Below are 57,671 nucleotides of genomic sequence, written 5' to 3'. Positions count from 1 at the left end.
GCGTTTTGTGCATGCGCTGGTTATCCAATGCCCTATAATGCCTTGCAGATGGTAAGTCGTTTTAGTCTATATCCACCCTTTATGATAAAGTTTAGGCGACGTTTAGCTTGGTGTGTTCTTTTGTATAATTGCGGTATATATATTGGGGCTAGCTGTAAAACTGGTTGTAAACGTTGCAATAGGTGGGTGATGAAAGGTTAGAGGAAAGGCGAAAAGTAGAAGAAATGAAGGAACGAATAGGCTAACTGCTCTTAATTCCCATTCTGTAACATTGGCAGTAGGCGATGCGATGTTTGTTTTGGGTAATAATAGTTTGCAAATCGCTTTTCTTTTGGCGAGAAAATAGGTTGGATAAGACAATGTTATACAACATCTTTCCTTTCCGTATTCTCACCCTTTTTGTGCTTTTCGCCCGTTCTTTCCTTCACTTTTCTTCTTTCATATTAGCAATTTTCTATCACTTCGGCCAATTTCACGGCATCGTTGCTTCATTGTTTCGAGTGCTTGTGGGTCGGTGCGATTGGCATACGACACGCCACAGGTGTAGACAAAGGGTTGCAATTGCATTCCGCAGAGATTGGCTGTGGGTTTCAATTGTGCGCCAAAAATCTCTTCCAAAGTGTATCCCACAAAGCTTTCTTTGCTGTAAGATTCGGCAGGAGCGCCCGTGGTGAATGATGCAATGAGTTTCTTTCCTTGCAAAGCGGTGCCCTCTGAGCCATAGGCAAAGCCATGCACCACCACGTCTTCAATCCATTTGCGCAGTAGCGAAGGCATGCTATACCAGAAAACGGGGAACTGCAACACGATAACATCGGCCCATTTTAGTTTCTCTTGTTCGGCTGCAACGTCAAAAACGTAGTTGGGATACGCTTCGCTTAGCACGTTAAATTGATACTCGGGATGGGCTTTACGCAGTTCTTCAATGATGGTTTTGTTGGCCACCGAGTCGTTAGTCAGGTTGGTATGACCTGATATGATCAATACATTTTTCATATCTTGTTTGTTTTTAATTTGCAAATTGCGCTTTAATATCTGTCCTTGCCACCCTCTATGGTGTTGGGTCATCGCGCTTTTCTACTGCAAATTTACTTTTTTCTAAAAAAACTGTATTGATAGCGTAAAATTCTCTTTCTGTTCCTTAGTCTTTCATTTGGAACACATAACTTCGCTGAAACTTCCTTCCTTTTATGTTGGAGAAGTCAACAACCGACCTTTTAATAGCTGAATAAGCCACCAAATCGCCTTTGTGACCAAAGATTAAAGTGCAATATTGGTCGGCAAGTGATAGGTTTTCTAGGCTCTTAAGGTCGGAATGGCTAATCCGCAGACCTAGTTGGTGTGGGTCTTGATAAGGAAGAAGGATGTACACACTGTCCCATTCCTCGTCTTCGTACACGTGTTCTAAACAGGGCTTATCGCTGTGAATGGCACTTGCCACCTCACGTTCTACGTCTATTTTGTTGTTGCAGCAACAGCTGAAGGAAAGTGTCACCATCAAAAGGAGGCACACCGCAGCAACCATAGTCATTAGGTCTTTTCTTCTCATCGTCATACTTTTGTTGGTTATTTGTTGGTAAAATGAAGTGATTTGGCCGTAGGTATGGTGCAAATATACGTAAAAAGAGTAGACTTTTAAAAAAATAATCTGTTTTTGTGTTAGCAACTTACCTTTCTCCACTTAAGTAACGGAATATAATATAGTGGGCGAGACTAGTGGATGTGATGAAAAACGACAAGTTGTTATGTATATTTTCTCCCTAAAATGCAAAACAAACACATTAGCTGGCACTTTGCATTTCAGGCCGAAAACTTTTTAGTAACTTTGCGGTTGATAAGCGTGCGAGAACATCGTTTTAACAAAAAAACGATACTTCTCTCCCCCTTTAGGGGGAAAGACGTGATTTGGGGGAGGTAAGTTACTTGTGGCCGGCTCGTTGATTTGCCTTTTGCTTACTCGTTAACTTGTAGGCTAGTAAACTATAAAACAAGAAAATTAAATACAAACAAGATGGAATATAACTTTAGGGAAATAGAAAAGAAATGGCAAAAGCGATGGGAGGAACAGCAAACCTATCGCGTTGTAGAAGACACAAACAAGAAAAAGTTCTACGTACTCAATATGTTCCCCTACCCCTCGGGCGCAGGTTTGCATGTAGGGCATCCCTTGGGTTATATCGCCTCTGATATCTTTGCTCGGCATAAACGTTTGGAAGGCTACAATGTGCTCAATCCTATGGGCTATGATGCTTATGGTTTGCCTGCCGAACAATACGCTATACAAACGGGTCAACATCCTGCCGTGACCACCGAAACCAACATCGCGCGTTATCGTGAGCAGCTCGATCGCATTGGTTTCTCGTTCGACTGGAGCCGCGAGGTGCGCACTTGCGACCCTACATATTATAAATGGACGCAGTGGGCATTCCAAAAAATGTTCAACTCGTACTACGATAACGACCAACAACGTGCTTTGCCCATCGCCGAACTGCAACAGCAGTTGGCCGAAGAGGGAACAGCTGGACTAAATGCTGCTTGTAGCGAAGAGTTGCACATCACGGCCGAGCAGTGGAACGCAATGAACGAACACGAACAACAGGCCACGCTGATGAACTATCGTATTGCTTATCTGGGCGAAACAATGGTGAACTGGTGTGCCGAACTGGGCACCGTGCTGGCCAACGATGAGGTGGTTGACGGTGTAAGCGAACGTGGTGGATACCCTGTTGTACAGAAAAAAATGCGCCAATGGTGTCTTCGCGTTAGCGCGTATGCACAGCGTTTGCTCGAAGGACTGGACAAAGTGGACTGGACCGACTCGCTCAAAGAGACACAACGCAACTGGATTGGTCGTTCTGAAGGGGCCGAAGTGGAGTTTGCCGTGAAAGATAGCGATGAACATTTCACCATCTTCACCACTCGCGCCGACACCATTTTTGGTGTTACCTTTATGGTGCTAGCTCCCGAAAGCGAATTGGTAGACCGCCTTACCACGCCCGAACAACGTGCCGAAGTGCTGGCCTACGTTGAGGCTACGAAGAAAAGAACCGAACGCGAACGCATCGCCGACCGCAAGGTTAGTGGTGTTTTCACGGGCACTTACGCTGTTAACCCCCTCACTGGCGACGCACTTCCCATATGGGTTAGCGATTATGTGCTGGCTGGTTATGGCACTGGAGCCATTATGGCTGTACCTGCACACGACAGTCGCGACTATGCTTTTGCTCGTCATTTCTCGCTACCCATCGTGCCACTTATCGAAGGGGCCGATGTTTCGGAGCAGAGTTTCGACGCCAAAGAGGGCATCGTGATCAACTCGCCCGTGGCTAACAGCGCCGCAAACGAGGGACTTGTGCTCAACGGACTAACCGTAACGGAGGCCATCGCCAAGACCAAAGAATATGTTTCGCGCCACAATTTGGGTCGCATTAAGGTGAACTATCGCCTTCGCGATGCCACATTCTCGCGCCAACGCTATTGGGGCGAACCCTTCCCCGTATATTATAAGGGCGATATGCCCTACATGATACCGCAAGAATGCTTACCACTTGAATTGCCCGAGGTAGACAATTATCAACCCACGGCCATGGGCGAACCACCTCTGGGCAACGCCAAAGTATGGGCGTGGGACGAGAAAGCTTGTAAAGTGGTGGATAAGAATTTGATAGACGGACAACAGGTGTTCCCCTTGGAGCTTAACACCATGCCAGGTTTTGCTGGTTCGTCGGCTTATTTCTTGCGCTATATGGACCCACACAACAACCAAGCACTGGTGAGCAACGAGGCTGTTAGCTACTGGCAGAACGTAGACCTCTATGTGGGTGGAACAGAACACGCCACCGGTCACCTTATTTATAGCCGCTTCTGGAACAAATTCCTCTTCGACCTGGGCGTGGCTGTGAACGACGAACCTTTCCAAAAATTGGTTAACCAGGGTATGATTCAAGGTCGAAGCAACTTTGTTTATCGTGTGCAAAGAACCGAAGGCGATGCTCAAAAGGCGCCTCTCTTCGTGTCGCTGGGAGTGAAAGACCAATACGAGGTTACGCCCATACACGTGGATGTGAACATTGTTCATGGCGATGTGCTCGATATTGACGCCTTCCGCGCATGGCGACCCGAATATAAGGATGCCGAGTTTGTGCTCGAAAACGGTAAGTATGTGTGCGGTTGGGCCGTAGAGAAGATGTCGAAGAGTATGTACAATGTGGTAAATCCCGACCTCATTGTTGAAAACTACGGGGCCGACACGCTGCGCCTATACGAAATGTTCCTCGGTCCGGTGGAACAAAGTAAACCATGGGACACCAACGGAATTGATGGTTGTCATCGCTTCTTGAAGAAGTTCTGGGGCTTGTTCTACAACATGCGCACGGATGAGTTTATCCCCAACGATGCCGAAGCAACGCCCGAACAGCTTAAATCGGTGCATAAACTGCTCAAAAAGGTATCGGCCGACATTCCTGCCTTCTCGTATAACACGGCTGTGGCTGCCTTTATGATATGTGTTAACGAACTGTCGCAAGCCCATTGCACCAATAAAGCACTGCTCTCTAACCTCGTTGTGGCCCTTGCACCTTTTGCTCCGCACATCGCCGAAGAACTTTGGGCGGCGCTTGGCAACAGTCAAACAGTGTGCGATGCCCAATGGCCTGCCTACGAAGAGAAGTATTTGGAGGAAACTGAAGTGCAACTAGCCATTGCCTTTAACGGTAAAGCGCGCTTCCAAATGTCTTTCCCTGCCACAGCAACCAACGCCGAAATAGAGCAAGCAGCCATGGCAGACGAGCGCGCGGCTAAATTCCTTGAAGGCAAACAGGTGCTGAAAGTGATTGTTGTGCCGAAGAAAATCGTTAACATCGTGGTGAAAGGATGATGTTTAAGTTGGTGAGTTTTTGAGTTTTTGAGTTTTTGAGTTTATGAGTTTTTGAGTTAATTAGTTGATTAGTTTTTGAGACTATAAACTCAAAGCCTCATAAACTCAGAGTCTCATAAACTCAAAAACTCATAACCTCCCCAACTCAAAACCTCATAAACTCAAAACCTCATAAACTCAAAACCTCATAAACTCAAAACCTCATAAACTCAAAACCTCAAAAACTAAAACCCTCATAAACTAAATACGATATGACAATCGACCATAAAATGCTCCTTAGCGAGATTAAAGACTATGTGTTTATCACACTCGGATTATGCCTGTATTCGTTTGGTCTGGTGGTGTTTATCATGCCCTACGAGATTGTAACAGGCGGAGTTACGGGTGCATCGCTCGTTGTTTTCTATGCCACGGGCTTTAAAATACAGTACACTTACGCCATTATCAACATCTCGCTCTTGGTTTTGGCACTGAAAGTGCTGGGCTGGCGCTTCCTGTTAAAGACCATCTATGCCACGGCAGCCTTGTATTTCTTGCTGGAATATGCGCAAGAGCTGATGCCGAAGATTGAAGGAACCGACCAGTTTGTGCAGATACTTGGTCCTGGAAACAACTTCATGTCGCTGCTTATCGGCTGTACGTTGACGGGTTCGTCGTTGGCCATCGTGTTCCTTAACAATGGTAGTACAGGTGGAACCGACATCATTGCCGCCGTAGTAAACAAGTTTTTCAACCTGTCATTGGGTCAGGTGTTGTTCCTTGTAGACATCTTTATCATTGGCAGTTGTTTCTTCTTTCCACAGTTTGGCACGTATTACGAGCGGGCTAGAATGATGGTTTTTGGTCTGTGTACGATGATTGTGGAGAACTTTATGCTTGATTATGTGATGAACACCCGACGCGAATCGGTGCAGTTTCTCATCTTCTCGCGTAAGTATCAAGAGATAGCCAGTGCCATTGCTTTGCACACCGACCGCGGTGTTACCATTCTCGATGGGCATGGATGGTACACAGGTAAGGAAATGAAAGTGCTGTGTGTGCTAGCAAAGAAGAACGAAAGTCAAATGATTTTCCGCCTTATTAAAGTGCTCGACCCTAACGCCTTTGTTAGTCAGAGTTCGGTTATTGGCGTGTATGGCGAGGGCTTCGACCCCATTAAGGTAAAAGCAAAGGCCATGCCCGAACCACCCAAACGACCCAAAGAAGAGGCCAAAGAGTAGGCTTTTGCCTTGCAGTGGCTTCGCTTTTGGCATGCTTTGTGCCATGTTGCTTTGCCCTGTAAGTGGTTGTAGCTTTTGTTGCAAACTTTGGTTATTGGCCAGTAAGTGCATTTTGCTGGTCAATAACCATTTATATATAGGCTAGTAAGTGTATTTCTTCGTTGAGAATGTAATACGCATTATTTAACGAACAAAAACAAAAAAGATTAAGTTTTTTAAGTGATTTATATACCTTTGGCGAACGATTGTTAAGGCAAAAGGGAGGGAAAAAGGAGGATAAAAAGACGAAAAAAGCCACAAAAAACAAGGAAAAACCAGGCAGATGCATAGAGAAGGGCAGGCAAAAGCAGGGTGAAGAAAGGGTAAGAGAGGATTTAACAAATAATTATAAGACACGAAAAGCACATTATTCGATGATTTAACTATTTTTCACTACACCCCAATAGGTAGCGCTTGCCCAAGCGGTTGATAATATATAAATTTGCACTTTGTAAGCTTACACATTATTTATATATATAATACAACACTTCGTATGAAAAAACTAGTGATTATTCGCCATGGCGAAAGCGAGTGGAACCAAAAGAACCTGTTCACAGGTTGGGTAGACGTGGAACTCTCTGACAAGGGAAAGGCAGAAGCAAAGCGTGCAGGTGAGTTGCTAAAAGAAGCCGGCTTGGACTTTGATGTATGCTATACCTCTTATTTGAAGCGTGCCATCAACACGCAACAAATAGTACTGAAGGAGATGGAACGCGAGTGGTTGCCCGTTATTAAGTCGTGGAGACTAAACGAACGCCACTATGGAGCCCTCTCAGGTCTTAACAAAAAAGAGACCGCAGAGAAGTATGGCGAGGAGCAAGTACATATCTGGCGCAGAAGTTTCGACGTGCGTCCACCTATGATGGAAGAAGATAACGTGTACTCAGCACGCAAAAATCCCGCTTATCGCGATGTGCCTGTAGAAGATGTTCCTATGTGCGAAAGCCTTAAAGATACCATTGCACGTACTGTTCCTTACTTTGAAAACGAGATTAAACCCCTTGTAATGGAAGGCAAGCGCGTGTTTATTGCAGCTCACGGCAACTCGTTGCGTTCGCTCATTAAGTATTTCGAGAACATCTCTGACGAAGAAATTATCAACGTGGAAATACCCACGGGTACACCTTTGGTTTACGAATTTGACGACGATTTCAAGGTAACCAACAAATATTACCTGAAATAATAACGAAAGTTAGTTGATAAAATACATATTTCATGGGGGATTGGCAGTTGAGAAAACTTGCCGATCCCCCTCTCTTTTATACCTATTATATAGGCGTTTATAGCATGATTGTATGGGCTATTGCACTGAGCAGCGCGCAAAAGTAGTGGCAAAGGCCACACAAAAGCCCTTGGTAACACCTAGCATGAGACTAAAAAGAGATGTCAAGCCCTGCCTCAACCGTGTTATAATCTTTGCGAATGGGTACGATAGGCGCCGTATCATAGATAAGACGATATGTGCCACGCACACCAACAGTTGGCGTAATGCGGTAAGCTAAGTCGACAGCACCGCCCAATCGAGCACTTTTAAGGTAGCTATCGGGCTTGGCTTGGTGGATAAGAGTGGTGGTTAATTGCCAGTGTTCGCCAATAGAATGCCTAAAGCTTACCGATAAATGGCTCTTAATACTGCGGCTATAAGCATGACTACTAACGCCAGCAGGAGGGTCGGGATATTCCCATTTCTCGAATTCGTAGAACAAACCAAGGTTGGCAAACATCAAAAAATGCTTCGTATTTGCCAATCGGTAGCGCGACTGCAATCCAGTAGAAATCTTATAATTCATGCCTCTACTGCCAGCCCATTGCGACTCAACGTAGGGGTAAACCTCAAAAGCGTGCTGCAACAGATAACGAAATTCGGCATGAACATATCCACCGCTCACCATAACTTCTTTGCCATAAGCCGAAAACTCCAGTTTGTTGATAAGGTTCACCACGCGATTTTTGTTAATCAGCAGGTTAAGATTGGCGGTGTTTTTCAGGGTTATCACATTCTCTTTCTCAGTTTTAAAGTCGAGCACGGGCAGCAATGTGCCTTGCAAAGTCTTAGTACTATCAATGTCCATCGTCATTGTTTCCGAGAAAAGCATTTGCGCTTGCGCAGAGATAGAGAGGGACATGGCAAGCAGCAAATAAGCAAATCTGCTAACGTGGCGTTTGCGCTGGCGGGAGGGTTGTGCCCCCAATGACAATAGAGATAACAGCATTTGAACCATCTTTTCATAGCGTGCGCGCTGCACCATTTTATTTTCCTGAATCATATATCTAATTAAATTGTTATTCGTCTTTATCAAACATGGTGCAAAGATAGGATAATAAGTAGGATATCTCTACATAATGATGATGTTTAACACAGGCGAAAGTGTGCAATTGTGTTGAGCATAGGCGTTATTAGGCTTTAAAGCGCGCGTAATTATCAAACCAAACCATTCCGTATGTGCAGCATCAGGCAGATGTGTTAGCCACAAAATCCCGACTAAACGCAATATTTAATGCCCATTTTGGGGATAAATCAATCAATTTTGTAGTCTTTTCGTTATAATGTGTAAATTATTTTCTACACCATTATGTATCAAAATATATTGCCATTACTATCCCAAACGTCCTCATTTTATGCATTTTAAACACCAAAACAGTTGATAAACGTTAAATTTGCGCGTAATATAAGAAATAATATCTGTATAATTTGCAATTCACGATAATATTTAATACCTTTGCATTGTGTTTTTCATGGTATTAGATTTAAGGTTAACAAAAGGTTGGGATTCAGCGGAATCCCTTTTTTTATATTCATAAGTTGACAGATAAGTAAGGCACAATACAAGTGAAGAATTACGAAATGTTTGGTCGTTAACATTTATGCACGCTGTGATTTGTGTGTTGGCGGGTTGCAGTGGATATTCATACGTAAAACAATCGGCAAATAATACACGCGATAATAAACTTTAAATCGTCTTTTTTCTTGTTGTAGTAAGGTTTATGCAGCGTAGAATAAACAAATAGGCTAATGCTTGTTACACAATGTAAACAAGAGCAAATGTTGTGCTATCAACATGTAAAAACAGTGTGTTTTTTATGGTGTCCTTTTTATTTGCACGTATCACATAAATATTATACCTTTGCAATCGCAATTTACTAAAAACAAAATAGATAAACTATCTACATCATTACAATAATAAATAAGAAGATGCTTAAACACTGTAACGCATTGCAGCCCATTGCAAATAGGGCTGCTCTGTTGGCTTGTTTGGTGCTCTCGCCCACAACATGGGCCATGGCTACCACAAGCAACACGCATCCTAATGCAACATCTTTGCAACAAACAACGCGCAAAACCGTATCAGGAACGGTGACAGATGCCAATGGCGAACCGCTGATTGGCGTTAGCGTGAGGAGCAGAGATGGCAAAGGAGGTACCATTACCAACATCGACGGACATTTCTCGATGCAAGCAAACGATGGAGAAACCATCGAAGTGTCGTATGTGGGCTATGCCACACAAACGCTAAAGGTGAACACCACGTCGCCCATGACCATCGTTATGGAAGAAGACAAGAAGCTACTGAACGAGGTGGTGGTGACGGCTTTGGGTATTAAACGCGAAGCAAAGGCCCTTACTTACAATGTGCAAGACCTCAAGGGAAGTGAGGTTACGCGCGTGAGAGACGCCAACTTTGTGAACGCTTTGGCTGGAAAAATAGCCGGTGTAACCATCAATCAAAACGCTTCGGGCGTGGGCGGCTCGTCAAGAGTGGTGATGCGCGGTACCAAATCGCTATTCGGCGAGAACAATGCCTTATATGTTCTTGATGGTATTCCCATGCAAGGACTACGCACAAAGCAAAGCGACAACTTCTACGAGTCGGTTGAAGTGGCCGACGGCGATGGTATTTCAAACATCAACCCCGATGATATCGAAAGCATGTCGGTGCTAACGGGTGCTTCGGCTGCTGCTCTTTATGGTAATCGTGGTGCCAATGGTGTTATCCTTATCACCACAAAGAAAGGCACAGTGGGGCGTCCTAAGGTATCGTTCTCTAACAGTACCACCTTCTCTAGCCCATTCGTAACGCCCAAATTCCAAAACACCTACGGACGAAAGGAAGGCGAATTTGCTAGCTGGGGCGAGAAATTGGATAACCCTTCTAATTACAATCCCCTCGATTTCTTTAAAACGGGCTTCAATGTTTCTAACTCTGTGGCGCTGTCTACGGGTAGCGAAACCAGTCAAACACATATTTCAGCAGGTGCGGTTAATGCAGGTGGCATTGTGCCCAACAACCGTTACAATCGCTATAACTTCACATTCCGCAACTCGTGGGATGTGGTTAAGGATGTGTTGCAATTGGATTTCACCTTGCTTTACGTAAAGCAGAACACGAAGAATGGTATTGGCCAGGGTATGTTCTACAACCCCTTGGTGCCCACTTACCTCTTCCCACCCAGCGACGACATCAATCGTTATGCCGTTTACGAAATGTTTAACGCCGTTAGAAGCTTTAAAACACAGAACTGGCCTTATGGAAACATGGGTCTTGGCATACAAAACCCCTTCTGGATTGTTAATCGCAACCAGTTTGATACCAAGCGCGAGCGTTTCATTGCTAGCTTCTCGGCTCGCTGGAACATCACCTCGTGGCTTAATATCCTAGGTCGTGCACGCATGGACAATGCTTATACCGACTTCGAACGCAAACTTTATGCCTCTACCGACGGACTATTCTCTAAGCCAGCAGGTAACTGGATGACGCAAGATGATAAGAATTCGTCTACCTATCTCGATTTCCTCGTTAACGTAGACAAACGTTTTGGCGACGATTGGCACCTATTGGCCAACCTCGGAGGTAGCTATTTCGACGAGCGTTATAAGAGTAAGACCTTCGAAGGCAACCTTGTGCGAGTGCCAAACTTCTTCCATCCCTCTAATATGTCGCCTGCAGAGAGCACAACAGCGCACGCCAACCTGCACACACAAACGCAATCGTTCTACGGAAAGGTTGAAGTGGGCTACCGCAACTTCCTCTTTGCCGATGCCACAGGTCGTGTAGACTACTTCTCTACGTTGCTTGGCACTGGCAGCAACCACGTGTTCTATCCCTCTGTTGGTGCTTCGGTGCTGCTCACCGAGGTGCTTCCCTTGCCCAAAGAGATATTCTCACTATGGAAGATACGTGGTAGTTACGCCCAAGTGGGTAACCCCCCGTCGCCCTATCTCACAAGCGATGCGGTGGCTCTTTCTAATGGAACTCCCACCAGCAACGCCCATACGCCCGCTTATCACCTCAAACCTGAGATGACAAAGGCCTTTGAATTGGGTATGGACTTGCGCCTCTTTGGTAATAAACTCAACATTGCCGCCACCTATTATAATAGTAACACCTACAACCAACTGTTCCGTTACAAGCTTCCTCCTAGCTCTGGATACGAGTTTGCCTACGAAAACGCTGGTAAGGTGAACAACTGGGGTATTGAACTTAGCACCACTTACAACCAGAAATTAGGTCCTGTAGACTGGACTGCAAACCTGGTTTACTCGCTCAACCGTAACGAAATCAAGGAACTTTTGCCCGAATACGTCACCGATCACACCACAAACACCACGGTGAAAGCACCAACAGAGTTTGAAGTTTCATCGGCCGAATCGTACAAAATGATTCTTCGTCAGGGCGGAACAATGTCGGATATCTACGCTTCTCACCTCAAACAAGACTATCAAGGCAACATCCTTGCAACTGGCGGTGTACAAAAAGACGATAACGACTTTGTGAAAGTGGGCTCGGCTGCACCACGTTATAACATCTCATTGCGCAACACCTTTGCTTGGAAAGGCATCGAATTGGGCTTCATGCTCGATGCACGCGTGGGTGGAGTAGTGGTTTCGGCCACACAAGCACTTATGGACCAGTTTGGTGTTTCTCAACAAACGGCCGACGCTCGCGACGCTGGAGGTGTGAAAGTAAACAATGGTTTAATCAATGCAGAGCAATATTACGGTGTGGTTGCTGGCGGACGAACTGGCCTTTTGGCTCATTACGCATACAGTGCCACGAATGTTAGACTGCGCGAGATGTCTATTTCTTACGACCTTCCTGCTTCTTGGTTTGCCAATAAGCTAAAAGTGAACGTGTCGCTAACAGGACATAACCTGCTGATGCTCTACAATCGAGCACCCTTCGACCCAGAATTAACCGCCAATACTGGCACCTATTATCAAGGGTTCGACTATTTTATGCCTCCCAGCCAGCGTAGTTTGGGCTTCGGCGTGAAGGTTAATTTCTAACCAAACATCTTAAAACAAGCAACAATGAATAAACATTTCATAAAGCTATGTGCACTTGTAGCGTTGTGCACGCCTATATATGGCTGTCTCGACTCTAGTCTTAACGACGACCCCGACAAGGTACACGTTAGTCGTTTGGCGCAAGATAACTTGTACGGAACTTATCTTACCACGCTGCAACGCAACGTGGTGGCCGAAGACCAAAACGATTTTCAGCTCACAGAAGACCTCTTTGGCAATATGTATGCTGGCTATTATGCTGGCACGCAAAGCTGGGAGGGTGGATATAATGCCACTACTTATGTGTTCCCCGATGGCTGGAAAGACCGCCCTTTCTCGGTGGCTTACACCAAGGTGATGAGCAATTGGCAACAACTGCGACTCAAAACCGACTCCTCGAGCGTGCTCTTTGCCGTGGGCGAAGTGGTGAAGGTTGAGGCTATGCATAAAACAACCGACATCTATGGGCCTATCCCCTACACTCGTTTTGGACTGCAAACGCCTGTGCCCTACGATTCGCAGAAGGATGTTTACATGCGTTTCTTCAGCGAACTAGACCATGCCATTGGCGTGCTAACGGCTTTCGACAGACTTAACCCCAGTGCTAAGCCTCTCAGCAATTTCGACCTTATCTACGGAAGCGACCTTAAAAAGTGGATTCGTTTTGCCAATTCGCTCAAACTTCGCTTGGCCATTCGCTGCCATAAGGCTTACGATGGTGCTCAAGCACTGGCCGAAGCTGCTGTAAACAACGATTATGGCGTGATTGAAGAAAATGAAGACAACGCCGTAATGCAAACCGTGGGCGCGCTTTCGTTCACGTATAACAACCCCTTCTATAATATTTATAGCACCGAGGGCTACAACGAAGACCGCATGAGCGCATCAATGGATGCTTACCTTAACGGTTTTAGCGACCCCCGTTTGTCTAAGTTCTTTGCTCCCGCTATTGATGGACAGTATCGAGGCATGCGTAATGGTATGCGCAATGGCAAAAATTTCCAAGGCAACAATAAGCTTTCTGCACCCACTATCACACGTTCCACACCTTATGTTTGGATGAATGCGGCCGAGATGTGGTTGCTTAGAGCCGAAGGTGCATTGCTCGGATGGAACATGGGTGGCACGGCTAAAGACCTTTACGAAGAGGGTGTGCGCACCTCGTTGGCACAACATGGATTGTCTGACAGTGCTGATAACTACCTAGCTAGCACCAACACACCCAGCGCTTACGCTGGAATGAGAGGACTACCAGCTGCCGATGCACCATCGGACATCACGCCTGCATGGGACGATAACGCCACCGATGCTAAGAAACTAGAACGCATCATTACCCAAAAATGGATTGCTATCTATCCTCTTGGCCAAGAAGCATGGAGCGAATTCCGCAGAACGGGCTATCCTAAGCTCTTCCCCGTTGTTGATAACTTTAGTAATGGCAAGGTTAACACCAACATTCAGGTGCGCCGTGTTCCCTTCCCCGCTAGCGAATATATTGGCAATAAGGCCGAAGTGGAGAAGGCTGTGCAACTGCTTGGAGGCGAAGATACGGGTGGAACTAGCCTTTGGTGGGACAAACAATAAATTCCTTGAGGCTATCACTCATTTACATTCATACATCAAACTTAGCTTAAAATGTACACAAAATATATATTAAAGGGACTTGCTACTGGGGTTCTTGCACTGGCAACACTCGCTTCGTGCAACACCAACATCGAGGCTTTAGAAATCATTAAGCCCGAAGTAAAGAGCGAACAGTATTATGCCGACCTTCGTGCTTATAAGCAACGAACCGACCATGAGGTGTTTTTTGGTTGGTTTGGCGGATGGAACACCAAGTCGCCTAACATGAGAGGGTCGCTCAAAAGCGTGCCCGATAGCGTCGACATTATTTCTATTTGGAGCGGAACATACGACCGCGAGGATATGGAATATGTGCAAAACGTAAAGGGAACACGTGTTACCTTTACCATCTTTGCTCACAAAATTCCACAAAATTTCCTCGAAGGCGAAAACCACGACCAAGTAACGCGCGAGGCTATTGAGCGTTATGCCATGGCATTGATTGATACAATGAATACTTATGGCTATCAAGGCATCGACCTCGATTATGAACCGGGCTACCAAGACCCTGCTGGTGGACCCTTCACTGGTCCGCTTGTGGGACCCACTAACGTGTATCCCAACTACCGCGACAACATGGAAATCTTCGTAAAGAAGCTGGGAGAGTTTATTGGTCCTAAGAGTGGAACCGACAAATTGCTCATCATCGACGGTGTGCCTTACGATGTTAAACCCGAATTGGCCGAGTATTTCAACTACGGTGTGGTGCAAGCCTACAATAGCCGAAGCTATTACGACCTGCAAAATCGCTTCAATAGGGCGGCCGCACGTGGATGGAAACCCGAACAATACATCTTTGCTGAAACTTTCGAAGGCGGAATGGCTGCCAATGGCGGTGTTGGTCACTTGCTCGAAGATGGCAAAACGCGCGTTCCTTCTATTCTTGGCATGGCTAGTTTCTTACCCGAATACAATGGTAAGAAAGCCACACGAAAGGGCGGATGCGGAACTTATCACATGGAGAACGATTACGACAACTCGCCCAACTATAAGTTTACCCGCGAGGCTATACAAATTATGCAAAAACATAACGACAACGCCGACACCACTAAACCCTAAAAAAGGAACGCAACAATGAAAAAAATAATCACAAAACTGCCCGCGTTGCTTGCCATTCTCGTGGCTTCTGCATGCAGCAACGGCATTAAAACCTACGACGGACTTTACATCGTGGGTACGCAAGGCAAAGAGGTTACCACCACTCTCACCGTCGACGATGTGCCTTCGGCTATCGCTGTGAACGTGGCTGCTAGCGAAACGGTGGAACAGAACACCACCGTTACGCTCAAAGCTGCACCCGAACTGGTGGAAGCTTTCAATAAAGAGCATCACAAAAACTACGAATTGCTGCCTCAAGAGGCTTATAAGCTGGAAAATGCTGCCCAAACCATTGCTCAAGGTAAGCACATTTCGGAGATGGGCACTAAGCTCACCATCATCAATCGCGATGCAATGAAGTTTGGTACCACCTATGTTCTGCCCATTAGTATTGACGGTGTGAAGGGCACTAGCATGCCTGTTATCGAGGCTTCGCGCACCATCTACGTGGTGGTTAATCAGGTTATTGTTACCAAAGCGGCCGACTTGGATGCACCTTGGCGTTTCTATTATGCCGACTTTAGTAATAACACGGGACGTTTCGACACGCATGCCATGAAGAGTGTTACCTTTGAGGCGCGCGTAAGGTTCAAAAAAATGAACTCCTCGAGCGTAAAATGGTGCTACTCCGTTATGGGATTGGAAGAAAATCTCTGCTTAAGAACGGCTGGAAGTGCTGCCGATGGATGGAAATTACAGCTGGGCGACCCCAACCACATGGACTCGCGCGATGTGCTTCCTAATGATAAATGGGTGCACTTGGCTTGTGTTTACAATGGCGAAACAGGCAAAAAGTACATCTATATCAATGGCGAACTGCAAGCCGAAACAACAGATAGTCGCCGAACAATTAATCTGGCCAATGCCTATGGACAAAACGACTTCTTCTATATCGGACAATCGGCCAGCGACGACAGATGTATGGAAGGATGGGTTAGCGAGGCGCGCGTTTGGGCAACTGCCAGAACGGCTGCCGAACTCAAGAACAATGTATGCTGGGTAGACCCCACTTCGAAAGACCTGGTGGCCTACTGGCGTTTTAACGAGGCACAAGCACAGGGCAATAAATGGGTTGTTACCGACCTAACGGGTAATGGCTTCAATGCTTATTACTTCTCTTGGCCCGATGGACAAACGCCTCAATTTGTTGATGCTGTTCGCTGTCCCGAATAGTTTCTGGCTCTTGGCCCGCACATTTGTTTGCGATGGTGCCCCGGCAGCGCTAACGTCTGCTGGTGGTAGTGCCATCTTGTAGGGCTAACCGTTTACAACCACGGGGAGAAGTGCACGTAATTGCGCTTCTCCCCTTTTTGTTTTTGGTGGCTTTTGCTCTTCTTAGGCATCGTCTTGCACAATACTTCTGCCTCCAAAAACATGCTTTACAGCCAAGGCTCTGGCCTTACAGTTGTTTTTACTCCCCCCTTTTCTTTGTGGTTTTGCCTACATGTGCTAAATTTGCATCTGCTTAACACCTGGCCATATGGGCACTTAGGGCAGCCAATCGTTGCCCAGCCCGCACCTGGCCATCACTTCAAGCCATTATGGAATCATTAAAAGAGAAAACAGCTAAGGGCTTATTTTGGGGCGCAATAAACAATTTGCTGATGCAACTCATCGGCATGGCCGTGGGTATTGCGCTGGGCCGATTGCTCGACACCACCGATTATGGCATGATTGCCATGATTAGTGTGTTTTCGCTTGTGGCCAACGAACTGCAAAACAGTGGCTTCAAAGCAGCCCTTAACAACCTCAAACAACCCGAACACAGCGATTACAACTCGGTTTTCTGGTTTAATATCGGCATGGGCCTTGCGCTTTATGCCCTGCTTTTCTTGTCTGCTCCGCTCATTGCCCATTATTACCACACGCCCCAGCTAGTGCCTTTGTGCCGTTATGCTTTTCTTTCGCTCATCTTTTCTAGCTTCGGCACAGCCCAGTCGGCCTATTTGGCCAAGCACATCATGGCCAAGCAGGTGGCCAAAGCCAATCTCACCAGCACCATCGTATCGAGTCTCACGGGCGTGTTCATGGCTTGGAAGGGCTACGCTTATTGGTCGTTGGCCACCCAAACCAACCTTTACGTGCTGCTCAACACGCTGCTTTATTGGCATTACTCGCACTGGCGACCCACGTTCCAGATAGATTTCGGCCCTGTTAGGCGCATGTTTAAGTTTAGCAGCAAACTGCTATTCTCGGCCATTCTTGCCGACATCAACAACAATGTGATGAACCTTTTGTTGGGTCGTTATTATTCGGCTGCTAGCACAGGTGCCTACAATCAGGCTTATCAATGGCACTCCAAGGCCTTTTTCTTAATTCAAGGCATGCTAACACAGGTGGCGCAGCCCGTGTTGGTGGATGTGGGCAGCGAGCGCGAACGGCAATTGCGCGTGCTTCGCAAGATGATGCGCCTGGCTTCTTTTCTCTCTTTCCCCTTGCTTTTTGGTTTGGGCATGGTGTCGCACGAGTTCATTCTCGTGGCCATCACCAGCAAATGGGCTCAGAGTGCCGAGTTTATGCGCCTGCTTTGTATTAGTGGTGCGTTTGTTCCGCTGTCGTTTTTGCTTTCCAATTTGGTGATAAGCAAGGGCTGCTCTTCGGTATATCTTTATGTCAATTTGGGTTTGGTGGTGTCTCAAGTGTTGGCTATGCTGTTGCTTTATCCCTTCGGCATCAAGTGTATGATATGCACGCTTGTGGTGCTTAACATTCTTTGCTTTGGTGTTTGGGGTTTCTTTGCGCGCCGTTTGGCCGATTACAAGTTTCGGTTTCTTGCTCGCGACACGCTCCCCTTTGCCCTTGCTGCCCTTGGCGTTATGGCCTTTACGTGGTTTTTAACCCAGCAAATCACGTTGTTGCCTTTGCTTTTGGCTGTGCGCGTGGTTGTGGCTGGCGTGCTTTATTTGGGTATCATGAAGTTGGCCAACGTGGATGTGTTTAACGAGATGCTGGCTTTTGTGATGCGAAAGCGGGGTTAAACAATTGTTTTTTGTAAAAATATCGCACCGAATTTTACCTTTATTACGCCCTTCTTTGCTCGCTGCGCCTACGTTGCTCCGATTTTTGGGCGTATTTCGCAAGTTTTATAAATACTTGCTACTTAGAGTTTTAGGTCGAAAATAAGGCTTTTTTAGGGGTAAAAACCACCTTCTAGCGTGCTAAAAGCAGCATTTTTGGTGTAAAAGATAGCATTTTAGCGTGCTAACTGCTACATATTACCATGCTAACTGCTACATATCACACTGCGTTTAGTAAGAGTTAGCCTTGCAAAAACCACCTTTTTGAGGTGAAAGTTGGCCTTTGGGCAGGTCCAAATTTTGTTGTTCGGGGCGAAATAGAAAGCTAAAAACTAGGTTTTTGCCACAATTCACACTCCAAACAGCGTTCCTTGAAGTTGCAAATTGTGGCTTTCGAGGGTAAAAACATAGGTTTTTGCACGCATCTTTTTCTAGAATGGTTGGTTTAAAAACTGCGTTTTGTAAAATAAAAATAACACATTTAACAATTCTGATACCTATAACTTGCTATCTCTCCCCTTAGTTGTTAGCCCTTGCAAAGTGCAGTGCGCCAACACCCATACGCGCATAATGCAGCGTTCGTTGCCCATAATCGCGGTTAAAGACTTATTTATATGACTAGTAAAGAGCATAAAAGCTTGAAACACAGAGCCTGTTATCCCCTTTTTTAGGTATTGTTTGTTTGGTTATTAATACCTAATTTTGCAAAGCAGATGCCACGCATCTCCATCTAATAATCAATAAAAGCGAATGTTCAAAATCTGTTTTGCCATCCTTTTACTTACGATGAGCCATTTAACCACTGCCAATGCACAAGGCGTATTGCTCGGCGGAACCATCAAAGCCAAGGCCGATGGGACACCAGTGGAGTATGCAACCGTGATGCTTAAAGAGTGCGAGCTGTGGGCCATCACCGACAGTAAGGGGCGTTTTGCCATCAAAAACGTGCCAACGGGCAACGTTACGCTCACTGTGCGCTGTCTTGGCTTTGCCACATACACCGCTGCCCTCAACATCAAGGCTAGCATGCCGTCGCTAAATATCGCCCTAAATGCCGACAACCTCAAGCTTAACGAGGTGGAAGTGGTGGCCAAACGCAAAGCCGACGTGGGCACCACCAGCTACACCATCGACCGCCTGGCTCTCGACAATCGGCAAGCGCTGAACCTTGGCGACATCATGAGTTTGCTTCCCGGTGGCAAAACCTGGAACAGTTCTCTGCTTCGCGACACTCGCATTGCCCTTCGCAGCAGTGGTGGCGAGATGGGTAACGCCTCGTTTGGTACGGCTATCGAGGTGGATGGCATGCGACTAGACAATAACGCCACGCCTGGCGAAACGCTCGGAGCGGGCACGCGCACCCTTAGCACGGCCAATATCGAGAGCGTTGAGGTGGTTACGGGCGTGCCTTCGGTTGAATATGGCGACCTAAGCAATGGTGTGGTGAAGGTGAACACACGCCGTGGCAAGTCGCCTTTTATTGTTGAAGCCAAGTTAAACCAAAACACGCGCCAAGTGGCACTAAGTAAAGGCATCGACCTAGGCGGTAAATGGGGATTGTTTAACTTCTCCATGGAGCACGCTCGCACCTTTGGCGACATCACTTCGCCCTACACGGCCTATCAACGCAATGTGCTCTCGGCGCATTATATGCATGTATTGATGCGTCACAGCATGCCCTTGACGCTCAACATCGGTCTTACGGGCAATGTGGGCGGATATAATTCGAAGGCCGACCCCGACCGCGAACTAGACAGTTATAAGAAAGAACGCGACAACAGATTTACCGCAAACCTCTCGGCCGAGTGGCTAATCAACCGCAAATGGCTCACCAGCGTGGTGCTGAAATCGTCGCTTTCGTATGCCGATCAGCTATACGAGAATTACAGCCACACAAGTTCAGCCACTACACTTCCCTACATCCACACCATGCAAGAAGGCTATTTCGTGGCCTACGATTATGACAAACACCCCTCGTCGGATATCATTCTGGGTCCTACAGGCTATTGGTATGTGCGCAGTTTCAACGATAGTCGCCCCCTAAGTTACGCCTTTAAGTTGAAGGCCGATTGGGTAAAGCGGTTCGCGCGCATATATAATAAGGTGTCGGTTGGGGCCGATTACACAGGCAGTCGCAACCTCGGCCGTGGCACTTACTACGAAGAAGCGCGCCTAACACCCACATGGCGGCCCTACCGTTACCACGAATTGCCCACGCTGAACAACCTTGCCATATATGCCGAAGAACGCCTGAACCTGCCAACGGGTAAGCTTTCGAACATGGAACTGACGGTGGGCGTTCGCAACGACATCAGTCATATTGCCGGTTCGGCCTACGGCACGGCCTCCACACTCTCGCCTCGCGCCAATCTTCGCTATGTGTTTTGGCATGGGCGCCAGGCATGGGTGCGCAATCTTTCGGCGCATGCAGGTTGGGGAAAATCTGTTAAACTGCCCTCGTTTCAAGTGCTCTATCCCAGCACAAACTATATCGACCGACTGGCTTTTACGCCAGGAAGCACGGCCGACAACAAGGCTTACTATGCCTATCACACTTATCCCTCGCAAGCATTGTATAATGCCCACCTGCAATGGCAATACACCAGTCAGGTGGATGTGGGCTTACAAGCCAACATTGGCGGAACACAAATAAATCTCTCGGCCTTTTATCACAAAACATTTAATCCCTATATGGCTGTTGCAGCCTACAAACCCTACACCTATAAATACACTTCGCAAACGGCCTTAGAGGGTTTTGCCATCCCATCGGCCAACCGTCAATATCACATCGACCAGCAAACGGGTGTTGTAACCGTTAGCGACCTCACGGGAGCCAACGGCCCGATACAGTTGCCTTACACCGAGCGACAGGGGTATTTAAGCAACCGCAAATACGAAAATGGGTCTCCTACACAGCGTTTCGGCATAGAGTGGATGGTGGATTTTGCACCTATTAAGGCACTCCGCACATCCTTAAGACTGGATGGCAACTACTATTATTACAAGGGTTTAGACCAAGTGTTGTTTGCCGCAATGCCCACAGCCAGTGGCACGCTCAACGCTCAAGGAAAGCCCTACACGCTCATTGGGCACTATCGAGGTAGCAACAACACCTCCACATCGAGCACATCGTCGCCCTCGGTGGGCAATGGTTCGCTTTCAAAAGAGGCCAATCTCAACATCACACTCACCACACACATACCGCGCATACGCATCATCATGGCCTTGCGTGTGGAATGTTCGCTCTACAACTACGACCGCACACTGTGCGAACTGCCCAACACCACTCGCGGATATGTGGTAGAGAAAGGCGATGACTATTTTGGAACACCCTACACACGCGATGCTCGCGACAAGCATGTGGTGGTGTATCCCGAATATTACAGCACATGGGACGCACCCGAAAAGCTGATACCCTTTGCCGAAAAATTTGCTTGGGCCAAAGACAACGACCCCACATTGTTTAACGATTTGGCCAAGATGGTGGTGCGCACCAACTATGCTTTTATGATGAACCCCAACAACTTGTCGGCTTATTACTCGGCCAACTTCAGCGTAACAAAAGAGATTGGCGACCGTGTGCAACTAATGTTCTATGCCAACAACTTTTGGAACACCATGAGCAAGGTGCGTTCTACACGCACAGGACAAGAAACCTCGCTCTACGGTAGTTCGTATGTGCCCGCCTTTTACTATGGGTTGGGGCTGAAAGTGAAGATATGATGAGGGGATTGAGAGGAGAATAAGTGATGTTTTAAGAAGAATACAAACAACGATGCAGAAGTATAACAACACAATAAAGGCACTGATAATAATGTTAACGACAGGGCTTTTGGGTGCATGTAATTACGAAGAAACCTTCGAAACGGTACCCGTGAGCATTAGGTTGGTGTATCCTGCCAACACCATAGAGCCATATAAGGGTGTACGCGTAGAGTTAAAAGATGCTCGCGCCTCGATATTCGTCGACTCAACCGATGCAGAAGGTATTGCCCACTTTCGTGTTCCAGCAGGCATCTACGATGTAAACAGTTCCTCGTCGTACACTTCCACCGAGTGGAAATACTTCTTCAACGCCTATTTAAACAAGGTTGTTATCAGTGCCGATAGCACAAACAACCTACAGCTAGGACTCAAAATGTCGAAGAAAAAGATACGTAAATAAGTAGGAAGAAAAACCCGAAAAAGAATAAAACCCACATGAAATAATTTACTAATATTATTTTTAGCATGAATAGAATTCTATTTACACTCGCAGCATTTGTTGCTTTACTCTTCGTGCCGCATTCAATGCGAGCCGATGAACAGGGAACGAAGAAGGTGCAATACCTTGTTGTGTTGCAAACAGATGGCACTAAGACCGAGTTTGCATTAGAAGACCAGCCTACATTGTCGTTTAAGGATGGCGATGTGGTTGTAGCCTCCATCAACAAGCAGGTAACATTTTCGATGCAGAATGTTACTAACTACCACTTTGTAACCAAGAATGTGACAACAGGTATTCAAAAGGTGGAAAATACACCGCAATCAACCGATGAACCAACGTTATCGCAAGCCGATGCCTCGGTGTCGGGCTTAAAGGCAGGTACAAAACTGATGGTTTTCTCTATCAACGGACAGCTGATAAAAACCCTCACGGCCACCGAAGATGGACAAGTTAATGTTAATCTCACCGACCTTGTGCCTGGTGTCTATATTATTAAGACTCCCACAAAGAGCTTTAAGGTAATGAAGCGCTAGGCTAATTGCCATTCATCCCTATCTTTGTGCACACTACTTACGTGCATCGCAATGCAGCAGAGCATCGTTCTTACGGAGATGTTTGCACATAAAAACAAAACAATTAATGCAGTAAACACATAAACGATCATCAAATGAAAAAAATATTACTCTCATTGTTTGCCATCATAGCCCTGGCAACAAGCGGTTTCGCACAAACATGGAACATGGTTGTTACACGCGAAGATGGAACGAAAGAGGTTATCCCTGCCTCGAAAGTTAAGAATGTTAGTTTTGAATTGGCCGACCAAAACGTGTCGCAAGTAATCATTAAAGAGCTTTACAATGGTGGTTGCCAGCCCGATAATGGTGGTAGATTTTTCCAGCAGGACCAAGGATTCGTTCTCTATAACAATGGTGGCGAGGTGGCCGTTATCAACAATTTGGCCGTTGGTATTGTAGAACCCTACAACTCGCAAGCACCAAGCAAATGGCTAAAAAACGGCAAGTTGGTATATGACGGACAAGGTTACATCCCTGGTATTCATGGTATTTGGTATTTCCAAGGACCGCTCGTGATGCAGCCTTACTCGCAAATTGTGGTGAATGTTAATGGTGCTATCGACAATACCAAGACCTATTCTAAGTCGGTTAACTATGCAAACAAGGAATATTATGCCATGTACGACCCCGAATCGGGATACAACAATGAGCGTTATTACCCCTCTCCATCAGAGCTTATCCCCACTTCTCATTATCTAAAAGCGGTTGAATATGGACAAGGTAATGGCTGGACACTTAGCGTTACATCGCCTGCCATGTTTATTTTCCAAACCCAAGGCGTTACACCACATGCCTATGCTAGCAATGTGGCTAACATTATCTATGCTCCAGGAGCAGCCGTTAATAAGGTGAACGCCGATTTGAAGATACCTAACGATTGGGTTATCGATGGTATCGAGGTGTTTAGCGCGGCTTATATCGCCAAAAATGCTAAACGCTTGCCTGCCGAAATAGATGGTGGAAGCGTGCTGCTTACCAACCAATTGGGTTACACGCTCTATCGCAACGTGGATAAAGAAGAAACCGAAAAACTACCCGAAAACCAAGGAAAACTGGTGTATGGCTACACGATGGGCGTGTCTACGGGCGACCCCAGCGGTATCGATGCCGAGGCTTCGATAAAGAATGGCGCACATATTATATATATGGACACCAATAACTCTACCAACGACTTCCACGAAAGGAAGGCTTTCTCCATTAAAGGAAAGTAAATTGGCAAGTTGGAAAATTAACGAGTTAACAAATTAACAAGATGAAAACGCTCTGCCACGTGCGTGGCTTGGCTTAACAAAAAGGGGCTTTGGGGGCTGTTTTCTAGGAGTTCTAAGATAACTAGAATATCTAGAATCCCTAGAATCCCTAGAATCCCCAGAACCCCTAGGATAATATGAACAACTGGGATGCCTAAAATTATTAGAACCCAAGCCCCCAAACCCCCTAACGCTTAGCCCTTATAACCCTTTAATAACCCCATTCGCCCTGTGTTATCACTCCTTTTACTCGCCCTTCCCCTGGCATCGGCCAATGTTGAGGCCAGCCAACAGCATGTGTTTCGCGACTTTAATTACGTGAAACAATCCCAACCGTGGCTCACTTCGACCAACGCTGCCGCACTAACACGTTATCAAAAGGCCAATATCTCGTTGGCCGAAGTGAGGGGCAGCATGGCCAAAGGCGACCTCGTGGACTACTCCCAGTCCTCCAACGTGCTGCAAGCAGGTGCGATGGTTGAATCGTTCTTCCGCATCAACACCCACACAGTGGTTTATGGGCGAATGGATTACGACAACTTTTCGGGTAAAAACATGTTGGGCTCGGTGTTCATCAATCCCGAACGCAAACCATTCGACCTATCCGAAGACTCGCTAACCAATCCCGGCAACAAACATCGCGACACCTATAACCTTGTGGGAGCAGTGGGAATAGACCTCTGGCGAGGCTTGGCCGTGGGCGCAAAGGTAGACTACACCGCCGCCAACTACGCCAAATACAAAGACCTTCGCCACCGAAACAGCCTGATGCAATTAAACCTCTCGCTGGGCATTGCAGCCCCAATAGGTAAAAAATGGATGCTGGGTGCCAACTACATCTATGCCCGAAGCACCGAGAGTTTGCGCTTTGTGACCTATGCCCGAATGGAGAAAGTGTATAAAACACTGGTGGATTACGGCGCGTTTACGGGCGAAGTGGAACAGTTTGGCAACAGGGGTTACACCGACGACACGCAAGAACAGCCTTTACTCGACGAGCAAAACGGGCTGGCCTTGCAGGCAGAAAGCAATTTGGGGCGTGGGTTTTCGCTCTTTGTTGGCGCACAGATGATGCACCGAAGCGGATTTTATGGGCGCAACTCGCCTTATTCTATTGTGCATTTTAAACACCAGGGCAACAACTATGCGCTGCAATTGGTGCTGAATAAAAACTCCTCGCATAGTAAACAACAGCTGTCGCTAGGCTATACCAACGAGTTGTTGACCAATCATAAAACCACTTATCGTGAAAACCAAACGGCAACAGGTAGTTCGTTTTACGAATATTTCGACCCCCTAAAAACATCCAACAAACGCTGGAGCAGCATGAAACTGGCCTATACGGCATGGTTAAAATGCTTTGGCGACATCGCGCATTGGACCATCTCGGCCTCTTTGCAAACCAACAGCCGACAAATATCGGCCTATCTCTACCCCTACGTTCAGCGACAACAGTTGCATACCAACCAGTTGTCGTTGCTAGTAACCCGCAACATCCTCATCAAAACAGGTGCTGTTCTATCTTTTACGGGTGGTATAAGCAGGCAATGGGGTGGAGGGCAGCCCTATGAAACAGCCCTTTTGGCCACACCAAGCGACAAACAACAACCCCCTACGCTGATGGAAGCCTATCTCTATCGCAACCATCACCTGCTAACAGCACCCCAATGGGGCGTGCATGCCGCTGCCAAATATGCCTTTGGCCTACGCCATCTGCCCATGCCCTTATATGTTCGTGCAGAAACAACATGGCGCCGCACCACCCAAGCCTCGCCCTGGATAGACAATCAGCACCGCACCCAAGCCACAATGGCCATAGGATGTACCTTCTAACACGTTATTAAACATTATTGCTATGCAAACAAGATTGATAAGATGGGCAAGCGCTTGCTTACTCTTGATGCCCACGCTGCTGTGGGCACAGCCCTTAAAAATAGATAATAGCTATCGCACAGGAAAACTGAAAAATGGTCTAACTTATTTTGTTAGACATAATGCCAAAGAGCCAGGAGTGGCCGATTTTTATATCGCACAACGCGTGGGAAGTATTCTTGAAGAGCCTCGCCAACGCGGTTTGGCCCACTTTTTAGAGCACATGGCCTTCAACGGAACAAAGCATTTTCGCAATGATGGCACCTCTCCAGGCATCGTTCCTTGGTGCGAAACTATCGGCGTGAAGTTTGGTACTAACCTCAATGCCTACACCAGCATCGACGAAACAGTGTATAACATCTCGCAAGTACCCATGAAACGCGCAACAGTGGCCGACTCGGTGCTGCTCATTCTGCACGACTGGAGCCACTATTTGCTGCTGCAGGATAAAGAGATAGATAAAGAACGGGGCGTGATACACGAAGAATGGCGAACACGAAGGGCCAAAATGGCAGCGCAACGTATGAACGAAAAATTGCAACCCACCATCTTTAAGGGCTCGAAATACGAAGATTGCATGCCCATTGGGTCGATGGATATTGTTGATAATTTTCCTTATAAAGACCTTAAAGACTATTACAACAAATGGTATCGACCCGACTTGCAGGCTATTGTGGTGGTGGGAGACATCGACGTAAACGACATGGAAGCTAGAATAAAACGCGTGTTCGCAGATATTCCCATGCCTAAAAATCCAGCCAAACGTGTTTATTATCCCGTGCCCGATAATAAAAAGATGATTGTGGCTGTGGAAAAAGATAGCGAACAGCCCATTGTGCTGGCTGCTCTGTATATGAAACACCCCGCAACACCCTTTGCACTGAAAGCCCAAACCAGCTATGTGCGCGACGGATATATTGAAAATCTCATTACATCCATGCTCAACGAACGACTAACCAACCTGAAAAGACTGAACCCTTCGCCCGTGCTGAGTGCATCGGCACGCACTGGTAACTTTCTTGTTGCCCAAACAAAAGAGGCTTTCTCGCTGTCGTTTGGTTGTAAAGAAGACAACATACGCGGTTCGTTTCAAGCCGTTGTGGGCGAGGCCGAACGCGCTCGCCGCTTTGGTTTTACCGCAACCGAACTGCAACGAGCTAAGGCCGACGCGCTGCAACGCGCACAAACGCAATTTGCCGAACGCAACGAGCGCCGCAATCGCGTGTTGGTGATGCAGGCCGTGCGCCATTTTCTCTCGGCCGAACCAATGCTCACACCCGAAGATAAATTGAACTTGGTGAAACGTTTTGATACAGAAGTGTCGCTCAACGAGGTGAACGAGGCCGCCCGAAAGCTCATTTCTAACGAAAACCAAGTGCTAACGGTGCTGGCTCCGCAAAAGGAGGGTTTTGTTTTGCCTAGTAATCAAGAACTGGAACAATACGTTTTGCAGGCACAAGCCGACAACAGCTATCAGCCATACAAGGAAGAAGCCTTGACCACAACACTCATCGAGCATGCGCCAAAGGCTGGAACCATTGTGAGCGAGCAGCCTTACGGAAACTTCGGCGTTACAAAGCTTGTGCTCAGCAACGGCATCGAGGTGTATGTTAAGCCAACCAACTTTGCCGCCGACCAAATAACCATGCGCCTTTGGGGCGAAGGCGGCCTTTCGCTTTGTCCCGAAACCGATGCCCCCAACTTCTCTTTCCTGCCCAATGCCATCGTTGATGGCGGTGTGGGTGCATTCTCGGCCGACCGCTTAGGCAAGATGCTTGCAGGCAAACAGGTGCGCGTTTTGCCCTTTGTTGGACAAGAAACGCAGGGCATCAGCGCACAATCAAATAGCAAAGACCTGGCCACGATGTTTCAATTGGCTTATCTTTACTTCACTGCTCCACGAACAGACGAAGCCGCTTTTGCCTCCAACATCGACCGAAGACGTGCCATGCTGAGAAACAGAAACGCCAATCCGCAAGTGGAATACAACGATTCGCTCTCGATTATTGCCTATGGACCCAACGAACGCACCGCGCCAATGACGCTAGAACGCTTGAATAAGGTGAACTATCAGCGCATTATGCAACTCTATCGCGAACGCTTTGCCGATGCCACAGGCTTTAAAATGCTGCTCGTGGGCAATGTAAACCTCGACTCGCTTCGCCCGCTGCTCTGCCAATATGTGGCCTCGTTGCCCGCTGCTGGAAGGCAAGAAAAGATGGTAAACAACTTTCCGCCGGTGCGCAACGTAAACGAAACGCACATTTTCACTAAGAAGATGAACACGCCCTCGGCCCTTGTTACCATCCTTTATACCTTCGATTTGCCCTACACACCCCAGTCGGACTTGGCCCTTGATGCCCTTCGTCGTGTGCTTTCTATTGCTTATACGGATAGCGTTCGCGAAGAAAAAGGTGGTGCTTATGGTGTGGGTGTGCAATGCGAAATAGACAAATACAGCAATCCTAACGCACTGTTGAAGATTGCTTTCCGCACGGGTCCTGAGAAATATGATGGACTTATGCCCATCGTTTACCGCCAATTGGCACATGTGGCTCAAGGACAAATCAATGCCGAAAGCATACGCAAGATAAAGGCTTACTATAAAAAAGCACATCAACAAGAGGTGATACTTAACGATTATTGGAACACTATTGTGTACCAACAACTGCGCTATGGCATTGATATGCACTCCAATTACGACGCATTGGTAGACCAACTATCGGCTGCAGACATACAACGAGTAGCGCAAACCATCATTAAGAGCAATCGAAGAATTGAGATAACAATGAAATCGGAGTGAGCCACAATACCCCACTTTACGCACATTTATCGCTAAAAAGTATTATCTTTGCAAGAGATAACAACCTAACAATAACCCTTCACTACATGAAGAAAGTATTTTTTTTGGCGGCTTTGGCTGCCCTTAGCTTGCAATCACAAGCCCAATCGGGGGCGAAAAGCAAGCCGAAAAGTTATGCAAACAAGGGTAAGATGATACCGATGACGAGGCTAACGCCAGCCATTAAGGTGGCTGCTGCACAGCCCACGTTCACCGAATGGCACGACTTACAGGTGAACACGCTTAACCGTTTGCCCATGCATACCAACTTCTTCCCCTTCAAAAACTTAGAGGAATGGAAGGTGGGCGACCCTAAACGCTCGGAAAACTATTTGTCGCTGCATGGCGATTGGAAATTTAAATGGGTGGAAAATGCCGACCAGCGTCCTACCGATTTTTACCAAACAACCTTCGATGATGCATCGTGGGGCATGATGCCTGTGCCTGGTATCTGGGAATTGCACGGCTATGGCGACCCTGTTTACTTGAACGTGGGCTTTGCATGGCGTGGACATTTTAAGGATAACCCGCCTGAAGTGCCAGTGAAAGACAACCATGTGGGTAGCTATCGACGCATAATTACGCTGCCCGAGGCATGGGATGGAAAGCAGGTTATTGCCCATTTCGGATCGGTAACATCTAACATCTATCTTTGGGTTAATGGCCATTTCGTGGGCTATTCTGAAGATAGTAAGGTGGCTCCCGAGTTCGATCTCACGCCTTATCTGAAGAAAGGTGAGAACTTAATTGCATTCCAATGCTTCCGTTGGTGCGATGGTTCGTATTGCGAAGACCAAGATTTCTGGCGCTTATCAGGTGTTGCACGCGACACTTATCTCTATGCGCGCGATAAAAAAACCTATCTGGAAGACCTCCGCATCACGCCCGATCTCACCGATAACTACACCAATGGCACACTAAACATTGATGCTAAGACGCAAAAAGGCGTTGAATTGGTGCATCAATTGCTGGATGCAGAGGGAAATATGGTGGCTAGCACAAGCACGCGCAATGGTAAAGCACTGCTAAATGTGCCCAATGTGAAGCGATGGACAGCCGAAACGCCGTACCTATATACGCTGCGAACCATGGTTGTTAACCCTTATTCCAAGAAGGATGCGTCTGCAAAGATGCTGAATGATGAGGCTTATGTGGCCCTAACGAGCCAAAAGGTGGGTTTCAGAAAGGTTGAGATACGCAACGCACAACTGCTGGTTAACGGTAAACCCGTGCTTATCAAGGGTGCAAACCGACACGAGATTGACCCCGATGGTGGCTATGTGGTGAGTCGCGAACGCATGATTCAGGATATCCGCATCATGAAACAACTTAATATTAACGCTGTGCGCACCTGCCATTATCCCGACGATCCTTTTTGGTATGACCTCTGCGACGAGTACGGATTGTATGTTGTGGCCGAGGCAAACCAAGAGTCGCATGGCTTTCAATATGGCGATGATGCGCCCGCAAAGAAGCCTATGTTTGCCTTGCAGATATTGCAACGCAACCAAAACAATGTGGAAACCTACTTCAATCATCCCGCTATCATAACTTGGAGCTTGGGTAACGAAACGGTGGATGGACCCAATTTTGCCGCTGCATACAAGTGGATTAAGGGCTACGACCCAAGTAGGCCCGTGCAATGGGAACGGGGTGGCGTGGATTGTGCTAGCACAGACATCGCTTGCCCAATGTATCGCACACATCAATGGTGCGAAGAATATGCTCAGGGCAACAATCCGCGCCCGCTGATTCAATGCGAATACAACCACACCATGGGTAATAGCTCGGGCGGATTTAAAGAATACTGGGACTTGGTGCGCAAATATCCTAAGTTCCAAGGTGGATTTATTTGGGACTTTGTTGACCAAGGACTTCGCGCTAAAGATAAAAACGGCGTGGAGATATATAAATATGGTGGCGATTATAACGACTACGATCCATCTGATAACAACTTTAACTGCAACGGTATTATCAGTCCCGACCGCGTATATAATCCTCATGCCTACGAAATTGCTTATTGCCACCAAAACATTTGGGCCGAACCTGTTGACTTAAAGGCTGGAAAAATTAGCGTTTATAACGAAAATTTCTTCCGCAATCTGGATAACTATAAGTTGGTTTGGACCGTGCTTAAGAATGGTAAGGCTGTGCAAACGGGCGAAGTGGATAAGCTAAATGTTGAACCGCAACAACGTTGCGAATTGACTTTGCCTATCAAAATGGACGACCTTTGCCCTCATGCCGAACTGATGCTTAATGTGGATTTCGTGCTGAAATCTGCCGAGCCTCTGCTCGAAGCAGGCACTCGCGTGGCCTATAACCAATTTGAAATGCAACAAGGTGCATGTTTCCGCAAGACACCTAAGGCGCCCGAGGTGAACAAAGACACCAAGTTGGTCTTGAAAAACAAGGCGAGCGATACTCAAATCGTGGTGTCTAACAAGCGTTGCACCGTGGCTTTCAACCGCTCAACGGGTCTGCTTTCTACCTACAATGTGGATGGTAAGCCGCTGCTGGGCGAAGGTGGTACGCTCAAACCCAACTTCTGGCGTGCTGTAACCGATAACGATATGGGTGCTGGTGTGCAAAAAAACAATCGTATCTGGCGCGAACCCAAGTTGAGACTGGTGGCTATCAATAGCTTGCTCGATAAGAAAAACAATAAGGCTGACGTGCATGTTGACTATGATATGCCCGAAGTAGGCGCGCAACTAACACTCACTTACAACGTTATGGCTGATGGTTCGGTACGCGTTACTCAGCAGATGACACCCAAAACAGGTGATAAACGTCCGTTCCTTCTTCGTTATGGTATGGTGATGCAGTTGCCTTACGATATGCAAGTGAGCGAGTTTTACGGTCGCGGACCAATCGAAAATTATGCCGACCGTAAGCTTTCGCAGAACGTTGGTATATATAAACAAACCGCCGACGAACAATTTTATCCTTACATCCGCCCACAAGAAACAGGCACCAAGAGCGACATTCGCTGGTGGAAACAAACCGATGACAATGGTTTTGGCTTCAAAATTGTGTCGCCCGAGTTGTTCTCGGCTAGTGCATTGCACTATTCCATCGACGACTTAGATGAAGGATTGGACAAAGCACAACGCCATTCGCCACAAGTTCCAAAGTCTAAATACACCGAACTTTGCATCGACTTGGGTCAAACGGGTGTAGGTGGTGTTAACAGTTGGAGCAGCGAAGCCATTGCTCTGCCGCCTTATCGCCTGCCCTATAAGCAATACACGTTTACGTTTATGCTTGTTCCGCAGAAGTAAAGATACTTTTATGGCACTTTGAAACTTATTCCAAAGTGCCATAAAAGCCTGCAAATGGCCTCTAATTAAATGCAAATGGGGGTGCGCCACATGTGGTGCACCCCCTCGTTATTTATGTAATAAGCAACTTTTTACAACAGCTATCCTATGCAAAGATGTGTTGCGACATGCTTTACGTCGCTAGTTGCTTCGAGATTGACAGCCCGCCCCCGTTCCGTAAGGTAAGCCCTAACCAATGCGGAATTTGTCCGGGGGCGGCGTAGGCTTTTGTATTATCTATGGTATTTAAATTATTGTCTCTACTTGATATTGCAAAGTTACGTTTTATTTTACTATGCTCAAAGCAATTTAACTAATTTTTTTGAAGGTTGACAAAAATAGTAAGCGCGTTGTTTGTTTTGTGAAGTTATGAAAAGAATAGATTATAAGGCATCGTTTTGATGCATAACTGGGCTAAGTGCCTAGCAATAAGCAAGAAGAATGTTGCGAAATGCTGTCGTAATGCTGTGATTTTGTCGTTATTTGTCTGCAAAAACACATGGTTGTGTGGTTTGCTTTTATGTTGCTTTATTGCACAACGCAGTCAAAAATATTGTTAATCCTAGTGTTAAGAAAAACTACTTGTTCGACAAATTATTGGTATCTAACCTCGTGTTGCGTGCTAAGAGCAACATGCCTTGTGGTTTGTGCCAAATGTTGAGACGATAAGTTTTTTATAATTAAATACAAAAAACATACGGAACTAGGTAAAAAAGCCTTATCTTTGTTGCCAAATTTAATGCCTCCTTGTAAGGGGTAATACCGTATTAAAGAACAAATAAAACCATTCTATGCGTATTAGAAACTTGTTGGCACTAGCACTTCTAGCCCTTTGTGGCACAGTGCAGGCACAAAAAGAGATGCCCCCGATACCTCGCGACCCTGCCGTTCGTATCGGAAAACTCGACAATGGGCTTACTTATTACATTCGTTACAACAACTGGCCAGAAAAGAGAGCCAACTTCTACATCGCCCAAAAAGTGGGCTCGTTGCAAGAAGAAGAGGCTCAAAGAGGATTGGCACACTTCCTCGAACACATGTGCTTTAACGGCACAAAGCACTTCCCTGGCGATGCCTTACTGCGCTATTGCGAAAGTCTGGGCGTGAAATTCGGTGCCGACCTCAATGCGTACACCGCCATCGACGAAACGGTGTACAACATCGATAACGTGCCTACTACTCGCCAAAGCGCCCTCGACTCCTGCCTTTTGATACTGCGTGACTGGGCTGGTAACCTTACGCTCGACCCTAAAGAAATTGACCAAGAACGCGGAGTGATACACGAAGAGTGGCGTTTGCGCACTAGCGCCAGCAGCAGAATGTTCGAACGCAACCTCACGAAGCTCTATCCTGGTTCTAAATATGGCGCTCGTTTCCCCATTGGATTGATGAGCGTGGTGGATAACTTTAAATATCAAGAGCTGCGCGACTACTACGAGAAATGGTATCACCCCACTAATCAGGGTATTATCGTGGTGGGCGACGTGGATGTTGACCATATCGAGGCCGAAATTAAAAAGCTTTTCGGTCCGATGAAGAACCCCGCAAACCCCGCTCCTGTGCTTAGCGAGCCTGTTCCCGACAACAACGAACCCATCGTTATCATTGATAAAGACAAGGAGCAAACGGCCTCTATCGTGCAAATGATGATGAAACGAGACGTTATGCCCGACTCGCTGAAGGGTGCGATGGATTATCTGGTGTACGAATATGTGAAAGATGTGGGCATTAGCTTGCTCAACGAACGCTTGGCCGAGGCTGCTTTGAAGCCCGAATGCCCATTTGTAGGCGCTAGCGCTAGCGTAGAAGAATATATCTACGCCAAAACAAAAGATGCTTTCTCTATAGCTGTGTCGCCTAAAACCACCGAACTAAGCGCCGATGCACTGAAAGCGGCATACACCGAAGCTCTGAGAGCAGCCAGATTTGGCTTCACACAAACAGAATACGACCGTTCTAAGTCGTCTACTTTGAGCTCGCTCGACCGCATGTTTAGCAATCGCGAGAAACGTTACAATTCCGAATTTGCCGAGAATTACAAAGAACACTTCCTCAACAACGAACCCATCCCACCCATCGAATACTACTATGAGACGATGAAACAGGTGGTGCCCAACATCCCATTGGACTTTGTTAACCAGGTGTTTGACGACCTCGTGGCTAAAACTGACACAAACTTGGTGATTATTAACTTTAATCCTGAGAAGGATGGCGTGGTATATCCCACCGAGAATGCTTTGCTTAACGCTGTGAGAGAGGCTCGTTCGGCCAACCTTACGGCTTATGTGGACAACGTGAAAAACGAACCCATCATTAGCAAACTGCCCAAACCGGGTAAGGTGGTAAGCCAAAAACGCAGTCCTAAGTTTGGCTATACCGAGATTAAACTCGCTAACGGCGTAACGGTGTTGCTGAAGAAAACCGACTATAAAAAAGACGAAGTGCAACTCAATGGTAGCGGTGGACAGGGTAGCTCTGTTTACACTCTGGCAGACTATGCCAACATCAGCCTCTTCGATAACGCCATCGAAGCTAGTGGATTGGCCAACTTCTCTACCACCGAGTTGGGCAAAGCGCTCGCTGGTAAGAATGTTGCGGCTTCGCTTTCAATGGGCGAACAACGCATGCACATCAGCGCTAGCTCTACTCCTAAAGACCTCGAAACAATGTTCCAGCTTATTTATCTACACTTCACAAAGATAAGTAAAGACCAAGAACAGTTCGATAACATGATGGAAAGCCTTAAAGTGGGACTGCAAAACCGTGCTACTTCGCCCGACCAAGCTTTTAGCGACTCGCTTAATGCCACCATCTACGGACACAACCCACGCGTGAAACCTCTCGAACTGTCCGACCTTACCAAGGTTAACTACGACCGCATTCTGCGTATGGCTGCCGAACGCACCGCTAATGCCAATGGATGGCGCTTCGTTATCGTGGGCAATTACGATGAAGCTAACATTCGTCAACTCATCACACGCTATCTAGGTTCGCTGCCTTCTAAAGGTCCTAACCCCAATAGCAAGCAGGTTGTGTTCTTCAAAAAAGGCGTTTCGGTTAACGATTTCGTACGTAAAATGGAAACACCTAAGGCCAATGCCAACATGGCTTGGTTTAGCGAAGATATTCCATACACCACCGAAAACGCCATCAAAGCTAGCATCGCCGGACAAATATTGAGCATGGTTTACATCAAAAAAATTCGCGAAGACGCTAGCGCTGCCTATAGTTGCGGTGCTCAAGGCTCGGCTAGCATCGAGGATAAATATCATAATGTGATGCTCTTTGCTTACTGTCCTATGAAACCCGAGAAGGCTGACGTGGCACTCCAAATTATGCGCGACGAGGTGGTTAACCTCTCTAAGCAATGCGATGCTTCGATGTTGGCCAAGGTTAAGGAGTATATGGCCAAAGAAGCCGACGATGCTACTAAGTCTAATGGCTACTGGGGTGGCGTTATTTCCACCTGGTATCGTTATGGCATCGACCTGCATACCAATTATAAAGCGCTCGTGGCTAAACAAACACCCGAAAGCATTAGCAACTTTGTTAAAGAAATTCTGAAGGCTGGCAATCGCATTCAAGTAACGATGATGCCCGACCAAGAGAAGAAGTAAGGCTATCCTTCGGATTGAATAGTTGAAAGGATGAAATGGCGAACCGCAATGTAGCCGTTTCATCCTTTCTTTTTTTATTGCCGTTTTTACGCATTTTGACCTTATCTTGAAAAGAAGAATATTTCAAATACACCTTTTTCACGATTATTTACTATCTTTGCCAAGTTATTTTTAATCTTGCGTAATCCACATTACACCTAATATATATGGAGAAGTTTTGCACAATGAGCGGAGAATTTGACGATATTCGCCCTTACAACGATGCCGAAGTGGCCTTGGCTATGCGCCGATTGGCACAGAGCGAGTGGCTACCACAGCTGGCACAATTCGTGTTTCCCGAGCTTACAACTCAAGACGTGGCACACATGTTGACCCAAATTAATACCTCGCACGATTTTCAACACCGCATAATGCACCGCTTTAACCGGGAAGTGATGCGAAGAAGCACCACCCATTTCTCGTGCGATGGACTTGAACATCTGCAGCCCGGAACGCCTTATCTCTTTGTTAGCAACCATCGAGACATCGTGTTAGACGCCTCTTTACTGCAAAATGCTTTGGTAGACGCTGGACACGATACATGCGAAATCACCTTCGGGGCTAACCTTATGACTCACCCCACAGTGGTAGACATCGGCAAAAGCAACAAAATGTTTAGGGTTGAACGCTCTGGCAACAAACGCCAGTTCTATCAAAGCGAACTGCATCTCTCGCGTTACATCAGGCATGCCGTGGTGGAACGTGGCTCGTCTATCTGGATTGCACAACGCAATGGGCGCACCAAGGATGGGTTAGACCGCACCGAGCCCGCGCTTATCAAAATGTTCGCCATGTCGGGCGAAGGCAACAAACTGGCTTCGCTGGCTCAATTAAATATCGTGCCCGTGGCCGTGAGTTACGAATACGAGTCGTGCGACTTGCTTAAGGCGCGCGAAATGGCGCACTCAGCCTTAAAACCCTATGTTAAAAGTGCAGGAGAAGACCTCAACAGTATTCTCACTGGCATTGTTCAGCCCAAGGGTAAGGTGCATTTTTGCATCACACCTCCCATCACCGCGCAACAGCTGGAGCCACTTCACAGTGTTCCGCTTAACGATGCTGTGCGCCAGGTGGCTTTGATAACCGATAGGGCTATTATTAACGCCTACCAATTGATGCCCACCAATAGGGCCGCTTACGAAATGCTGCACCCCGATATGCCTCAAAGCAACGAACTAAACGAGTCTAAACGCTGGATGGAAAAGCGCATGGCGCAACTATCCAACGACGACGAACGCCAAATGCTGCTGCAAATCTACGCCAATCCAGTTGTTGCCAAACAACAAATTAATTTAAGTTGAACATGACCACCCATTTGCTTCTTAGGCTCTACGATTGGTTTGCTTGTCACCGTTTTTTGCGCCTGGCCTTACCTTTGGTCTTGGTGCTGGCTGCATTGGCAAGCGCATCGCAGTTGCATTTTAAAGAAGATATAACCGATTTTTTGCCCAATAACGATAATTATCGCCGTTCGATGGAGATTTATAGGCAAACCAATGCTGCCGATCGCATCTTCATCGTGGCTTCGCCCACCGATACCACGCAGCTTAACACGCCGCTTCTGGTACGCGCCATGCAACAACTGGAGAGCGAAAGCCAAACGCGGGGCTGGAAACTAATGGCACAGGCCGATGTTGAAAGCGTGATGAGCATACCCGAATTTGCTTATCAAAACGCGCCTTTGCTGCTTGGCAACGACGATTTCGAACGCATCAAACGCATTACCACCACCGACAGCATCAGGGCGGCATTGCAAAAATGCCGCGAAATGTTGCTCTTCCCCACGGGCGGAATGGTTACGCAGAACATCGAACGCGACCCTCTGGGGCTTTTTGCACCTCTGCTCGCCAAACTACAAGCCAGTGGTAACGCCCTTCGTTACGAACTTTACGACGGCTATATCTTCACGCCCAACTCCCGACATGCTGTGGCAATGCTCACTTCTCCTTATGGCGCGAGCGAAACCAGTAGCAATGCGCAACTAGTGATGCAAATAGACAGCGTTACAAAGGCCATCGAGGCGCGTTTGCCTGGTGTGCAATTCGCCGTCACTGGCGCGCCTGTGATTGCCGTAGACAATGCTTCGCAGATAAAAAAAGATAGTATCTGGGCCATCGCCATTGCCGCAACGCTCATCGTGGTGTTGCTTGTTTGGGCGCTAAGGCGTGCCCGTCATCTGCTGCTCATCCTTCTTTCGCTGGGCTTTGGCTGGCTTATGGCCATGGGCGGCATGGCCTTGGTAAGTAGCGAGGTGTCTATTATTGTGCTGGGTATTGCATCGGTTATCATCGGTATTGCCGTTAATTATCCCCTACATTTTGTTACGCATCTGGGGCATTGCGCCTCGTCGCGGCAAACTTTAGAAGAGATTGCCTCGCCACTTGTTGTAGGCAACGTCACCACGGTTGGCGCTTTTGCCGCCCTAATACCGCTCGATGCCACTGCTTTGAGCCATCTTGGTATCTTTGCTGCCATGATGTTGGTTAGCACCATCTTGTTTGTGGTGGTGTTTTTACCTCATTTTGTGGGCAAAAAGGATATAAAGCTGGCGCAAAATGATGGTGCTGAACGGTCCGAACCAGTGGCTTCTTCTGCTGTATCGTCTCAAATCAATCTCCCCGCATCGGCTCTTACGCCTCGTCAGCGCAGGCAGTCGGCTGCTGTTGCTGGTGTCTTGGTGGCCATAACTCTTGTGTTGGGCTACTTTAGTCTTGGTACTCAGTTCGATACCGACTTGCGAAATATCAATTATCTCACGCCCCAACAACAAACATTGTTGGCCCAAATGGCTCAGATGCGAGGCGAAGAGAAAGGCACAACACCCGTGTATTTCGTGGCCGAAGCCAACAATGTGCAGCTGGCTTTGCAAGCGGCCGAACAGTCTCAATATCCGCTTTTGGTGACCAGTGTGGCCGAACAGCAACGCCGCTTGCAACAGTGGCACAGCATCCTAAAGCAGCGTGCACAGCAATTAGACAGTTTAAGCGTGCTGGCAGCCAGCGAAGGTTTTGCTTCCGATGCCTTTAAGCCTTTTCAAGAGCTGCTGAAGGCCAAACTCACACCGCAGTTGCCCGCGCATTTTGCGCCTCTTTTACAGGCATCTATTGGCAATCGCATCATGGGTAGCACGGTGGTAAACATCGTAAACGTGCCTTCGTCTCAAGCAGATAGCGTGGCCTCTGCCTTCAAACCCATGGAGGGTGTAGAGCGGTGGGCCTTTACTTTGCCCAGTCTTAATGCCACAATAGCCAACTCGCTGTCGCAGCATTTCAATTATATCGGTTGGGTGTGCGGTGCCATTGTGTTTGTTTTCCTTTGGCTGTCGTTCCGCAAATTCAAGTTGGCTGTTATTGCTTTCATGCCTATGGTGGTGACGTGGCTTTGGATTTTGGGCACAATGCACCTTTTGGATATGCGTTTCAATCTGGTAAACATCATCTTGGCCACCTTTATTTTTGGTCAGGGCGACGACTATAGCATTTTTGTAACCGAGGGATTAATTTACGAACGTAAGCACGGCAAACCCATGTTGGCGGCTTATCGCAAAGGTATTTTGCTCTCTGCTGCCATCATGTTCATCGGTATGGGCTCGCTGGTGGTGGCTCGTCATCCTGCACTTCATTCGCTGGGTGCTATCACCATCGTGGGCATGGGCGCTGTTGTTGCTCTCACTTATGTTGTTCCGCCGTTGTTGTTTAAGTGGTGGGTGAAGTGATTTTTTGCCCTTAAATGGGCTTAATGACTAGTTTTTATTGCGCGAGACAAGTGGCTTTAACATCATTGCTGGCACTTCTCTCGCGTGTGTTTTTCCCCAATAGGGCTTTAGCATCTGTACAAATAAAGTTGGTTTGTGGCTACATGGCTTCACTTGTTTTTGAAAACGAGGCAATTAATGGTCCTATCAATGGCCGAGGGACACTATAGGCAAGCTTGCGAATGGCATGCACTAAGCCAAATAGGCACAATAATAGTGGTGGCACCACCATGCATATCGATGCCATACCGCAATAAGTTCGGCGCATAAAAGCACAAAACCCACTCCCTATCCCTTGTTGAAGGGATGGGCGAGTGGGTGAGCATTGGTTTATTAATGCAAACTATGGGGGGGAAACCTATTTGATGCGTTTAAATTGTGTTACGGCTTGCGTCTTAATGTCGATGAGGGTGAGGTTATCGCCATTCACTTCAAACTTGTATTCAAGGATAACGACGTCGTGCCCCTTACGGTTGGTGCTGCGAAGCCAAATAATGTTGTTTTCAATGTGGAAAGCTCCTTTGCGAGTAATTTGGTTTTCGCCTTCAATTGTTTGATGTCTGTCCCAGGTAAGGTCTTTGTACCAAATTTCGTAAGTGTTAGTGTTGGCGCTGGCTTCAGTGTAACTGCGGGTTACAGGCTGCCACTTGCCGAGTAGTTGTTGCAATACAGCGGGTTGCTCTTCGTCAGAACTGCAGGCCGAGAAAGCCATGGCAACGATTGCCACGATGGCAAATACCGAAAGTTTTTTGATGGTGTGTAACATGATGTTTTGTTTAAAGTGGTATAAATAATGATAGTTTAGATTACTGTTGTCCACGCGGGTGGAACCAACAAATATGCTTCTGCATCGCTTGTTAGAGGCACGATGTCGTGAAGTTTTGTGTTCTTAGGTAGCGAATGGCGTTTTGCTTTGTGTTATGGTATTGCTCGTTCGCCATAGGGAGCCTTTGGGTATGTTGCACTTTTCATGATGGCGTGGTTTAATAACTATGCCTTTTCACTTCGCAAAGTTACAACATATTTGATTAATTAAAAAGGAAAAACGAATATTTCTTTTAATTTTTTTATGTTAAAGAATAGGTTTTGCGTTCTTCTTAATTGGTTGTGCATAAACAGTCTATATTATTTATGCAGTTTTGTTATTGTTTACAGAGTGACAAGATAACGGGTTTTAGGTTTGTAGGTGTACGGATACAGTTTATGTTGCCTACAGATATAAGCTGCATTTTAATATAGTGAGCTTTAGAATTTTAGTTTGATACACTTTCTACCACCTAATATGTTATTATTATATACATCTTAATTTCTGCAGTTTAATGCACTCTTGAGCATTTTTGTTCGATTTGGTTATTCCATAACCCTGCCAACGTTTATAGTTATTATTGTCAACTTTGATATTTGTGCACTTGTTGATAAGACATCTTATGTCACTCTTCGAGATTCCTTTTTCGTATACTAGATTAATTTGGTCGATGGTGTCTTCAATAGCATCAAAATTTGGAACTCCAAATATATCAAAGAGATTGATGAGTACGAGTTCTATCTTTGGCATATAGTAATTATAGTCTTTCTCTGTCATTCTAGACATGGCAGCGTGTAATCCTAAAATGATGAATCTCATGGCTTTGTTGGCATATAATAACATGTTATCGTCTATCTGTTTACAATGTGTGCGTATGGCAAAGTAGGTAAAATTGTTTACGATACACGGTATGTCTTTCATCACTATATCGCTTAAGTAGGACAATAAATAATCTCTATCTTCATTAATTCTTTTAGAGTTACAGAAATTAAACGCGCTTGTGTTGAATACACAGAAATCTAATGCAGCAAATGTTGTTGCTGCAAGGTATTCAATATCTTGCGTATTTAACGCTTGTTTGGGGTTGGTTTGAAACTCTTTTAGTCTTAAGTTAATGAGTTCATTGTATCTGGCAAATACATGGTGAACGCGGTCAATTATATTATCAAGTTCATTTGTGTCAATTTTAATATCCTGTCTTACATAAGTTTCGCGGTTATTACTCTCAACTGCATCCGCTTCGTCTTCTTCTCCCTTAAGTATTTCGTTGATATTGTTGGCTTTGTTGCTAATAGCAAACTCCATACACTCTATAAGACGCGAAAACATAGTTCTGCCAGAGAAAAATATGTTATCGCCTTCTTTGTCAGTGTCATATTCTGGGTCGTAGTGCGCAATTTTGTCCTTCTGTTCTAGTTTATAGTTTGCGTGCCCAGTTGTGTTTTCTCGTTGGTCATCGTTGTATATTACATCGCAAATTAAGTTGTTAATGAATTCAATAATCTCAATCCCATTATAGTTTCCACCTTCAATCTTTGCAAGCATTTTATTGAGTTCACGATTTTCTTTTGATGGGTTGGTTGAACTTAGGTCAATGATATGATTTACATATTGGCTATTAGATACCACGTTTCCGTCTATATCAATTAAATTGCAATATACTATGCTGGTTAAACCAGATGTCTTTACTTTAATGTTGTTAAGTGTGTTGTCAATATGTATGTTTGCTAGAGTGGTTGGTTCATTTTCTTTGTTATAGCCAATAAGTTCTACATTCAAGTTCTTTTTGCAATCAGCAAGATATAATGTTATGTTTTCTTCAGTTGCGTCAATAGCACTTAAGTTAATAGCTGGGCTTGCGTTATTAGTAAAAGTGTTTGCTTCCCTTTCCATTTCGCTTACTGCTGTTTGAAGCAGACACTTCTCTGATATTTGCAACTCTTTAAGAAAGTTTCTTGTTGCTGAACGATACAGGCTACAAAATTCTTCATTAAGAGGGTTGGTTAAATTGCTACCTAAAGCTGCAACTGTAGCATTGGCCGACCCAATCATAACAAATTCCATCCTATCTGCTGCAAAGTGGAATATCTTAGCGTGGAGATTACGTTGGTATATAAATTTGCCAAACGAGTTATTCTTCCCTCTTGTGGTTAGGTTGAAATCGTAGAAATATATACGTGAGTTCTTTTTTAATTTGTTTGGTGGCATTTTGCAGCCATCTTGTAGCAGCACATTAACTATAGCTGAAGGAAATAGTTCAAGTAATGCAAGTAACACTTCCCCGTCTTCGTCAAAGAAAGGACTAGCTACGGTGATTGTTGTGATATTCTTTGGCAGTAGTTTTTTTAGCTGATTATAGATAGAGTTGTCTTTCTCGTTGTATAGTAAGGCTGCGTCAGTATTGTCGTCTAGTTTACGAAACACATGGTGTGCTGTCTTCTCATTTAATTTGAATAAACAGTTTTGTAGTATTTCCTCTAAGATGCGTTTGTTGGTATAGCCGCCAATTTTTTTGAAGTGACTTGAGATGTATTCCCATGCTTCTTGTAGGAATGGCAGTTGCGATGAGTCTTCTTTATTTATTTGGAAACCAGAGAATATTTCGTGGTTCTTACCATGCCCTGGTACTGTAATATTGCCAGAACCCAATAGTAGCAAGGCCGAATCGTCTCCGATAAAATAATTGAGTTTAGGGTGGAAAGCGCCTTTTGTTGTTAAGCCTGTCACAGCATATTCTTTTCCTATTTTTCGTAGAGCACCTAATTGAAAACTTATTGATGAATAAAGCTGTTGCTGATCCACCAATATGTTTAAACTACAAATTCGCTTACTTCTCAGTAAGTTCAGTATTTGGTTGTCGAAGTAACTAAGGTCAAAAGCGTAACTGGTTAGCACACCCGAATGAAATTTGCCAGTAGGCAAGTCTTGGTACAATGTTCTCTCGTTCTTATTCATAGTTTTTAATGAAGTTGTTTGCTGTCTCTGTTAATTGTCCATCTCTTAGATAGTGAAGATTTGTTAGAAAATTGTACAGTGTTTGAATACGTGGATTTGTAAATTGTGGTTTTCTAATTTCTACCAAGAATATGCAGCCATCTTCTATCAGAAACTTTCTAAGGTCGAGTGTACTATTACCCATCTTTCGGCACGCCACTATTGTGTGTTGGTTCATAATTGTGGTTATAATGTTGGCAATAGCATTCTTGATTGGGAGTTTGCGGTTTATACCAATATAACATTCTAGTGTTTGGCTGATATTGCCAAGCAGAATACTAAGGTGGGTGCGTTTTTCAAATGCTTCGAACTTCTCTTTTTGTGGTATGATTGTATCATAACATTTGATAAGCAGCAACAATGCCTTGAAGGCGGCTTCTGCAGGTTGATTAGTTCGGGTTTTATCAACAAGCTCATCCTGCATTATAGGGATATTATAGTTGGTTATAAGCGGGGATACACTCTCAATAGTGTATGTGCTTATGTCATTATTGTTTGCTTCGAGAATTTTCTTTGTCGCGATATCAATAAATCTATTAATTGCAAGATAGTTGTTTTCTCCAGCTGTCTCAAGAATCAACCAGAAGATACTTTCTATGCAATAGTGAATGGTTTCGCACAGATAGTAATAATGCCAGCCAAACTGGGCTTCTAAACCATTAGCTGTATATTGTTCGTACTGCAGTTTAGGAAAATCATTAATGGCACATTTAGTGGAAATAGCTTCAAGAAATAGCTTGATTGACTCTCGTCTTAATGTCGAACCATTGATGTCTGGCTGTATCATTAGGGTGTTCAAAAAGTGCCATTCTGATGTTCCTTTTTTTAATTGGTTAATACCTATTGGGCGCAAAACTTTTATGTCTTCTTCTGAGAGTTTGCCTTTGCAGATGGCATCAATATAGTGTTTGCGAACATCTTCTGGAATATTTTCGCAAAAAGCGTGAGCTAGTTCTTTGCCTTTACTACTGGTGTAAAACCAGTTGTCTTTTACTTTAACCAATTGTAGGTAAATTAGTTGTCCAAGATAATATTGGCCAAATGCACCTGTGGAGTACGTCCAATACTTGTTGTTTTGTTCATAGTCTGCGCCCTCACTTATTAAGTAATGTCCTTTTCGGTCTGTATTGTATCTTTTTTGGTTAACAAATAATGACCCTGCAACAGCATTTTGATTTTGACCACTCATAACGAACGCCATAATAAGTTCGGCTCTCCTAATAAAATTGCGTTGATCTACATTGTATTTCTTCGCTACACGGCGGTCGTTGTTATATTCGGATAGAAGCCAACAATAAAAACTGTAGTATCTGATATGTCCTGTTTGGTTAGTCATACCAGGAAGTAGTTGCCCATACAATGTGATGGAGCAGTTTTGTATTCCCATTGGGTCGCGGCCCACTTTGAATCCTTCGTTGCAAGCCCAGTATAGATTAGTGATGTTCTTGGTGTTATATACAGCCATGACAATAGCGTTTTATGCAAAGGTACACAAACAGTGATAATTTTTTCTCTTTTTGTTTATTTTTTTGTGTTAAGTGCTTTTGTTTTTATGTGTTTGTTTCACATTGCCTAGTGCGTGTTTTTCTTTTCGTTACTCTGGCGATGTAAAATATAGATACTGAATTTTGAAAGCTACTTTTGCCTCTTCGTCAGATAATAATCAACGTGGTTGAGGTTTTCAACGTGGGCTTAATGAGGTCGCAATAATTATCCTTCTGGCCTAAAGCAAGGTCTAAGGCAACAAAGAAAGGCGGATGATACCGCGTGAAAGTGTGTTTGCGATAAAGGCTAGAATGGCTTTTACTGCTCTATTTCGCTCAAAATCTGGCCTGCGTAGATGATGGTTTTGGCATCCATTTCAGCCAAATGCGAACGGATGAAGGCCGATATTTGTTTGAGTGTGGCTTTGTCTTGGGTGTCGAATAGACGGGTGAGATTGAGTATTAACAATGTGCGGTCGTTGGCATCAAGATTGTTATACTCGCGATTGCAGCACGAAAGGAAGGTTAAATCATTGTCTTTCACTCTGCTTTCGATGAGGGCGAACATCGGCGCATAGGGATAATCTTTGTGCAATTGCAGCGTTTCAATCTGCTTTTTTAGTTGTAGGTAGTCGGTTTCGTTATATTTTTTCTCTTTCCACATGTAACCCGAAAAATATTGATATACAGCATTGCGGAAGAGCAATTGTGTGCGAGCCTTGATAAGCGACCGCGATTTGGTGTCAAAACGGTCGAGGTTCTGGGTCATAAATAGGCCTTTTTCGTCGTTCAGATTTAACGTGTAGCGCGTAAAGATAAAAGCGTTTTCGGCCTTTAACCTGTCTTTTGGTGCAAGCGTTTTAAAATAATTGTTCACCACTCTAAACCCCTCTTCCTCTTGTTGGTGGCCAAGTAGATAGAAGGCATAGTTGTTTATCAGTTCGGGTGTGTGTTTGCCAGCATCGTAAAGCCTCTTCATTCGTTCGGGTGCGTTGTTGGGATTGGTTTCCATCTCCACTTTATAGATAAATTCATCGGCGTTCATCGCTCCGCTGGCATGCATTCGTGGCTGTGCGTTGGTGTCTAAAACCACGTATGTGGGATATGCTTTTACGTTGTATTTGGTGGCCAGTTCTTTACCTTCTTTCTCTGCATTGAGCTTTAAGCACACGAATTTGGTGTTTAAGAAGTCGCCCACCTTCTTCTGTGGAAACACCTGTCGCGCCATGTTTTTGCACGGACCGCACCAGTCGGTGTAGAAATCGATGAACACCAGTTTGTTTTCTTTCTTTGCTAGGTTGATGGCATCGTCGAGCGAAAGGTTGTGGAATTGGGTTTGTGCAGTGCCCAATAGGGGCATGACACATAGCAGCAAGGTGACGAAAAAGGGGTTGTGGCGTTTCATTTTTTGGGGATTTACTTCGGTGTTATGCTTGTTTTTGTGGCAGAGTAAATGGTTGTTGAACCAACGGATGGGTGTGCCTTGCTCGCGAAGCAGCCCTGTTTGGTTTTTTTGTTATTGCGAGCAAGGCGTGTGGAGAGTGCCTAATCGGGACAATTGCGATAGGTGATACTTTTCACTTTGAGGTTGGTTTTCCAAGGATAGCTCTTCGTTTTATATCGTTTTTGCACGAAAGCAATCTCGTTGGGGTCGTCTTTCATTTCGTGTTTATAAACCATTCCTTTCTCTGTTGCTGAATAGGTGGCCACGATAACGTCGTCGGGGTTCTCGTCCGAGTCGTGTTCCATGGCCAGATAAGTAATTTCGCCGTTGTAGGCGTTCAGCATTTTAGCCTTGTTGGTGTTGTAGTTGTAGGCCCACAAGCTATTGCCAACTGCATAGAGCACAATGGGTTGGTTGGAGTAGAAGGTGTAATGCGAAGCCTCGGCAAAGTGCGAAGCCACGGTTAAGTCTATCTCTCTAGCGAGCGAACGCTTCATACCCGCTGCGCTGTAATTGGTGATGCGGAAGGCATAGACAAAAAAATGGCCATCGGCATCGTTCATCAGGGCGTAAGATTGTCCGTTGTTTCCCAGTCCGTTTTCGCCATATACAAGGTCTCTAGCGGGCGAGTAGGTGGTTTGGTCGGTATTAAAAGGCTGGTCGGCGGGTAGGTTATAATCAGCAATATTGGTTACGCTATACGATGCCCCATTAAGTCTTACGAACTTATGATTGGTTTTATCGTAGAAGGCAAGCGTGCGAATATACGAGCTATTTGCAGGATAGAACACGTAAGGCGACAGCTGTACCAAGGTGTTAGATCCAGCTTCGTAGCAGTTAAAGGGGTTGCCATAGGCTTCGCCCAAGGGCATTTGCGAGCACCAGAAGGCATCTTTATCGGTGAGTAAGCACCTAAAACTGCCCGAGAGGCAATTGTTGTCTTTGCCACTAGGCCGTGGAAACAGTGCTCTAACAACGTAAGGTTTGGTTGTTCCCTCAATAGAAGGATAGATGAGATGGTCTATTTGCTTGTTGTTGTTGATGGTGATTTTGTTTTCTTTTGCCGAACTATTTAGGGCATAAGCGCCATCTTTGGTGATGGCCCATGTGGCTTCGAGGTCGGTGGAGTAGCTATGTCCCATGAAGATGAGTTGCTGTGCGTGTTTTATTCCCTGTGTGTTGTCGAAGAGATTTTCTACAACAGAGGTGTCTCTTCCTTCCATCATGCTAATAAAGTCGATGCCACAGGTGCCGTCTTCTTTATCGCCAAAGAGGTAAAATCCGCGCACGTAAGGGCTCAACACGTTTAAGGCACTGCGTTTTTCAAACACCATGTTGTTGCTTTTGTCCTTCACTCTGAAGAAGAGTCGGTACTCTCCAGGGGGCACATTAACGGGGAACGAGAGGTCTTTTTCACGGCTGATGGTTTGGTGGTCGTGGTATTTGTCTTCCACAGCACCATTGCATAAGAACCATTCAAAAGAGAAGTTGTTGACGTCACTGCCCGACATTGAGCCTGTAACGGTTACTGGTATTTGCAGTGTTTCGAGGTTTGTCACCATGTAATACTTATCTTTTATGCCCTCAATCTGTGCTTTGTTGATGGGGTTCATGGTGTTGTTGCCCTCGTCGTCTATGCACGAAGCCAGCGAAAGGGCAGCCAAGAGATATATGATGCAATGCTTTTTCATAACTGGTTTATTTGTTATAATATTCTTCTGGTTTGGTGAATTGCGCCCAACCGCGCGTTCCGCCAAGGATATTTACATACGAAACCCACATCATTGTGCCGTCTTCGTCGAGTATGGGTTGCTCTTTTTGTGCTGCTTCGAGCAAATGTTTGGCCACCTCTTGACTAATGGCTTGGGCGCGTGGGAAGCTCATTGTCACCATGGTTTTAAAGTCGTTAATGTCTGTTCCGGTAACCATCATGATGTAACGATACTTCTTTGGAGAGAACACTCCGAAGTAACCGCCCGACTCTGAGCCATACCAGCCCGTGGGTTTTGTGAGTACATCGTCGACGAAGATGTTGTGAATGGCTGCATTTTGGTTGTGGCCAAACTTTTTATCGGGCATTGACGCGTAGGTTCCGGGATAGTCGCCGTAGTTGTTAAACATCAAGTTGAAGTGTTCGTTGGGCTGGATGGCGAGTTGAATTTTAAGTGTATCGCCATTCATGCGTGCGGTTTTCTTTATTTTTATCTTCACTTCAGTGCTCGTTTCTCCGGCTTTGATGGTGTATTGTGGCATCAGTGGTTCGTACTCGGTGTTTGCTTCGGCCGATGTGCTGTCGGTCACAACGATGATGTTAAAAGGCCGGTCGAAGTCTTTGAGGTGGCCTGTGGCCTTTACTTTCAACGTAAGGAGGGTATCGGTGGCAGTGATATTGCCGAATGCCACCTCGCTAAAGTTGTAGTGTGCCCATTTACTTTCTTCAATCCACGGTTGTCCGCGTCGCACGTCGAAGTACAAACAATCTTTGCCTTCGTAGTCCATCAGTTTTTTTTCGCAGCTAGAAAGCCAGGTTGTGGTCACTATCAGTGCGAGCAAGGCATATATTTTTGTTTTCATTTTCAGTTCCTCCGTATTTTAGTTTTTAGCTCTTCTGTTGGCTTCCACGGCTTCGGGCAGTGGCCAAACGTAGTTGTCGAGTGCCATTTTGTAGGTGCCTTCGAGCGCAGTGACGGTTCCAGTCCAGGCGTTAGACTTGCCAAACTCTGTTCCCGACATCATTTGTTCGGCTGCATGTCGTTTATAGAAGAAAAATAATTGGCCTTCTCCAATCATTTCGCGCATAAACTCGCGCCAAACCATGTTTTGAACAGCTTTTTCGGCGTCGGTAGCAGGCAGTTCCATGTTTACACAGTTGCGTGCTTTGCGTAGTTCGTTGATAAAGGGCAGAGCTTCTTCGGGTGTAGTGGCACATTCGGCTGCAATGAGGTAGATTTCGCTTAATCGCATCAGCGGTTGCATGTATCTGAAGTTGGTGTCACCGTTGGTATCTGCGAATTTCTTCAAGCAAATTGACTTTTGTTTGCTTGTTGTTCCTCCTTGGCCGTTAGCTGTTAGCTCTTCCACGGTCCATGTGTTGTTGCGTCTTAGGTCGCCCATGTCGTCGTAGAAGTAGGTAAGTTTGGAGAGTAGGTCGCCTTCAGCAGTTGATTCGCCTTTAAAGTAGAGTGTATTCTTCATGTCGGCCTTAGGACTAAAGAGCATTTCGTAGGTTTTGGCTCTCGATTTGTTGTAAAGCGCAAACATTACCTCGGTAGAAAAAATGTAATTGGGGTTGTTACCAGTGGTAACGGCCTTTTTTTCTATCCAAGTAAAAGTATTGTGTTTGTTGTTTTCTTCGATAATGCCTTTAGCTGTGGCCAAAGCGTTGGCTTTATCGCCCGTCCAGAGATATAGTCGGGCCTTCATAGCTTGTATTGCATAATAGTTAAGGCGGAATTGTCGGTATCTAAGTAGGGTTTTTTCGTTGGGATCGTCGGCCATGCCGTTCATAACGCCCTCTTTAATGATGCGGTCGTCTTTAAGTAGAAGGCTAGCTTCGTTAAGGTCGCGCATGATTTTTTCGGCCACTTGTTTAGCGTTGAGAATGGGTTGTATTGATTTCGACGAGGTTTCTTGGTAGGGAATGGCGCTGTTGTTCTCGGTTTTTGTGGAGTAGATAGGGCCATAAAGTCGCAGCAAGTCAAAGTGGAAGAAGGCACGAAGAGCCAGTGCCTCGCCCTTAATGTAGGGTTTATACACGGGCGATAGTTTCGAGTCGCTGGCGTCGCAATGCTCGATGAGTGTGTTTAGGTTGGCGATATAGAAGTAAAGCGAGGTCCAAACGTTGTCCGAAATGCTTTTAAATTCGTTTTCAGAATATTTATAATTAGCGAAAGGGAAGTAGGCATGTTCGCTGTTTTTCGCCACATTATAATATTGTGCCATCACATCAATATGACCCATCGTGAGTGTTGAGGCATAGGTTTCGTTCATTTTAGCGTACACGCCATTGAGTGCAGCGAAATATCCATCGTTGTTTTCGTAGAGTTTATCTTCGAGAACAGAGTCTTCCAAGTCTACCTTGAGCCAGTCGGCGCACGAAGTAGTGGCCATTGTGGCGATAATAGATAGCAATGCGTATGTTATGGTTTTAAGCTTATTCATCGTTGTGTTTGTTAGAGGTTAGAAACGTAAACCGATAGAAGCCGAAATGCTTCTGGAGAAGGGGTAATCAAGTCCGCGTTCTTCCTTGATGGTGGAAAGACGGAACAGGTTGTTGGCGTAGATGCGACAATACAAAGCGTTCAAACCCACCATTTTGAGCCATTGTGCTGTGGTGTTTTCGTATCCCAGGTTGATGCTATTGCATTCTAGGGTGTTGTCGTCGGCCACGAATCTCGAAGAAATGTTGGTTGTAGAGGTGTCGTCGATGCGTTTAAACTTGGCTTTGTCGCCTGGTTGTTTCCATCTATCGTGCAGCGCGCGTCGGTCTTGGTTATATTTAATGGCGGCTTCGCTGATGTTTTCAACCTTTGTTAGCAGGGTGTTGAGTGTGGCTTGAGCTCCAAATCGATACGAAAAGTTAAGTCCAAGCGAGAATCCTTTCCAACGAATGGTAGTACCAAGGTTGCCTTGTGCATCGGGTGTGGTGTCGCCGCACACCATTTCTTCGTTAGCATTCCATTTGTAGGTGTATGTTCCATCGCGTTTAAGAAATAGTTCGTTGCCTGTCATTGGGTCAATGCCTAGTGATTTCACGGTCCAAAGGGCTGTTGTGCTGGCTCCGTCGTAATATCGTGTAAGACTTTGTGAGGCTCGGCCCTGCTCGTTAAGCTTTTCTAGTATGTCGCCTATATTATAATAGGTGGTGGTGGCGTGCAGCAAGTTGGCTGTGACGCGCCAAGTAAGGTCTTTTTGCCTAATAACGTCATAGCCCAGTGCGATAGAGAAGCTGCGATTATCTGTTGCACCGATGTTCATCGGTATTGTTTCCACGCCAGTTGATGTGGGTTGCTCAACGGGAATGAGTTCTGGGTCGGCTTTTCTAATGGAATAGTCAACCACAAGCGACAAGCGGTTGTTGAGTAGCAATGCATTAAGTCCGAAGTTATGGGTTAGTGTGCGTTTCCATTTCAGGTCTTTGTTGCCCCATTGCGACACGATGGCAGCCAATCCAAAGGGGTTGGTGTTGGCTGTGTAGTAGTTGTACACGTTGTTTGCCAGCTTAGCGCTGATGTTGTCGTTGCCTGGCCTACCAAAGGTATAGCGCAGTTTGAGGTTGTTTACAATGTTGTTCTTTTTAAAGAAGTGTTCGTTGTGGATGTTCCAGGCCACACCCACCGAGTAGGTTGTTGAGAAAGGGTTGTTTACTCCGAACACCGAAGCACCGTCGCTACGCAGGTTAAAGTCTATCAAATAGCGCATATCGTAGGCGTAGTTGCCGTTCATGTAGAAGCTTGCCGAGCGCATTTTGTCAATGTTCGACGAGGGTTTTCCGCCTTCGGGATAGCCGTTAGAGAAGTTTGGGTTAGAAAATTGGTCGTTGATATATCCGCGTACAGCGTACGAGTCGCTTGTGTTCTTACGCCCATAGGCTTGTGCTCCCGCCACAATATTATAGGTGTGAACGCCCAACATGCCACCATAGCTAGCCATGAAGCTGCCATTAAACGAGGTGTTGTTGTTGATGCGGTTGGAGTAAGAGCCTCGTTTTAGTTCGGGAGTGCTTGTGAAGCCCGAGGAGAAGGGCGATTTAAAGGTCTCGCTCATGCCTCTTGCGGCCGTAAAACCAAACCTTCCTGTGAGTCGCAAACCTGCAAGAGGCTGATATTCCACGTTGAAGTTGTTGTTGATATTGAGGTCGTTGCTTCGGTCGAAACTCTTTTGGTTAAAGTCCCACAGTGGGTTATATACGTGTTGTGTTATTCCGTTTACGCCTTGATAGCTTTCAAGAACCTTATACACTTCGCCGTTTTCATCGCGTTTAGCATAATAGGGATTGGCCGAAACAAAGTCGCGGAAGGGCACAACGTTGTTATCAGTGGTTGTATAATAGATGTGTGTTTGGTTGGTGAAGTTGAATTTGTCGATGCGATACGACAAAACCAATGTTCCATCGATGTTTTGTCGTCCCGAATTTTTCATTACGCCCTTGTTGTCTTTATATCTAAAGGTAAGTCCGTAGCGAAAAGCAGCATCGCCACCTTCGGCATTAAAACTGTGGTCTTGTGCAAATCCCAGTCTTAGGGGTTCGTTCATCCAATACGAATTGAGGCCTGCTGCCACCCTTTCGTACCTAGAATAATAGATGGCACGGTTCACATCGTTGAGTATTTCGCCCTCATGGTCGAGCAATCCGTAGTGTCCTGAGCGCTTTTCAAACTCCAGTTTCTCGCTTGCGTTCATCAGATTATAGTCGCTTAGGTCGGCCCAGCTCATTTGGAAGTTGCCATTATAGGTGAGATGTAGCTTGCCAGCTTCGGGTTTTTTGGTTTCAACAACAATCACTCCATTGGCAGCTTTCGAGCCATAGATGGCTGTAGACGCAGCATCTTTAAGAATAGTGATGCTTTCCACGCGGTCCATGCTCAGGTCTGAAATTCGTTCGAGTGTTGTTTCAAAGCCATCGAGGATGAAAAGTGGCCTGTCGGGGTCGTTGCCATAAGCATCAGAAAGGCCGTTGATGCTTGTTGTGCCATTAATCGACACTTTCATTGTGGCGTTTGGGTTAGAACCGGCGAGATTGTTTTCGGCAATCACAAACGAGGGGTCGAGAGCCGACAAACTTTGCAAGATATTTTGGTTGCCAATGGCCTTCAGTTCTTCTTGTCGATACGATGCTGCCGATCCTGTAAAGCTCTCTTTTTTACGCGTATAGATGCCCGTAACCACCGTTTCGCCCAGTTGGTGTGCGTCTGCTTGCATTCTCACGGTGTATCGCTTACCTGGTTGCATGCGCAGACTTTGCTTTTTCATGCTCACATAGCTAAACGAGAGTGTGGCGTTGGCCGTGGGCAACCATGCTGTGAATTGTCCGTTGGCATCGGTCATGGCCACCACTTTACCGTCTTTGTCGGCCACCGATACGCCCACGAGCGGTTGGTTATCGTCGTCGATAACCTCTCCTTGGTATAGCATTCCTTTGTTAGTGGCGTTGGTTTGTTGTGCTGCATCTTTGTTGTTTTGGGCAAAAGCCGAAAGAGGAATGAGCAGCAGGCAGGCGATGGCTGCCATGATGAGCTGGCAGAAACGAACCTTTTGCTGTGAAAAGGTAGGGTTGTCCATCTTTTTCTTAAACGGTTCTGTCATACATTTAGGTATTAAATTTGAAATTCGCTCGTTGAGCTTGCATAGATATGGCGACTGTTTCCTTGTGGTTTCTTAAGCTTATAGTTTGCTTTGGTGCACGTGGTTACAGGTCTTTTTCTTTTAGGCTTTAGTTGTTTATTTGTTTTGTGTTAAGCGTTTTGTAGTTTTATTATTTTATTTCGCAAAAATAAATGTTTTGCAAATAAAATGCAAATTAATTTAGTTAAAATGCATCTTGACGCCTTGTTTTTGTTTTTTGTGGCAATGTAGATAAGGTCTTGTTCTGCAAGTTGTTGGTAAGTAGCTGCTTTTCGCGGGTTAGCTGTGTTGACCAACTGTGTTTTTCCCAATAAAATAGCTGCACAACAGGCCTTAGACATTGGCCTAAGTGCAAGTTGTGCAGCGTAAGAGGGTGCGCAGGGTGCGTTTATTTGTTTATGCGCTCTACGAAATGTTGGGGAATGGTGGGCATAGCACCATTTTGTGTACACACGTAAGCACTGGTTTCAACGGCCAGTCGGTGGGCTTCGCTAATGGGGAGTCCACTGAGATAGGCTGCACAGAAACTGCCAGTGAACGAGTCGCCAGCGCCAACGGTGTCGGCAATGTTCACCTTTGGTGTTTCTAAATACGACATTGCTCCATGTGTAAACACGTAACTGCCATTAACACCGCAGGTTAATATCAGCGCATCCAGGTTGTATTTACCCAAGATGAGCCAGCATTTATTGGTCATATCCAGTCCGGGATAGCCAAAGAGTCGGCCAATGGTAACCAGTTCTTCGTCGTTAATCTTTAAGATATTGCATTGTTTAAACGATTCGAGCAGCAAACCTTCGGTGTAAAAGTTTTGTCGCAGGTTGATATCGAAAATCTTCATGCAGTCTTTGGGCGTGGCTTTAAGAAACTTAGCGATGGTTTTTCGGCTCACGTCGTTGCGTTGAGCCAGCGAACCCCAGCACACTGCTCGGCAGTTGCGCGCCACTTCTTCCATTTCGGGGGTAAAGGGTATGTTGTCCCAGGCCACGTCTTCTTTGATGTCGTATGTGGGAACTCCTTGCGCATCAAGTTCCACTTGCACTGTTCCTGTTGGGAAAGGCACGCGTGGCATCATCACGTTGAGATTTTTCTCGGCAAACTTTTGCGCTATTTCGTCGCCCAAAGCGTCATTGCCTAGTGCGCTAATGGCCAAGGTGTCTAGTCCGTATTGGGCGGCATGGTAGGCAAAGTTAGCTGGAGCGCCACCAATTTTCTTTCCTTCGGGCAGCACATCCCATAGCGCTTCACCCAATCCTACGATAAATCTTTTCATATATGTATGTTGCTTAAAGTTATTTTTGTTTTTGTTTATATCCCTGTTACTTTTTTGCCGTAGGTGAACAGATAAAGCACTCCGCAGGCCATTACCACAACAGCGCCCCATTGTCCAACGGCATCACTGGCCGGACCCATTACGAGCGGGAAGATTGTTCCACCAAATAGTCCCATAATCATTAGTCCCGACACTTCGTTTTTCTTGTTGGGCAACGATAGAACGGCTTGCGAGAACACCAACGAGAAGATGTTGGAGTTGCCAAAACCCACTAACGCGATGGCCACATACAACACGGCCTTACTAGTGCCTAGGGCTAAGCCTAGCATAGACAGCGCCATCATGCATACGGAGATGTAAAAGAAGCTGCGCTTATTAAACTTGGTCAGAATGTACGAGCCACTAAGGCAGCCCAGGGTGCGGAATATAAAGTAAAGACTGGTGGAGAAACCACTCTCTTCAAGACTTAGGTTGAGGCGTTCTTCAAGTATTTTGGGGGCATGTGTGTTTACACCCACATCAATTCCCACGTGGCACATAATGCCGATAAACGATAACAGTACGATGGGTGTGCCCAGCAGCTTGATAGTTTGTGTAAAAGTGGTGGGCTTTGCTGCCATCGGTTCTTCTTCGATGGGCGTTGCCGAGAGCATCAGTGTGGCCAATACGCCAATAATCATGTATATAGGGAAGAGCACTCGCCACCCCAAACCAAAGTGTGGGATGCTGGCTGCTGCGCCCCAAGCAGCGATAATAGGAGCCATAAACGAGGCGATGGCTTTGATAAACTGCCCAAAAGTGAGTGTTGCAGCAAAGCGTTCGCTACTGATGAGGTTCGAGATAAGAGGGTTGAGCGAGGTTTGCATCAGAGCGTTGCCAATACCTAGTAGCGAAAACGACACCAACATTAGCCCGTAACTATTGCCAAAGAGGGGTAACAGCAAGCTGGCCACGGTAACGGCTAGCGACACAAGTACCGTTTTTTTACGGCCAATCTTATTCATAAGCATGCCTGTAGGCACGGCAAAGATGAGAAACCAAAAGAAAACAAGCGATGGAAAAACATTGGCAGCCGAATTGCTCAGGTTTAAATCGGCTTTAACATAGTTTGAAGCAATGCCCACAAGGTCTACAAATCCCATGGCAAAGAAGCAGAACATCACGGGGATGAGGGCGAATTGGTTTGATTTTTGCATAATGATTGTGGTTAATGGGTTGTATATATTGTGCGGTTTGGCTTGTATATATTGTGCGGTTTGGGCTATGGCGGTTTGGGTTGCGCTTATTGCGCAATGCCAGCATGTTAACGAGCAAGTGCATCAGCCAGTTGATTTTGTTGCTGCACGTTTATGCTTCGTTAATCTCTGTGCTATAATTCTCGTATTTTTTGTTTAGGTAATGTTGGCAAAATGCCCTTAATGATTACTTTTTGGCTTCAAAGATATAATTAAGTGGGCTAAAATGCAAATATTTGTAGGCTGGATGTTTCTTGGCTTAATAATTATTAACCACCATGGAACAGCCTTTATTCGCTTTGCGTTTATCGGTATTAGTAGTAATTACAAGCGAGCTTATTGCAAGAGGGTGCGCCGTTAAGTGCAAATTGGGAGAGAGGAAAGGCCACAATAGCGCATTAACCTTGCAGAATGTTCTTGCACTTAAACCCAAATAGTGGTGCATGGCGCGCGTTTTGTTAAACGGATAACCTTATTTCTTATTTGTTAAAAATGGTAATTATATTTTACAAAATGTACTCTCCAAAGCAACCTCTTCTAGCGAAAACACATGCTAAAAAGCATGCTTTTCGCCCCATTTTCATCCCCTAGCACATTATTTTCACGTTCGTTTTGCGCCAAAAATCGGCATTTTGCACCATTTAGCCTTTCTATTTACCTCGTTGCTCACGATTTTTGCCGGCCACAGAAGCGGCATTTAGTGGCTAAAAACCTACTTTTTTAGGTTGTTTTTGCCCCAAAAGGCCAATTTTTTTCATCCATTCTACGGTTATCAACTTCTCCAAAAACAGCAAATAGTAGCAATAAGACTTGCATTTTGCATCATTTGGCCTTGCGTTTAGTAGGAGTTAGCACTGCGTTTAGCACGAGTTAGCACTGCGTTTAGTAGGAGTTAGCACTGCGTTTTGCTGCATATTGCACGCTATTTTGCTACAAATAGCTCGAAAATTCGCTCAAAACACGGTTTAATTCGCCAAAAACACGCCTCTTCGTCGTAAGCCCCACAGTTCAGTTTTTCATCCAGCGAAACCTCCGCGAGAATCGATTATTTGCGGTTGAGTGGGCTGTTGGTGAAGAAGAAAGCCTCTATAAAGTTAAATTTTCTACTAAATATTTTACATCCCATGTGTGCCATCCATCTTTAAGTTGCAATAAAGCCAGACAAAGAATTATTATGGTCTGGTACAAAGTGTGGTATTGGCCATGTTATTGAGGGTTTGTAGAGACACAAAAATAACAAAAGGGCTAAATTCCAACAAGAATTTTAGCCCCTAATTTTATTTCGCGGATAGGTTATATCGGGTAGAGATACTTCTTGATATACAGCACAGTGTAAACGATAGAGAGGACAATCCCTAACGCCACACATATAATCGAGGCCTCCGGCCCAAACGCTCCACCTGTTAATATGTCGGGCCCGCTTATCCTTGGGGTAATATGTGGCTGGTAATCTA

General features: G+C 45.9%; 32 protein-coding genes. 18 read left to right on the top strand and 14 right to left on the bottom strand.

The features are described from left to right. Nucleotides 1–438: 438 nt before the first annotated feature. Both QME03_RS00840 and QME03_RS00835 read right to left on the bottom strand, forming a co-directional pair. Complete coding sequence (locus tag QME03_RS00840; protein ID WP_281723152.1) at nt 439–996, bottom strand: NAD(P)H-dependent oxidoreductase; 558 nt, start codon at nt 994–996, stop codon at nt 439–441. A gap of 145 nt (nt 997–1,141) precedes the next feature. Next, a complete protein-coding gene (locus tag QME03_RS00835; protein WP_281723151.1) occupies nt 1,142–1,555 on the bottom strand; it encodes a hypothetical protein in 414 nt (137 codons plus the stop codon). A 456-nt stretch (nt 1,556–2,011) separates the two neighbouring features. Here QME03_RS00835 and leuS point away from each other — a divergent pair, with 456 nt between their 5' ends. The 3 genes from leuS to gpmA all read left to right on the top strand — a co-directional run bounded on the left by leuS (nt 2,012) and on the right by gpmA (nt 7,318). Then, a complete protein-coding gene (gene leuS, locus QME03_RS00830) occupies nt 2,012–4,876 on the top strand; it encodes a leucine--tRNA ligase (protein WP_281723150.1) in 2,865 nt (954 codons plus the stop codon). Between the two features lie 251 nt (nt 4,877–5,127). After that, on the top strand, nt 5,128–6,096 hold the full coding sequence (locus tag QME03_RS00825) for a YitT family protein (RefSeq protein ID WP_110370405.1): 969 nt from the start codon (nt 5,128–5,130) through the stop codon (nt 6,094–6,096). A 532-nt stretch (nt 6,097–6,628) separates the two neighbouring features. Then, nucleotides 6,629–7,318 (top strand): 2,3-diphosphoglycerate-dependent phosphoglycerate mutase, encoded by a 690-nt coding sequence (gene gpmA / locus QME03_RS00820; RefSeq protein ID WP_281723149.1) that lies wholly within the window; start codon nt 6,629–6,631, stop codon nt 7,316–7,318. A gap of 190 nt (nt 7,319–7,508) precedes the next feature. Here the strand turns inward: gpmA and QME03_RS00815 are convergent, their stop codons facing one another. Continuing rightward, on the bottom strand, nt 7,509–8,261 hold the full coding sequence (locus QME03_RS00815; RefSeq protein WP_410521744.1) for a hypothetical protein: 753 nt from the start codon (nt 8,259–8,261) through the stop codon (nt 7,509–7,511). 1,067 nt (nt 8,262–9,328) lie between these two features. On the opposite strand from QME03_RS00815, the gene QME03_RS00810 reads away from it, so the two are divergent. The 15 genes from QME03_RS00810 to QME03_RS00740 all read left to right on the top strand — a co-directional run bounded on the left by QME03_RS00810 (nt 9,329) and on the right by QME03_RS00740 (nt 39,599). Continuing rightward, nucleotides 9,329–12,421, top strand: a complete 3,093-nt coding sequence (locus QME03_RS00810; protein WP_281723147.1) for a SusC/RagA family TonB-linked outer membrane protein — start codon at nt 9,329–9,331, stop codon at nt 12,419–12,421. Between the two features lie 24 nt (nt 12,422–12,445). After that, complete coding sequence (locus tag QME03_RS00805) at nt 12,446–14,005, top strand: RagB/SusD family nutrient uptake outer membrane protein (RefSeq protein WP_281723146.1); 1,560 nt, start codon at nt 12,446–12,448, stop codon at nt 14,003–14,005. A 51-nt stretch (nt 14,006–14,056) separates the two neighbouring features. After that, nucleotides 14,057–15,103 (top strand): glycoside hydrolase family 18, encoded by a 1,047-nt coding sequence (locus tag QME03_RS00800; protein WP_110370409.1) that lies wholly within the window; start codon nt 14,057–14,059, stop codon nt 15,101–15,103. A 15-nt stretch (nt 15,104–15,118) separates the two neighbouring features. Continuing rightward, nucleotides 15,119–16,315, top strand: a complete 1,197-nt coding sequence (locus tag QME03_RS00795; protein WP_281723145.1) for a BT_3987 domain-containing protein — start codon at nt 15,119–15,121, stop codon at nt 16,313–16,315. A 368-nt stretch (nt 16,316–16,683) separates the two neighbouring features. Beyond that, nucleotides 16,684–18,120 (top strand): lipopolysaccharide biosynthesis protein, encoded by a 1,437-nt coding sequence (locus QME03_RS00790; RefSeq protein WP_281723144.1) that lies wholly within the window; start codon nt 16,684–16,686, stop codon nt 18,118–18,120. Between the two features lie 789 nt (nt 18,121–18,909). Next, complete coding sequence (locus QME03_RS00785) at nt 18,910–21,882, top strand: carboxypeptidase-like regulatory domain-containing protein (RefSeq protein WP_281723143.1); 2,973 nt, start codon at nt 18,910–18,912, stop codon at nt 21,880–21,882. 52 nt (nt 21,883–21,934) lie between these two features. Then, complete coding sequence (locus QME03_RS00780; RefSeq protein WP_281723142.1) at nt 21,935–22,324, top strand: hypothetical protein; 390 nt, start codon at nt 21,935–21,937, stop codon at nt 22,322–22,324. Between the two features lie 65 nt (nt 22,325–22,389). Further along, a complete protein-coding gene (locus tag QME03_RS00775; RefSeq protein WP_281723141.1) occupies nt 22,390–22,899 on the top strand; it encodes a T9SS type A sorting domain-containing protein in 510 nt (169 codons plus the stop codon). A gap of 134 nt (nt 22,900–23,033) precedes the next feature. Next, a complete protein-coding gene (locus QME03_RS00770) occupies nt 23,034–24,152 on the top strand; it encodes a DUF4876 domain-containing protein (RefSeq protein ID WP_281723140.1) in 1,119 nt (372 codons plus the stop codon). A gap of 270 nt (nt 24,153–24,422) precedes the next feature. Beyond that, complete coding sequence (locus QME03_RS00765) at nt 24,423–26,024, top strand: DUF6850 family outer membrane beta-barrel protein (protein WP_281723139.1); 1,602 nt, start codon at nt 24,423–24,425, stop codon at nt 26,022–26,024. A gap of 22 nt (nt 26,025–26,046) precedes the next feature. Continuing rightward, entirely contained in the window at nt 26,047–28,866 is a 2,820-nt protein-coding gene (locus QME03_RS00760; protein ID WP_281723138.1) for a M16 family metallopeptidase, read from the top strand. Nucleotides 28,867–28,952: 86 nt separating this feature from the next. After that, nucleotides 28,953–32,189, top strand: a complete 3,237-nt coding sequence (locus QME03_RS00755; protein WP_281723137.1) for a glycoside hydrolase family 2 TIM barrel-domain containing protein — start codon at nt 28,953–28,955, stop codon at nt 32,187–32,189. 830 nt (nt 32,190–33,019) lie between these two features. Then, nucleotides 33,020–35,845, top strand: coding sequence for a M16 family metallopeptidase (locus tag QME03_RS00750; protein WP_281723136.1), 2,826 nt, complete (start codon nt 33,020–33,022; stop codon nt 35,843–35,845). 206 nt (nt 35,846–36,051) lie between these two features. Beyond that, complete coding sequence (locus QME03_RS00745) at nt 36,052–37,185, top strand: 1-acyl-sn-glycerol-3-phosphate acyltransferase (protein WP_281723135.1); 1,134 nt, start codon at nt 36,052–36,054, stop codon at nt 37,183–37,185. Nucleotides 37,186–37,187: 2 nt separating this feature from the next. After that, nucleotides 37,188–39,599 carry an MMPL family transporter gene (locus QME03_RS00740; RefSeq protein WP_281723134.1) on the top strand — a complete coding sequence of 804 codons (2,412 nt, stop codon included), beginning with the start codon at nt 37,188–37,190 and terminating at the stop codon, nt 39,597–39,599. 397 nt (nt 39,600–39,996) lie between these two features. Here the strand turns inward: QME03_RS00740 and QME03_RS00735 are convergent, their stop codons facing one another. From QME03_RS00735 to QME03_RS00685, 11 genes are all read right to left on the bottom strand, one after another. Further along, nucleotides 39,997–40,404, bottom strand: coding sequence for a hypothetical protein (locus QME03_RS00735; RefSeq protein ID WP_281723133.1), 408 nt, complete (start codon nt 40,402–40,404; stop codon nt 39,997–39,999). Nucleotides 40,405–40,929: 525 nt separating this feature from the next. Next, nucleotides 40,930–43,398 (bottom strand): phospholipase D-like domain-containing protein, encoded by a 2,469-nt coding sequence (locus QME03_RS00730; RefSeq protein WP_281723132.1) that lies wholly within the window; start codon nt 43,396–43,398, stop codon nt 40,930–40,932. After that, entirely contained in the window at nt 43,391–44,902 is a 1,512-nt protein-coding gene (locus QME03_RS00725; RefSeq protein WP_281723131.1) for a hypothetical protein, read from the bottom strand. The genes QME03_RS00730 and QME03_RS00725 overlap by 8 nt, the downstream gene beginning before the upstream one ends. A 338-nt stretch (nt 44,903–45,240) precedes the next feature. Next, nucleotides 45,241–46,326 (bottom strand): thioredoxin family protein, encoded by a 1,086-nt coding sequence (locus QME03_RS00720; RefSeq protein ID WP_281723130.1) that lies wholly within the window; start codon nt 46,324–46,326, stop codon nt 45,241–45,243. 140 nt (nt 46,327–46,466) lie between these two features. Then, nucleotides 46,467–48,056, bottom strand: a complete 1,590-nt coding sequence (locus QME03_RS00715; RefSeq protein ID WP_281723129.1) for a PKD-like family lipoprotein — start codon at nt 48,054–48,056, stop codon at nt 46,467–46,469. A 7-nt stretch (nt 48,057–48,063) separates the two neighbouring features. Next, on the bottom strand, nt 48,064–48,939 hold the full coding sequence (locus QME03_RS00710) for a DUF4843 domain-containing protein (protein ID WP_281723128.1): 876 nt from the start codon (nt 48,937–48,939) through the stop codon (nt 48,064–48,066). Nucleotides 48,940–48,957: 18 nt separating this feature from the next. Then, on the bottom strand, nt 48,958–50,526 hold the full coding sequence (locus tag QME03_RS00705; RefSeq protein ID WP_281723127.1) for a RagB/SusD family nutrient uptake outer membrane protein: 1,569 nt from the start codon (nt 50,524–50,526) through the stop codon (nt 48,958–48,960). An 18-nt stretch (nt 50,527–50,544) separates the two neighbouring features. After that, entirely contained in the window at nt 50,545–53,670 is a 3,126-nt protein-coding gene (locus QME03_RS00700) for a SusC/RagA family TonB-linked outer membrane protein (RefSeq protein ID WP_281723126.1), read from the bottom strand. Between the two features lie 427 nt (nt 53,671–54,097). Further along, the gene (locus QME03_RS00695; protein ID WP_281723125.1) at nt 54,098–54,982 is read right to left on the bottom strand and encodes a carbohydrate kinase family protein; all 885 of its coding nucleotides are present in this window, start codon (nt 54,980–54,982) and stop codon (nt 54,098–54,100) included. Nucleotides 54,983–55,017: 35 nt separating this feature from the next. Next, nucleotides 55,018–56,178 (bottom strand): MFS transporter, encoded by a 1,161-nt coding sequence (locus QME03_RS00690; protein WP_281723124.1) that lies wholly within the window; start codon nt 56,176–56,178, stop codon nt 55,018–55,020. A gap of 1,303 nt (nt 56,179–57,481) precedes the next feature. After that, the coding region (locus tag QME03_RS00685) for a hypothetical protein (protein WP_281723123.1) at nt 57,482–57,671 on the bottom strand (190 nt) is incomplete at its 5' end.

It is taken from the genome of Hoylesella shahii, assembly GCF_937990675.1.
GTDB classification, from domain to species: domain Bacteria; phylum Bacteroidota; class Bacteroidia; order Bacteroidales; family Bacteroidaceae; genus Prevotella; species Prevotella shahii.
This window is presented reverse-complemented; position numbering and strand designations above follow the sequence as displayed.

What these genes read in the sequence shown, in the direction of transcription:
- QME03_RS00840 (WP_281723152.1), bottom strand. Translation starts at nt 996, where the DNA reads ATGAAAAATGTATTGATCATATCAGGTCATACCAACCTGACTAACGAC.
- QME03_RS00835 (WP_281723151.1), bottom strand. Translation starts at nt 1,555, where the DNA reads ATGACGATGAGAAGAAAAGACCTAATGACTATGGTTGCTGCGGTGTGC.
- leuS (WP_281723150.1), top strand. Translation starts at nt 2,012, where the DNA reads ATGGAATATAACTTTAGGGAAATAGAAAAGAAATGGCAAAAGCGATGG.
- QME03_RS00825 (WP_110370405.1), top strand. Translation starts at nt 5,128, where the DNA reads ATGACAATCGACCATAAAATGCTCCTTAGCGAGATTAAAGACTATGTG.
- gpmA (WP_281723149.1), top strand. Translation starts at nt 6,629, where the DNA reads ATGAAAAAACTAGTGATTATTCGCCATGGCGAAAGCGAGTGGAACCAA.
- QME03_RS00815 (WP_410521744.1), bottom strand. Translation starts at nt 8,261, where the DNA reads ATGTCCCTCTCTATCTCTGCGCAAGCGCAAATGCTTTTCTCGGAAACA.
- QME03_RS00810 (WP_281723147.1), top strand. Translation starts at nt 9,329, where the DNA reads ATGCTTAAACACTGTAACGCATTGCAGCCCATTGCAAATAGGGCTGCT.
- QME03_RS00805 (WP_281723146.1), top strand. Translation starts at nt 12,446, where the DNA reads ATGAATAAACATTTCATAAAGCTATGTGCACTTGTAGCGTTGTGCACG.
- QME03_RS00800 (WP_110370409.1), top strand. Translation starts at nt 14,057, where the DNA reads ATGTACACAAAATATATATTAAAGGGACTTGCTACTGGGGTTCTTGCA.
- QME03_RS00795 (WP_281723145.1), top strand. Translation starts at nt 15,119, where the DNA reads ATGAAAAAAATAATCACAAAACTGCCCGCGTTGCTTGCCATTCTCGTG.
- QME03_RS00790 (WP_281723144.1), top strand. Translation starts at nt 16,684, where the DNA reads ATGGAATCATTAAAAGAGAAAACAGCTAAGGGCTTATTTTGGGGCGCA.
- QME03_RS00785 (WP_281723143.1), top strand. Translation starts at nt 18,910, where the DNA reads ATGTTCAAAATCTGTTTTGCCATCCTTTTACTTACGATGAGCCATTTA.
- QME03_RS00780 (WP_281723142.1), top strand. Translation starts at nt 21,935, where the DNA reads ATGCAGAAGTATAACAACACAATAAAGGCACTGATAATAATGTTAACG.
- QME03_RS00775 (WP_281723141.1), top strand. Translation starts at nt 22,390, where the DNA reads ATGAATAGAATTCTATTTACACTCGCAGCATTTGTTGCTTTACTCTTC.
- QME03_RS00770 (WP_281723140.1), top strand. Translation starts at nt 23,034, where the DNA reads ATGAAAAAAATATTACTCTCATTGTTTGCCATCATAGCCCTGGCAACA.
- QME03_RS00760 (WP_281723138.1), top strand. Translation starts at nt 26,047, where the DNA reads ATGCAAACAAGATTGATAAGATGGGCAAGCGCTTGCTTACTCTTGATG.
- QME03_RS00755 (WP_281723137.1), top strand. Translation starts at nt 28,953, where the DNA reads ATGAAGAAAGTATTTTTTTTGGCGGCTTTGGCTGCCCTTAGCTTGCAA.
- QME03_RS00750 (WP_281723136.1), top strand. Translation starts at nt 33,020, where the DNA reads ATGCGTATTAGAAACTTGTTGGCACTAGCACTTCTAGCCCTTTGTGGC.
- QME03_RS00745 (WP_281723135.1), top strand. Translation starts at nt 36,052, where the DNA reads ATGGAGAAGTTTTGCACAATGAGCGGAGAATTTGACGATATTCGCCCT.
- QME03_RS00740 (WP_281723134.1), top strand. Translation starts at nt 37,188, where the DNA reads ATGACCACCCATTTGCTTCTTAGGCTCTACGATTGGTTTGCTTGTCAC.
- QME03_RS00735 (WP_281723133.1), bottom strand. Translation starts at nt 40,404, where the DNA reads ATGTTACACACCATCAAAAAACTTTCGGTATTTGCCATCGTGGCAATC.
- QME03_RS00730 (WP_281723132.1), bottom strand. Translation starts at nt 43,398, where the DNA reads ATGAATAAGAACGAGAGAACATTGTACCAAGACTTGCCTACTGGCAAA.
- QME03_RS00725 (WP_281723131.1), bottom strand. Translation starts at nt 44,902, where the DNA reads ATGGCTGTATATAACACCAAGAACATCACTAATCTATACTGGGCTTGC.
- QME03_RS00720 (WP_281723130.1), bottom strand. Translation starts at nt 46,326, where the DNA reads ATGAAACGCCACAACCCCTTTTTCGTCACCTTGCTGCTATGTGTCATG.
- QME03_RS00715 (WP_281723129.1), bottom strand. Translation starts at nt 48,056, where the DNA reads ATGAAAAAGCATTGCATCATATATCTCTTGGCTGCCCTTTCGCTGGCT.
- QME03_RS00710 (WP_281723128.1), bottom strand. Translation starts at nt 48,939, where the DNA reads ATGAAAACAAAAATATATGCCTTGCTCGCACTGATAGTGACCACAACC.
- QME03_RS00705 (WP_281723127.1), bottom strand. Translation starts at nt 50,526, where the DNA reads ATGAATAAGCTTAAAACCATAACATACGCATTGCTATCTATTATCGCC.
- QME03_RS00700 (WP_281723126.1), bottom strand. Translation starts at nt 53,670, where the DNA reads ATGACAGAACCGTTTAAGAAAAAGATGGACAACCCTACCTTTTCACAG.
- QME03_RS00695 (WP_281723125.1), bottom strand. Translation starts at nt 54,982, where the DNA reads ATGAAAAGATTTATCGTAGGATTGGGTGAAGCGCTATGGGATGTGCTG.
- QME03_RS00690 (WP_281723124.1), bottom strand. Translation starts at nt 56,178, where the DNA reads ATGCAAAAATCAAACCAATTCGCCCTCATCCCCGTGATGTTCTGCTTC.